62 protein-coding genes are annotated in these 52,209 nt (G+C 69.4%); 28 read left to right on the plus strand and 34 right to left on the minus strand.

What is annotated here, in order from left to right:
• Window positions 1-239: 239 nt before the first annotated feature.
• On the plus strand, window positions 240-1,208 hold the full coding sequence (locus Q8Q88_RS02445) for a WD40 repeat domain-containing protein (RefSeq protein WP_305673610.1): 969 nt from the start codon (window positions 240-242) through the stop codon (window positions 1,206-1,208).
• On the opposite strand, the gene Q8Q88_RS02450 is transcribed toward Q8Q88_RS02445, so the two are convergent.
• The gene (locus Q8Q88_RS02450; protein ID WP_305673611.1) at window positions 1,205-1,897 is read right to left on the minus strand and encodes a nitroreductase; all 693 of its coding nucleotides are present in this window, start codon (window positions 1,895-1,897) and stop codon (window positions 1,205-1,207) included. The two genes, Q8Q88_RS02445 and Q8Q88_RS02450, sit on opposite strands and share 4 nt — an antisense overlap.
• A 54-nt stretch (window positions 1,898-1,951) precedes the next feature.
• On the opposite strand from Q8Q88_RS02450, the gene mtgA reads away from it, so the two are divergent.
• A complete protein-coding gene (gene mtgA, locus Q8Q88_RS02455) occupies window positions 1,952-2,656 on the plus strand; it encodes a monofunctional biosynthetic peptidoglycan transglycosylase (protein WP_305673612.1) in 705 nt (234 codons plus the stop codon).
• Window positions 2,657-2,665: 9 nt separating this feature from the next.
• On the opposite strand, the gene Q8Q88_RS02460 is transcribed toward mtgA, so the two are convergent.
• Together Q8Q88_RS02460 and Q8Q88_RS02465 are read right to left on the minus strand one after the other, a co-directional pair.
• Window positions 2,666-3,373, minus strand: a complete 708-nt coding sequence (locus Q8Q88_RS02460; RefSeq protein ID WP_305673613.1) for a cytidylyltransferase domain-containing protein — start codon at window positions 3,371-3,373, stop codon at window positions 2,666-2,668.
• A 14-nt stretch (window positions 3,374-3,387) separates the two neighbouring features.
• Entirely contained in the window at window positions 3,388-4,263 is an 876-nt protein-coding gene (locus Q8Q88_RS02465; RefSeq protein ID WP_305673614.1) for a bifunctional regulator KidO, read from the minus strand.
• Between the two features lie 100 nt (window positions 4,264-4,363).
• On the opposite strand from Q8Q88_RS02465, the gene Q8Q88_RS02470 reads away from it, so the two are divergent.
• On the plus strand, window positions 4,364-5,356 hold the full coding sequence (locus Q8Q88_RS02470; RefSeq protein WP_305673615.1) for an XdhC family protein: 993 nt from the start codon (window positions 4,364-4,366) through the stop codon (window positions 5,354-5,356).
• 424 nt (window positions 5,357-5,780) lie between these two features.
• Window positions 5,781-7,349: an NAD(P)/FAD-dependent oxidoreductase gene (locus tag Q8Q88_RS02475; protein ID WP_305673616.1), complete on the plus strand. Its 1,569-nt coding sequence runs from the start codon at window positions 5,781-5,783 to the stop codon at window positions 7,347-7,349.
• A 24-nt stretch (window positions 7,350-7,373) separates the two neighbouring features.
• Here the strand turns inward: Q8Q88_RS02475 and Q8Q88_RS02480 are convergent, their stop codons facing one another.
• From Q8Q88_RS02480 to moaA, 7 genes are read right to left on the minus strand one after another with little or no spacing between them, the layout of a single operon-like run.
• Window positions 7,374-8,786 (minus strand): alpha/beta fold hydrolase, encoded by a 1,413-nt coding sequence (locus tag Q8Q88_RS02480; RefSeq protein ID WP_305673617.1) that lies wholly within the window; start codon window positions 8,784-8,786, stop codon window positions 7,374-7,376.
• Window positions 8,787-8,821: 35 nt separating this feature from the next.
• Complete coding sequence (gene glp, locus Q8Q88_RS02485; RefSeq protein WP_305673618.1) at window positions 8,822-10,012, minus strand: gephyrin-like molybdotransferase Glp; 1,191 nt, start codon at window positions 10,010-10,012, stop codon at window positions 8,822-8,824.
• Window positions 10,009-10,479 (minus strand): cyclic pyranopterin monophosphate synthase MoaC, encoded by a 471-nt coding sequence (moaC, locus tag Q8Q88_RS02490; RefSeq protein WP_305673619.1) that lies wholly within the window; start codon window positions 10,477-10,479, stop codon window positions 10,009-10,011. The genes glp and moaC overlap by 4 nt, the downstream gene beginning before the upstream one ends.
• Entirely contained in the window at window positions 10,476-11,030 is a 555-nt protein-coding gene (gene moaB / locus Q8Q88_RS02495) for a molybdenum cofactor biosynthesis protein B (protein WP_305673620.1), read from the minus strand. The genes moaC and moaB overlap by 4 nt, the downstream gene beginning before the upstream one ends.
• A gap of 2 nt (window positions 11,031-11,032) precedes the next feature.
• Entirely contained in the window at window positions 11,033-11,476 is a 444-nt protein-coding gene (locus Q8Q88_RS02500) for a molybdenum cofactor biosynthesis protein MoaE (RefSeq protein WP_305673621.1), read from the minus strand.
• Window positions 11,473-11,712, minus strand: coding sequence for a MoaD/ThiS family protein (locus Q8Q88_RS02505; RefSeq protein ID WP_305673622.1), 240 nt, complete (start codon window positions 11,710-11,712; stop codon window positions 11,473-11,475). Before Q8Q88_RS02505 ends, Q8Q88_RS02500 begins: the two co-directional genes overlap by 4 nt.
• A gap of 4 nt (window positions 11,713-11,716) precedes the next feature.
• Entirely contained in the window at window positions 11,717-12,757 is a 1,041-nt protein-coding gene (moaA, locus tag Q8Q88_RS02510; protein WP_305673623.1) for a GTP 3',8-cyclase MoaA, read from the minus strand.
• 26 nt (window positions 12,758-12,783) lie between these two features.
• Here moaA and Q8Q88_RS02515 point away from each other — a divergent pair, with 26 nt between their 5' ends.
• From Q8Q88_RS02515 to Q8Q88_RS02525, 3 genes are read left to right on the plus strand one after another with little or no spacing between them, the layout of a single operon-like run.
• Window positions 12,784-13,398 carry a nucleotidyltransferase family protein gene (locus tag Q8Q88_RS02515; RefSeq protein WP_305673624.1) on the plus strand — a complete coding sequence of 205 codons (615 nt, stop codon included), beginning with the start codon at window positions 12,784-12,786 and terminating at the stop codon, window positions 13,396-13,398.
• A 27-nt stretch (window positions 13,399-13,425) separates the two neighbouring features.
• The gene (locus Q8Q88_RS02520) at window positions 13,426-13,704 is read left to right on the plus strand and encodes a type II toxin-antitoxin system ParD family antitoxin (protein WP_305673625.1); all 279 of its coding nucleotides are present in this window, start codon (window positions 13,426-13,428) and stop codon (window positions 13,702-13,704) included.
• Window positions 13,694-13,993, plus strand: coding sequence for a type II toxin-antitoxin system RelE/ParE family toxin (locus Q8Q88_RS02525; protein ID WP_305673626.1), 300 nt, complete (start codon window positions 13,694-13,696; stop codon window positions 13,991-13,993). The genes Q8Q88_RS02520 and Q8Q88_RS02525 overlap by 11 nt, the downstream gene beginning before the upstream one ends.
• A 5-nt stretch (window positions 13,994-13,998) precedes the next feature.
• On the opposite strand, the gene Q8Q88_RS02530 is transcribed toward Q8Q88_RS02525, so the two are convergent.
• The 3 genes from Q8Q88_RS02530 to Q8Q88_RS02540 all read right to left on the minus strand — a co-directional run bounded on the left by Q8Q88_RS02530 (window position 13,999) and on the right by Q8Q88_RS02540 (window position 17,664).
• On the minus strand, window positions 13,999-14,910 hold the full coding sequence (locus tag Q8Q88_RS02530; protein WP_305673627.1) for an alpha/beta hydrolase: 912 nt from the start codon (window positions 14,908-14,910) through the stop codon (window positions 13,999-14,001).
• 64 nt (window positions 14,911-14,974) lie between these two features.
• Window positions 14,975-17,155: a xanthine dehydrogenase family protein molybdopterin-binding subunit gene (locus tag Q8Q88_RS02535; protein WP_305673628.1), complete on the minus strand. Its 2,181-nt coding sequence runs from the start codon at window positions 17,153-17,155 to the stop codon at window positions 14,975-14,977.
• 14 nt (window positions 17,156-17,169) lie between these two features.
• Window positions 17,170-17,664, minus strand: coding sequence for a (2Fe-2S)-binding protein (locus Q8Q88_RS02540; RefSeq protein WP_305673629.1), 495 nt, complete (start codon window positions 17,662-17,664; stop codon window positions 17,170-17,172).
• Between the two features lie 130 nt (window positions 17,665-17,794).
• Between Q8Q88_RS02540 and Q8Q88_RS02545 the strand changes: the two genes are divergently transcribed.
• The 5 genes from Q8Q88_RS02545 (at window position 17,795) to Q8Q88_RS02565 (ending at window position 21,121) form a co-directional block, all read left to right on the plus strand.
• On the plus strand, window positions 17,795-18,151 hold the full coding sequence (locus Q8Q88_RS02545; protein ID WP_305673630.1) for a cytochrome c family protein: 357 nt from the start codon (window positions 17,795-17,797) through the stop codon (window positions 18,149-18,151).
• On the plus strand, window positions 18,148-18,456 hold the full coding sequence (locus tag Q8Q88_RS02550; protein WP_305673631.1) for an MliC family protein: 309 nt from the start codon (window positions 18,148-18,150) through the stop codon (window positions 18,454-18,456). The genes Q8Q88_RS02545 and Q8Q88_RS02550 overlap by 4 nt, the downstream gene beginning before the upstream one ends.
• A gap of 5 nt (window positions 18,457-18,461) precedes the next feature.
• Entirely contained in the window at window positions 18,462-19,358 is an 897-nt protein-coding gene (locus Q8Q88_RS02555; protein WP_305673632.1) for an NAD(P)-dependent oxidoreductase, read from the plus strand.
• On the plus strand, window positions 19,355-20,050 hold the full coding sequence (gene modB, locus Q8Q88_RS02560) for a molybdate ABC transporter permease subunit (protein ID WP_305673633.1): 696 nt from the start codon (window positions 19,355-19,357) through the stop codon (window positions 20,048-20,050). Before Q8Q88_RS02555 ends, modB begins: the two co-directional genes overlap by 4 nt.
• A gap of 66 nt (window positions 20,051-20,116) precedes the next feature.
• On the plus strand, window positions 20,117-21,121 hold the full coding sequence (locus tag Q8Q88_RS02565; protein WP_305673634.1) for a phosphotransferase: 1,005 nt from the start codon (window positions 20,117-20,119) through the stop codon (window positions 21,119-21,121).
• Here the strand turns inward: Q8Q88_RS02565 and Q8Q88_RS02570 are convergent.
• From Q8Q88_RS02570 to Q8Q88_RS02590, 5 genes are all read right to left on the minus strand, one after another.
• On the minus strand, window positions 21,118-22,797 hold the full coding sequence (locus Q8Q88_RS02570) for an MFS transporter (RefSeq protein WP_305673635.1): 1,680 nt from the start codon (window positions 22,795-22,797) through the stop codon (window positions 21,118-21,120). The genes Q8Q88_RS02565 and Q8Q88_RS02570 overlap by 4 nt on opposite strands.
• Before the next feature lie 59 nt (window positions 22,798-22,856).
• The gene (locus Q8Q88_RS02575) at window positions 22,857-25,541 is read right to left on the minus strand and encodes a PAS domain S-box protein (RefSeq protein ID WP_305673636.1); all 2,685 of its coding nucleotides are present in this window, start codon (window positions 25,539-25,541) and stop codon (window positions 22,857-22,859) included.
• 89 nt (window positions 25,542-25,630) lie between these two features.
• Window positions 25,631-26,821 carry an acyl-CoA dehydrogenase gene (locus tag Q8Q88_RS02580; protein WP_305673637.1) on the minus strand — a complete coding sequence of 397 codons (1,191 nt, stop codon included), beginning with the start codon at window positions 26,819-26,821 and terminating at the stop codon, window positions 25,631-25,633.
• Between the two features lie 44 nt (window positions 26,822-26,865).
• Window positions 26,866-27,654, minus strand: coding sequence for an enoyl-CoA hydratase/isomerase family protein (locus Q8Q88_RS02585; RefSeq protein WP_305673638.1), 789 nt, complete (start codon window positions 27,652-27,654; stop codon window positions 26,866-26,868).
• A gap of 143 nt (window positions 27,655-27,797) precedes the next feature.
• Window positions 27,798-29,888, minus strand: coding sequence for a TonB-dependent siderophore receptor (locus Q8Q88_RS02590; protein WP_305673639.1), 2,091 nt, complete (start codon window positions 29,886-29,888; stop codon window positions 27,798-27,800).
• A 267-nt stretch (window positions 29,889-30,155) separates the two neighbouring features.
• On the opposite strand from Q8Q88_RS02590, the gene Q8Q88_RS02595 reads away from it, so the two are divergent.
• Window positions 30,156-30,347 carry a hypothetical protein gene (locus Q8Q88_RS02595; RefSeq protein ID WP_305673640.1) on the plus strand — a complete coding sequence of 64 codons (192 nt, stop codon included), beginning with the start codon at window positions 30,156-30,158 and terminating at the stop codon, window positions 30,345-30,347.
• Here Q8Q88_RS02595 and cysQ read toward each other — a convergent pair.
• Window positions 30,344-31,105, minus strand: a complete 762-nt coding sequence (cysQ, locus tag Q8Q88_RS02600; protein WP_305673641.1) for a 3'(2'),5'-bisphosphate nucleotidase CysQ — start codon at window positions 31,103-31,105, stop codon at window positions 30,344-30,346. The genes Q8Q88_RS02595 and cysQ overlap by 4 nt on opposite strands.
• Window positions 31,102-31,299 (minus strand): DUF3553 domain-containing protein, encoded by a 198-nt coding sequence (locus Q8Q88_RS02605; RefSeq protein ID WP_254835523.1) that lies wholly within the window; start codon window positions 31,297-31,299, stop codon window positions 31,102-31,104. Before Q8Q88_RS02605 ends, cysQ begins: the two co-directional genes overlap by 4 nt.
• A gap of 69 nt (window positions 31,300-31,368) precedes the next feature.
• Between Q8Q88_RS02605 and chpT the strand changes: the two genes are divergently transcribed.
• Together chpT and Q8Q88_RS02615 are read left to right on the plus strand one after the other, a co-directional pair.
• Window positions 31,369-32,037: a histidine phosphotransferase ChpT gene (gene chpT / locus Q8Q88_RS02610; RefSeq protein ID WP_305673642.1), complete on the plus strand. Its 669-nt coding sequence runs from the start codon at window positions 31,369-31,371 to the stop codon at window positions 32,035-32,037.
• 64 nt (window positions 32,038-32,101) lie between these two features.
• Entirely contained in the window at window positions 32,102-32,479 is a 378-nt protein-coding gene (locus Q8Q88_RS02615) for a VOC family protein (RefSeq protein WP_305673643.1), read from the plus strand.
• Window positions 32,480-32,599: 120 nt separating this feature from the next.
• On the opposite strand, the gene Q8Q88_RS02620 is transcribed toward Q8Q88_RS02615, so the two are convergent.
• Both Q8Q88_RS02620 and Q8Q88_RS02625 read right to left on the minus strand, forming a co-directional pair.
• Window positions 32,600-33,028 (minus strand): GNAT family N-acetyltransferase, encoded by a 429-nt coding sequence (locus Q8Q88_RS02620; RefSeq protein WP_305673644.1) that lies wholly within the window; start codon window positions 33,026-33,028, stop codon window positions 32,600-32,602.
• 338 nt (window positions 33,029-33,366) lie between these two features.
• Complete coding sequence (locus Q8Q88_RS02625; protein ID WP_305673645.1) at window positions 33,367-34,701, minus strand: amidohydrolase family protein; 1,335 nt, start codon at window positions 34,699-34,701, stop codon at window positions 33,367-33,369.
• A 70-nt stretch (window positions 34,702-34,771) separates the two neighbouring features.
• Between Q8Q88_RS02625 and Q8Q88_RS02630 the strand changes: the two genes are divergently transcribed.
• The 4 genes from Q8Q88_RS02630 to Q8Q88_RS02645 all read left to right on the plus strand — a co-directional run bounded on the left by Q8Q88_RS02630 (window position 34,772) and on the right by Q8Q88_RS02645 (window position 37,481).
• Complete coding sequence (locus Q8Q88_RS02630; protein ID WP_305673646.1) at window positions 34,772-35,158, plus strand: VOC family protein; 387 nt, start codon at window positions 34,772-34,774, stop codon at window positions 35,156-35,158.
• 65 nt (window positions 35,159-35,223) lie between these two features.
• Window positions 35,224-36,105: a TauD/TfdA family dioxygenase gene (locus Q8Q88_RS02635; protein WP_305673647.1), complete on the plus strand. Its 882-nt coding sequence runs from the start codon at window positions 35,224-35,226 to the stop codon at window positions 36,103-36,105.
• 59 nt (window positions 36,106-36,164) lie between these two features.
• A complete protein-coding gene (locus Q8Q88_RS02640; RefSeq protein WP_305673648.1) occupies window positions 36,165-36,983 on the plus strand; it encodes an SDR family NAD(P)-dependent oxidoreductase in 819 nt (272 codons plus the stop codon).
• 69 nt (window positions 36,984-37,052) lie between these two features.
• Window positions 37,053-37,481 (plus strand): nuclear transport factor 2 family protein, encoded by a 429-nt coding sequence (locus Q8Q88_RS02645; protein ID WP_305673649.1) that lies wholly within the window; start codon window positions 37,053-37,055, stop codon window positions 37,479-37,481.
• Here Q8Q88_RS02645 and Q8Q88_RS02650 read toward each other — a convergent pair.
• On the minus strand, window positions 37,478-38,203 hold the full coding sequence (locus Q8Q88_RS02650; RefSeq protein ID WP_305673650.1) for a glutathione S-transferase N-terminal domain-containing protein: 726 nt from the start codon (window positions 38,201-38,203) through the stop codon (window positions 37,478-37,480). The genes Q8Q88_RS02645 and Q8Q88_RS02650 overlap by 4 nt on opposite strands.
• A gap of 206 nt (window positions 38,204-38,409) precedes the next feature.
• On the opposite strand from Q8Q88_RS02650, the gene Q8Q88_RS02655 reads away from it, so the two are divergent.
• Together Q8Q88_RS02655 and Q8Q88_RS02660 are read left to right on the plus strand one after the other, a co-directional pair.
• A complete protein-coding gene (locus Q8Q88_RS02655; RefSeq protein ID WP_254835534.1) occupies window positions 38,410-38,775 on the plus strand; it encodes a PleD family two-component system response regulator in 366 nt (121 codons plus the stop codon).
• Window positions 38,772-39,599 (plus strand): protein-glutamate O-methyltransferase CheR, encoded by an 828-nt coding sequence (locus tag Q8Q88_RS02660; protein WP_305673651.1) that lies wholly within the window; start codon window positions 38,772-38,774, stop codon window positions 39,597-39,599. The genes Q8Q88_RS02655 and Q8Q88_RS02660 overlap by 4 nt, the downstream gene beginning before the upstream one ends.
• 79 nt (window positions 39,600-39,678) lie before the next feature.
• Here Q8Q88_RS02660 and Q8Q88_RS02665 read toward each other — a convergent pair whose 3' ends face one another.
• From Q8Q88_RS02665 to Q8Q88_RS02680, 4 genes are read right to left on the minus strand one after another with little or no spacing between them, the layout of a single operon-like run.
• A complete protein-coding gene (locus Q8Q88_RS02665; RefSeq protein WP_305673652.1) occupies window positions 39,679-39,816 on the minus strand; it encodes an entericidin A/B family lipoprotein in 138 nt (45 codons plus the stop codon).
• A gap of 45 nt (window positions 39,817-39,861) precedes the next feature.
• Window positions 39,862-41,583, minus strand: a complete 1,722-nt coding sequence (locus Q8Q88_RS02670) for a sensor histidine kinase (RefSeq protein WP_305673653.1) — start codon at window positions 41,581-41,583, stop codon at window positions 39,862-39,864.
• A gap of 10 nt (window positions 41,584-41,593) precedes the next feature.
• Entirely contained in the window at window positions 41,594-42,199 is a 606-nt protein-coding gene (locus tag Q8Q88_RS02675; protein ID WP_305673654.1) for a sigma-70 family RNA polymerase sigma factor, read from the minus strand.
• Window positions 42,199-42,387, minus strand: coding sequence for a NepR family anti-sigma factor (locus tag Q8Q88_RS02680; RefSeq protein ID WP_305673673.1), 189 nt, complete (start codon window positions 42,385-42,387; stop codon window positions 42,199-42,201). The genes Q8Q88_RS02675 and Q8Q88_RS02680 overlap by 1 nt, the downstream gene beginning before the upstream one ends.
• A gap of 219 nt (window positions 42,388-42,606) precedes the next feature.
• On the opposite strand from Q8Q88_RS02680, the gene Q8Q88_RS02685 reads away from it, so the two are divergent.
• Together Q8Q88_RS02685 and Q8Q88_RS02690 are read left to right on the plus strand one after the other, a co-directional pair.
• Window positions 42,607-43,404: a response regulator gene (locus Q8Q88_RS02685; protein ID WP_305673655.1), complete on the plus strand. Its 798-nt coding sequence runs from the start codon at window positions 42,607-42,609 to the stop codon at window positions 43,402-43,404.
• Window positions 43,405-43,483: 79 nt separating this feature from the next.
• The gene (locus tag Q8Q88_RS02690) at window positions 43,484-43,657 is read left to right on the plus strand and encodes a DUF1328 domain-containing protein (protein ID WP_305673656.1); all 174 of its coding nucleotides are present in this window, start codon (window positions 43,484-43,486) and stop codon (window positions 43,655-43,657) included.
• A gap of 66 nt (window positions 43,658-43,723) precedes the next feature.
• Here Q8Q88_RS02690 and Q8Q88_RS02695 read toward each other — a convergent pair whose 3' ends face one another.
• Window positions 43,724-43,987, minus strand: coding sequence for a hypothetical protein (locus tag Q8Q88_RS02695; protein ID WP_305673657.1), 264 nt, complete (start codon window positions 43,985-43,987; stop codon window positions 43,724-43,726).
• 384 nt (window positions 43,988-44,371) lie between these two features.
• Here Q8Q88_RS02695 and Q8Q88_RS02700 point away from each other — a divergent pair, with 384 nt between their 5' ends.
• On the plus strand, window positions 44,372-44,698 hold the full coding sequence (locus Q8Q88_RS02700) for a hypothetical protein (RefSeq protein ID WP_305673658.1): 327 nt from the start codon (window positions 44,372-44,374) through the stop codon (window positions 44,696-44,698).
• Window positions 44,699-44,890: 192 nt separating this feature from the next.
• Here the strand turns inward: Q8Q88_RS02700 and Q8Q88_RS02705 are convergent, their stop codons facing one another.
• Window positions 44,891-45,340, minus strand: coding sequence for an OmpA family protein (locus Q8Q88_RS02705; protein ID WP_305673659.1), 450 nt, complete (start codon window positions 45,338-45,340; stop codon window positions 44,891-44,893).
• A gap of 85 nt (window positions 45,341-45,425) precedes the next feature.
• A complete protein-coding gene (locus Q8Q88_RS02710; RefSeq protein WP_305673674.1) occupies window positions 45,426-45,761 on the minus strand; it encodes a YMGG-like glycine zipper-containing protein in 336 nt (111 codons plus the stop codon).
• Between the two features lie 182 nt (window positions 45,762-45,943).
• Between Q8Q88_RS02710 and Q8Q88_RS02715 the strand changes: the two genes are divergently transcribed.
• Together Q8Q88_RS02715 and Q8Q88_RS02720 are read left to right on the plus strand one after the other, a co-directional pair.
• Window positions 45,944-46,825 carry a diacylglycerol kinase family protein gene (locus Q8Q88_RS02715; RefSeq protein WP_305673660.1) on the plus strand — a complete coding sequence of 294 codons (882 nt, stop codon included), beginning with the start codon at window positions 45,944-45,946 and terminating at the stop codon, window positions 46,823-46,825.
• Entirely contained in the window at window positions 46,822-47,604 is a 783-nt protein-coding gene (locus Q8Q88_RS02720; protein WP_371129800.1) for a metallophosphoesterase, read from the plus strand. Before Q8Q88_RS02715 ends, Q8Q88_RS02720 begins: the two co-directional genes overlap by 4 nt.
• A 54-nt stretch (window positions 47,605-47,658) precedes the next feature.
• On the opposite strand, the gene Q8Q88_RS02725 is transcribed toward Q8Q88_RS02720, so the two are convergent.
• The 4 genes from Q8Q88_RS02725 to Q8Q88_RS02740 form a co-directional block, all read right to left on the minus strand.
• Window positions 47,659-47,832 carry a DUF1328 domain-containing protein gene (locus tag Q8Q88_RS02725; protein WP_305673661.1) on the minus strand — a complete coding sequence of 58 codons (174 nt, stop codon included), beginning with the start codon at window positions 47,830-47,832 and terminating at the stop codon, window positions 47,659-47,661.
• 15 nt (window positions 47,833-47,847) lie between these two features.
• Window positions 47,848-48,531 carry a superoxide dismutase gene (locus Q8Q88_RS02730; RefSeq protein WP_305673662.1) on the minus strand — a complete coding sequence of 228 codons (684 nt, stop codon included), beginning with the start codon at window positions 48,529-48,531 and terminating at the stop codon, window positions 47,848-47,850.
• A gap of 68 nt (window positions 48,532-48,599) precedes the next feature.
• Window positions 48,600-48,992, minus strand: coding sequence for a hypothetical protein (locus Q8Q88_RS02735; RefSeq protein ID WP_305673663.1), 393 nt, complete (start codon window positions 48,990-48,992; stop codon window positions 48,600-48,602).
• Window positions 48,989-49,312: a hypothetical protein gene (locus tag Q8Q88_RS02740; protein ID WP_305673664.1), complete on the minus strand. Its 324-nt coding sequence runs from the start codon at window positions 49,310-49,312 to the stop codon at window positions 48,989-48,991. The genes Q8Q88_RS02735 and Q8Q88_RS02740 overlap by 4 nt, the downstream gene beginning before the upstream one ends.
• A 184-nt stretch (window positions 49,313-49,496) precedes the next feature.
• On the opposite strand from Q8Q88_RS02740, the gene Q8Q88_RS02745 reads away from it, so the two are divergent.
• Together Q8Q88_RS02745 and Q8Q88_RS02750 are read left to right on the plus strand one after the other, a co-directional pair.
• Window positions 49,497-50,912 carry an HWE histidine kinase domain-containing protein gene (locus Q8Q88_RS02745; RefSeq protein WP_305673665.1) on the plus strand — a complete coding sequence of 472 codons (1,416 nt, stop codon included), beginning with the start codon at window positions 49,497-49,499 and terminating at the stop codon, window positions 50,910-50,912.
• Between the two features lie 162 nt (window positions 50,913-51,074).
• Complete coding sequence (locus Q8Q88_RS02750; RefSeq protein ID WP_305673666.1) at window positions 51,075-52,178, plus strand: sensor histidine kinase; 1,104 nt, start codon at window positions 51,075-51,077, stop codon at window positions 52,176-52,178.
• Window positions 52,179-52,209: the final 31 nt, after the last annotated feature.

The following is a 52,209-nucleotide window of genomic DNA, read 5'->3' on the forward strand; positions in this document are numbered from 1 at the left end:
CGAACTTACCGCCGCCGCCCCCGCCGCCCAGCTTCGCACCCATATGAATTTCCTTCCCTAGGGCCCCTGGAACCGGGGCCGCCACGTGGTCGCGGAAACCCTTCGCCAAACAAAAGCCGATTGTAAAGAGCCAACCGCCCCGACTTGGTCGCCAAGTTCACCGCTTGAATGTTTCGACGGCGGCGCGGCCTGGATTTCCGGCCCTCGCCAAGACCGGCGTTAGGCGGCTAAGAGGCGCCATGACTTTCGATTTCGACGCCTATGTCACCACCGCCCTGTTCGGAAAGGCCGGCAAGGCCGCCTTCGCGCTCGGGGACGGCAGCATCCGATTCGAGACCGGCGAGCAGGTCGAGGCCCATGACGGGGCGATCCTGGCCGCCTGCCTGCACCCGTCCGGCGAGGGCGTGCTGAGCGGCGGCGACGATGGCCGGCTGGCCTGGACCCGTACAACCGGGTCCGAGGAGATCGCCAAGGTCCAGGGCCGCTGGATCGAGGCGGTGGCGGCCAGCGCCGAGTCCAAGCTGATCGCCTTCGCGGCGGGCAAGGAGCTGCACGTCCGCGACGCCGCCGATCCGGCCTTTTCCCGCGTCTTCGCCCATGGGAAGTCGGTGGCCGACGTGGCCTTCGATCCCAAGGGGCGGCGGATCGCCACGGCCACCTACAACGGCGCCTGGCTCTGGTACGGGCGCATCGCCGAGCAGAAGCCGTATGTGCTGAAGTGGGCCGGCAGCCATGTGGGCCTGGCCTGGAGCCCCGACGGCAAGTTCCTGATGTCGGCCATGCAGGAGAACCAGCTCCACGGCTGGCGGGTGGCCGACGAGAAGAATCTCAAGATGGGCGGCTATCCCGGCAAGGTGAAGAGTCTCGCCTTCCTGGCCAAGGGCGCGCTGCTGGCGACCTCGGGGGCCCCTGGCGCGGTGATCTGGCCCTTCGCCGGCTCAACCGGGCCCATGGGCAAGCAGGCCGCCGAGATCGGTTTCGACGAGAGCGCCATGGTGGCCCGCGTCGCCGGGACCCCGAACGGCCAGATCGTGGCCGCGGGCCTGGACGACGGGCGGGTCTGGTGGTGCGACCTGGCTGGCCAGAGGATCAATACGGTGAAGGCCGACAAGGGCCCGCCGATCACCGCCCTCGCCGTCACCCCCGACGGCAAGCGCCTGGCCTGGGGCGACGAGGACGGCGGCGCCGGCGTCGCGGATATCGGCTAGTCGAAGCCGCGCAGCTCGGCCCAGGTCTCGAAGGGGTCGCGGGCCGAGCGCAGGCTGTTGATGGGCGCGCTCTCGTCGCGCCAGCCCAACGCCATGCCGGAAAACACCATGTGGTCCTCGGGCAGGTTCAGCAGTCGCGCCAGGGTCTGGGGATAGCGCGCCCAGTATTCCTGCGGGCAGGTGTCCAGCCCCCGCTCGACCGCCAGCAGCATGACCGTCTGCATGTACATGCCCACGTCCGACCACTGGGGCGGGCCGAGCTTGCGGTCCAGGCAGAAGAACAGGCCGACGGGCGCCCCGAACAGCTCGCCGTTCTTGGCCAGCTGCCGCAGGCGGGCGGGCTTGTCCTCGCGGGGGATGCCGATGGTGGCGTAGAGATCCTCGCCGTTCTGGAATCGCCGGGTGCGGAACGGGTCCCAGAGATTGGGCGGATAGACGTCGTATTCGGGCGTCTCGCCGAACGGATTGGCGGCCACCTCGCGCTTCAGCTCCCCCAGCGGCGCGCCGGCCAGGCCATAGACCCGCCAGGGCTGCAGATTGCCGCCGGACGGCGCGCGGGCCGCGGCCTGCAGGATCTCGCGGACGGTCTGTTCCGGCGGGGTCTCGGCCGTGAAGGCCCGGATGGAGACGCGCCGTTCGACGGCGTCGGAAACGTTCACGATGGTGCGTCCTTCGGGTGGCTTGACCATGTCGGCGGCTCACAGCATCGCTAGCATCTCGCCGCCACGTAAGGGCAAGCAAGCTTGGCCAAGCCATCAAAGGGATTCTTCGGCCGGCTGGCCCGGGGCGTCTTCGTCCTGGTCGTGGTGTTCGGCCTGATCGGCCCGATCCTGACCACGGCCATGTACCGGTTCGTGCCGCCGCCGGTCACCTGGCTGATGATCCAGCGGGTGTTCGAGGGTAAGGGCTTCGACCGGCGCTGGCGGTCCCTGGACCACATCTCGCCCCGGCTGGTGCGCGCGGTGATCGCCGCCGAGGACGCCAAGTTCTGCGAGCACCACGGCTTCGACTTCAACGCCCTGGAAAAGGCCATGGCCAACAACGCCAAGGGCCGCAAGCTGCGCGGCGGCTCCACCATCAGCCAGCAGACCGCCAAGAACGTCTACCTCTGGCCGGGCCGTTCCTATGTCCGCAAGGGGCTGGAAGCCTATTTCACGGTCCTGATCGAGACCATGTGGGGCAAGCGCCGGATCATGGAGGTCTATCTGAACTCCATCGAATGGGGGCCCGGCGTCTATGGGGCGGAGGCCGCCGCGCGGAAGAACTTCGGGGTCGGGGCCGACAAGCTCACCCCCGCCCAGGCCGCGCGGCTGGCCGCCATCCTGCCCAGCCCGCTCAAGTGGCGCGCGGCTAAGCCCGGCCCCTATGTGAAGCGCCGCTCGGGCCGGATCGGCAGGGCCGCGGGCACGGTCAATCGCGACGGCATGGCGGCCTGCGTCCTGGGCTGAAGCGCCGGCTCAGGCGGCCCAGCGGGCGAGGTCCTGGCGGCCCTGGGTGATGTCCAGGACGTCTTCCATGGAGAAGCCAGGATCGGCCGAATGCAGCGCGTCGTAGACGGCGCGGGCGAAGGCGAAATCGGCCGGGGTCTTCACCCGCCAATCCAGCTTCGAGAAGTCGCGCGGGGCCAGGCAATGGGCCTGGGGATAGCGGTCGGCGCGTTCGCGAATCTGGGCTAGGGGCGACGTGACGGCTGCCACGCGCGGGTCGGTCTCGGCCGCGGCGCTGGCCAGGGCCTGGGCGGTCACCACCTCGACCTCCAGCCCCTTGGGGAAAGATCGTTCGACGCGGTTGGAGGCGTAGGCGGCGCGGGTGGTTAGGGCCAGGCGCACCGTCTCGTCGATCACGGCGGGGTCAACGAAGGGCGAGTCGCCCTTGATCCGCACCACGTGGGTCACCGGACCGGCGGCCTCCACGCAGCGCATGAAGCGTTCGGAGAGGTTGTCCGAGGCGCCGCGGAACACGGTCTGGCCGCGGGAGACCAGGAAACTCGCCAGGGGATCGTCGGAGGGCTCGGCGCTGGTGGCGACCACCAGCTTGGAGATGCAGCGGGCCAGGCGGATGCGCTCCACCTGCCGCCAGATCATCGGCTCGCCCCGCAGCGGCGCCATCGCCTTGCCCGGAAGGCGAAGGGAGGTCATCCGGACCTGCAGGATGGCGAGGATCATGACATTCTTAGCCTCTAGGCGGCCGCCCAGGCGCGGGGATCGAGCGCGATGGGATCGTCCAGCGCCATCTCGTCCCAATCGAGGTCGGGGGGCGGGCTGGAGGCCGCGGCGATGACGGCCGAAAGTTCGGCGGGCGAGGAGACGCCCACCAGGACGGTGGCGGCCTCGGGCCGCGACAGGGCGAAGCCGAGCGCGGCCTGCAGGGGATCGGACTTGCCCTCGGCGATCAGGCGCCGGGCGCGGCTGATGCGGCTGGCGGCGGCCTTCAGATGGTTGGGCGCGCGGTCGGGCGGCAGGAACAACAGGCCGTTCAGGAAGATCGAGCGCAGGTGCACCTCGATCCCGTAGCCGGTGAGCGCCGCCAGGGTGCCGTCGATCAGCAGGCGCTGGTCGAGCAGGGAGGCCGGGGCCTGGACGATGTCGGGGCGGAACCGGCGGGCCACGCCCAACGGGTCGTCGGAGGCGAACACCGAGACGCCGATCTTGCGGGTCAGGCCCTGGTCCTTCAGCGCCTTCAGGCGGTCCCACAGGGCCGCGCCGTGCGGGCCGAACAGCTCGGAGGCGGCGGGCACCAGTATGGCGTCGGCCTGTTCCACGCCCATGCGGCGCAGGGCGGCGCGCGCCTCCTGCTCGACGAAGTCGGGGCCGCGGTCGGCGCGGACGGTGGAGATGGAGACGCGGAATGGGTTGGGCCGGGGCATGACCTCGCCGAGCGCGGTCTCGGCCATGGCCGAATGGCCGGCCACGTCGAACACGGCCAGCTGCGAACGCGCGGCGATATCCAGGATGTCGCGGGCGTCGGCCTGCGGCGAGCGGCCACGGACGCCGACGGACTGGTCGAGGCCGAACTGGGCGGAGCCGAGGCCGAGCTTGGATAGAGGTGAGGTCATGAAGCCGGTGTGCTGGATACGAACTCGAGGAGCCCCCATCTAGGTCGAAAGGCCTAAAGAACCCGTGTCTAGGACGTTTATGGGGGGTTAAGCTCAAGCCATGCGTGACTCCCTGCCCGAGTGGCCCCTGTTCGGCCTGGCCGACGATGTGCGGCCCGCCCTAGCCCAAGCCCGGCAACGGAAAATCCCCGTCGCCCTGGCCACCCTGGTCGCCGTCGAGGGCGGCGGACCGCGTCCGGTCGGGACCCAGATGGTCTTCGCCGACGGGATCGTCGCCGGTTATTTTTCCGGCGGATGCGTGGAAAGTGACGTCGCCGACCATGCCTTCGCCTGCCTGGAAGACGGCGAGCCGCGGCGGCTGGTCTATGGCGAGGGCAGCCCCTGGCCGGACATCACCCTGCTGTGCGGCGCGCGCATCGAGATCTTCGTGGAAAGGGTCGAGGCCGGCGACCCGGCGCTCGCCGAACTGCTGGCCGCCATGGTGGAACGCCGTCCCACGACCTGGGTGAGCGACGGCCGCCGGCGGGTCTGCGCACTGGACGCCCAGGCCTGGGAGGGGGCGGTGAGCCGTCTCCACGATCCGGTCCCGCGCCTGGTGGTGTTCGGCTCCGACCCGACGGCGCTCGCCATCGCCCAGCTGGGTGTGCTGAGCGGACTGGAGACCACCTTCGTCCGCTCAAAGGGACCCGAGGCGCCGCCGCCCATTCCCGGCCTGGGCTACCGCCGCGATGATCCGCAGGCCGCGCTGGACGCCATCGGTTGCGACGCCTGGACCTCCATCGCCGTGGCCACCCACAATATCGACACCGACCGCGAGGCCCTGGCCGCCGCCCTGCCGTCGGCCGCCGGTTATGTGGGCCTGCTAGGCGCGCGCAAGCGGCTGGCCGAACGCCTGGCGCCCTTGCGCGCCGCCGGCGTGCCGGAACAGGTGCTGGCGCGGGTCCATGCGCCCATCGGCCTCGACATCGGCGGCAAGGCCCCCTGGGAGGTGGCCGTCTCGGTGATCGGCGAGATCGTCAGCCTGCGCCATCCCCGCACCCCCGAGCCGGCGCGCGAGGCGCCCTCCAAGCGTGACAGGGCGACAGTCTCCTAGAGACCAACCCGATTCGCCGCACGGAGCGGACGGACGTGCTATCCTGCGTCCTCGCCCTCCGTGGAACCTCCACGCGGCGCGGCCCGAAAGGCCTCAGTTCCATGAAAACCTACGCTACGACCCCCCCGACGCCCGTCCGGCGCGACCTCATCGACTCGCGTTCGTCGGCCGGCTCCTCGGCCCCGCAATCGCGCAAGCCCCTGCTCAACGACCGCCGCAGCACGCGCTAGTCCGCGCGTTCCGGGTCAAGGCGCGGCGCGCCTTGACCTTGATCAAGGACTCCTTGAGGCGAGGCGCCACAGTCGAAAGCGCCGCCGGCCTCTTGCAAACTTATCATTGATAACTCACGATCGGGCGGACTCGAACTTCCGAGCGGCGCCTCCTCTTGGCAGGTCGCCGCCGACAGACAGGGCAGGAAGACACCATGAGCAGCAGCGCGACCCTCACCCGGCCGACCACCAAGGCCGTCGAGCATTTCGACGTCATCATCGTGGGAGCCGGGATATCCGGGGTCGGCGGCGCCTACCATCTCAGCAAGCAGCGTCCCGATGACAGCTATGTGGTGCTGGAGGCCCAGGAGAACTTCGGCGGCACCTGGCTGACCCACAAGTATCCGGGCATCCGCTCCGACAGCGACCTCTACACCTTCGGCTACCGCTTCAAGCCCTGGACCGGAACCCCGATCGCCACGGCCGCCGAGATCCTCACCTATATGAACGAGGTGATCGAGGAGAACGACCTCGGCTCCCACATCCGCTACGGGCACAGGATCACCTCGGCGAGTTGGTCCAGCCGCGAGAACCTGTGGACCCTGGAGGCCGTGCGGTCAGACACCGGCGAGACGGTGCGGTTCACAACCGGCTTCCTGTGGATGTGCCAGGGCTATTATCGGCACGGTCAGGGCTACACGCCCGAATGGGACGGCATGGCCGACTATACGGGCCGGATTGTCCATCCGCAGACCTGGCCCGAGGACCTCGACTACAGGGGCAAGAAGGTTGTCATCATCGGCTCGGGCGCGACCGCCGCCACCTTGGCTCCGGCTATCGCCGGCGACTGCGCGCACGTCACGGTCCTGCAGCGCTCGCCGACCTATTTCATTCCTGGCCGCAACGCCAACGAGCTGGCCGACACCCTGCGCCAGCTCGAGATCGACGAGACCTGGATCCACGAGATCGTCCGCCGCAAGATCCTGTTCGACCAGGACGCCTTCACCCGGCGGTCGCTGGAGGAGCCTGAGACGGTCAAGGCCGAGCTGCTGGCCGGGGTGCGGGCCTTCCTGCCCGAGGACCAGGTGGTGAAGCACTTCACCCCCACCTACCGGCCCTGGCGCCAGCGCATCGCCTTCATCCCGGATGGCGACCTGTTCCAGGGCATCCAGGCCGGCAAGGCCTCGGTGGTCACCGACGAGATCGAGCGCTTCACCGAGACGGGCATCCTGCTGAAATCCGGCGAGACGCTGGAGGCCGACATCGTGGTCACCGCCACCGGCTTCGATCTCAATGTCCTGGGCGACATCGCCTTCGCCATCGACGGCCAGCCGCTGGATTTCTCCAAGACCGTCACCTATCGCGGCATGATGTTCACGGGGGTGCCAAACCTGATCTGGGTGTTCGGCTACTTCCGCGCCAGCTGGACCCTGCGGGCTGACCTGATCGGCGACTTCGTGGCCCGGCTGCTGGGGCACATGGAGAAGAAGGGCGTCAAGAAGGTGACGGTGGCCTTGAGACCGCAGGACCAGGACATGGCGTTGCAGCCCTGGATCGATCCGGAGAACTTCAATCCGGGCTATCTGATGCGCGGCATGCACCTGCTGCCCAAGAGCGGCGACAAGGACGAGTGGCGCCACACCCAGGACTACTGGGCCGAGAAGGACGAGATCCCGGCCATCGACCTCGACGATCCGGCCTTTGTCTATGAAGGCGCCCCGGCGCGGGCCAGCGGCGAGACCTCCACCATCTCGCTGGCCGACAGGGCTGCCGCCCCGGCCTGACGAGCGCCCGCTGAGGTCGAAGGCTCAGCCGCCCTTGGCCGGGGCGACGAGCTGGAAGGCTGGCGCGCGCATGTCGGCGATGCAGCGCGCATCGATCGCCTCGAGGTCGCCGGTCTCGAGGAACTTCACCACCAGCGGGTCGAAGCAGGTGTCGAGGGCCGACAGGCCGTCGACCACGTGACCGCCCTCATGGATCGTCAGCTGGCGGGTGTTGGGGCGTGAGCGCGCCAGGTCCGCGGCCCAGTCGGCCGGCGTGACCGGATCGAGGCGTCCTGAGATCAGCAGCACTGGCGCGCGGCTCGGGCCAAGGCCACCGAGGCGGACGCGGGCCGTCGGCCAGGCGCGGCAGGCCTCGCGCTGGCGGCGGAGGCGATAGTCGCCAAAGGGCGTCGCCCGCGCCGCGGCCGCCGCGGCCTCGTAGGGCATGAGCGCCAGGCTCTCCGCGCAGGTGACGGAAAGATAGAGGCCTTCTGCGAAACCCGGCGCGCCCGCCGCAGCTGCGCTATGGCGCATCCACGAGAAGTCGCCCCCCGCCGCGCGGTGGACCAGGTCGGGCAGCTGGCGCGCGGAACTCGGCGCGTACATCAGGCTGCGGACCTTCTCCATGAAGACCTCGGGCGTCGGGTCGCCGCCGGCCTGGGCGAGGCGGGCGCGGCCCCGTCGTAGGTCGCCGGCGATGTCTGGAAAGGCGGCGGCGCAGGCCCTGTCGGCCCGGCAGTCGCCGATCAACAGCTTCAACGCCGTTGCCGCTGCCGTCGCGTGATGGCGCGGCGGCATGGCCTGGGGCGGCGCCGGTCCCGTGAGCACCGCGGCGTGGACGCGGGACGGCTCGCGAGCCATGTAGCGCAAGGCCAGGGTCGTCCCGTACGACAGGGCGTTGATGTCGATCGTCTCATGGCCCAGGGCGGCGCGGACGGCCTCGATATCGCGCGCGGCGGCGTCGGTTGTATAGCGGGTGAGGTCGGCGCGTGCCGACAACGCCTCGCGGCAGGCCTCGACCTCCTTGGATGGATACATCGGCCGCAGGGCCGCCTCCGCCGCCTGGAGCGCCGGGCATTGCAGGCCGCCCGACCCACCCGTGCCCCGCTGGTCGAACAGGATCACGTCGCGACTCTCCCAATAGCGCGCGCCCTCGGTCAGGTAGAAGCCGGCGTTCTTGGTCGACGGGAGTCCTGGCCCGCCCTCGAGATCGAACAGGGCCGGGGCGCCGGGGCGCGGCTTGCGGGCAGGCAGGATCACCACCTTCAGCGCGACCCGTCCGGCGCCGGTGTCCCATCGTTCGGGAACCGCAACGGTCCCGCATCGCGCGACGCCGACCAGTTCAGGGGCGGCGCAGACGGCCTCCTCGAACCGCGGCGAGAAGGGCGCGGCGACAGCCCGGGGCGTCGCGATCAGACCCACGAGGCCGAGGAGGACGAGGATCGCGCGCGGGCCCATGAGCCAATCTGCGACCCGTCCGGCGCCTTGTCCAGTCAGCCCCGGGCCAGCGGCAGGATGTCGACCAGGTCGCCCGCGGCGAGGGCCGCGGCGCCGGCCTGACGGCGCAGCAGGGCGTCGGCGGCGGCGAAGACACCGACCAAGGAGCTATCCTGGTCGAGGTAGGGCTCGGCTTGGATCGATCCCTCGCCGTGGGTGAGCTTGGCGCGCATCCAATGCTCGCGGGGGCCGTTGGCGGCCAGCGGCCCGGTCAGGCGGGCGGTGGCCAGGGCCGGCTCGGCGGTGGTTCCGCAATAGGCGGCGATCAGGGGTTTCAGAAAAAGCTCGGCGCAGACGAAGGCCGAGGCCGGATTGCCGGGCAGGCCCAGCAGCCGGCGGCCGTCGCCCAGCACCCCGAAGAAGGTCGGCTTGCCGGGACGGACCGCCACGCTCTCGACCCGTAGCGACAGGCCGAGCGCCTGGGCCGCGGCGCGCACCAGGTCATGATCGCCCACCGAGGCGCCGCCGACCGTGACGACCAGGTCGGCCTCGGCGCCGCGCATGGCCTCGATCACCGCCTCGAGCTGATCGCGGACACCGGACAGCTTGGTGGCCTGGCCGCCCCAGGCCTCGACCATGACCTTCAGCGCCGGTGAGCCGGAATCGTAGATCTGGAATGGGCCGGGCGCGGCCGGCGCCTCGACGATCTCCTCGCCGGTGGAAAGGATGGCCACGCGGGGACGGCGATGGACGGCGACCTCGGCGCGGCCCGCCGAGGCGGCCAGCGATAGCCGCCAGGGATCGATGCGGGTTCCCCTTCGCAGCAGCACGTCGCCGATCCGGAAGTCCTTGCCGGCGTCGCGGATATTGTCGCCAGGCTTGCAGGCGGGGACGGCGACCAGGTCGCCCTCGCGCGTGGCGTTCTCCTGGATCACCACGCTGTCGGCGCCGCCCGGCAGGGCCGCGCCGGTGAAGATCCGCACCGCCTCGCCCGGTTGGAGCCGGCCCTCGTAGCCGTGGCCCGCGGCGCTCTCGCCGACGGTCTTCAGACTGCCCGGGGCGTCGGCGGCGCGCACGGCCCAGCCGTCCATGGCGGAGTTGGTGAAGGGCGGCTGGTCGCGGACGGCGGCGACGTCTTCGGCCAGGACGCGCCCCACGGCCTGGTCCAGCGGGACGGTCTCGGCGGGCAGGGGCAAGGCCTCCGCCAGCATGGCGGCGCGGGCGGCCTCCACACTCATCAGCTTCATGACCGGACCCAGTCGCCGGACTTTCCACCGGACTTCTTGATCAGCCGCACGGCCTCGATGGTCATGGCCTTATCGGCGGCCTTCAGCATGTCGTAGACGGTGAGGCAGGCCACCGAGACGGCGGTCAGGGCCTCCATCTCCACGCCCGTCTGGCCCGCGGTGCGCACCCGGGCCATGACGGAAAGCCCGCCGTCGCCCGGCTCGACCCGCACCTCGACCTTGGACAGAGCCAGGGGATGGCAGAGCGGGATCAGGTCGGAGGTCTTCTTGGCCGCCATGATGCCGGCGATCTCGGCGGTGGCGCGGACATCGCCCTTCTTGGCGTCGCCGGAAAGGGCGAGCGCCAGGGTCTCGGCGGACATGCGCACGAAGCCCTCGGCGACCGCCTCGCGGGTCGTGACCGCCTTGGCCGAGACGTCGACCATGTTGGCGCGGCCGGTCTCGTCGATGTGGGTGAGCCTGCTCACTGCTCCATCAGACGCGGCATGAGCTCGACCATGTTGCAGGGGCCGTGGCGGCTGTCGAGCTGGGCGGAGATCACCTTGTCCCAACCGTCCTTCACCGCCCCGTTGGAGCCCGGCAGGCAGAAGACGAACACCCCGCCGACCAGGCCGGCGGTGGCGCGCGACTGCAGGGTGGAGAGTCCCACCGACTGGTAGGAGACCAGGTGGAAGACCACCGAGAAGCCGTCGAGCTTCTTGTCGAACAGCGGCTCGACGGCCTCGGGCGTCACGTCGCGGCCGGTGATGCCGGTGCCGCCGGTGGTGATGATGGCGTCGACGGTCCCTGAGGCCACCCAGGCTTTGATCTGCTCGCGGATCTGGGCGACGTCGTCCTTGACGATGCCCTTGGCCACCAGCTCGTGGCCGGCGCCGGTGATCCGCTCGGCCAGGACGTGCCCGGAGGTGTCGCTCTCCTCGTCGCGGGTGTCGGAGACGGTCAGGACCGCGATCCGCACCGGCTTGATGGCCAGGTTCTCGTTGATGTGGCCGCCGGGGGCGAAGGCAGGGGCGTTCATGGTCATGTCTCCCAACGGGCGATGTCGGCGTGGTCCTGGGGTTTCGGCTCGATCCAGCGCGCGCCGGCCGGGCCGGTCTCCTTCTTCCAGAAGGGGGCGCGGCTCTTCAAGTAGTCCATGAGGAAATCGCAAGCCTCGAAGGCCGCGCGGCGATGGGTGGCGGCGGTGGCCACGAAGACGATCGATTCGCCGGGCGCGATCTTGCCGACCCGGTGGACGACGGCGAAGTCGTCGAGGCTGAAGCGGTCGACCGCCTCTTGGGCGATGCGGTTGATCTCGCCCTCGGTGAAGCCGGGATAGGCTTCCAGTTCCAGGATGGCGGCCGTCCCGAGCTCGGCGCGGGCCAGGCCCACGAAGCTGGCGACCGCCCCGGTCTCGGTCCGGTCCCGGCAGAAGTCCGAAAGCAGGACGCCGGGATCGAAGGCCTGGTCGGTGAGCCGGATCATCCGCCGCTCATGGGGGGCAGGAAGGCCACCTCCGAGCGGAGGGAGAGCGCCGCGTCGCCGCGGACGATGGCCTGGTCCAGGGCGATCTGGACGCCGGGGGCGGCGAGCGCCTCGCCCAGCCGGGCGTCCTCGGCGCTCAGCAGGTCGCGCAGGGCGTGGACGCTGGGGCTCTCGACCTCCCGCGAGCGCCAGCCGGCGACATCGCTCAGGCGGCCGAACAGCAGGACCCGGGCCATGGCTCTAGCCTCCCGTGGTCGACATGTGGCGGGCCACGGCCGGGGCCGAGGCGCGCGAGATCTGGAAGTCGTGGCCCTTGGGTTTGGCGTCCACCGCCAAGCGGACCGCGTCGATCAGGGCCTCGTCGTCGGCGCCGGCGCGGATCACCGCGCGCAGGTCGCTGGCGTCCTCGCGGCCCAGGCAGGTGTGCAGGGTGCCGGTGCAGGTCAGCCGCACGCGGTTGCAGGCCTCGCAGAAATTGTGGCTGAGCGGGGTGATGAGCCCCAGCCGGCCGCCGGTCTCGGCGATGCGGACATAGCGGGCCGGCCCGCCCGTCTGGTGGTCGATGTCGGTGAGTGTCCAGAAGCTCTCGAGGTCGCGGCGGACGTCCTTCAGCGACAGGAACTGGTCGGTGCGGTCGACCTCGATCTCGCCCAGCGGCATGGCCTCGATCAGGGTGGCGTCGCAGCCCCGGGCGTGGGCCCAGGCGATCAGGTCGGGAAGTTCGGCGGCGTTGTCGTCCTTCAGCGCCACGGCGTTGAGCTTGACCGCGATGCCCGCGGCCAGGGCCGCGTCGATCCCGGCGATCACCTTGGAAAGATCGCCGCCGCGGGTCAGCTTCCGGAACAGGTCGGGCTTCAGGGTGTCCATGGACACATTGATCCGCCGCACGCCGAACCGGGCGAGGTCGCTGGCGAACTCGCTCAGCCGCGTGCCGTTGGTGGTCAGGGTCAGCTCGTCCAAGGCGCCGGATCGCAGGTGCCGCGACAGGCTCTCGACCAGGCCCATGAAACCTTTGCGGACCAGGGGCTCGCCGCCGGTCAGACGCAGCTTTCGCACCCCCTGGCCGATGAAGGCCGAGGCGATGCGATCCAGCTCCTCCAGGCTCAGCACCTCGGCCTTCGGCAGGAAGGTCATATGCTCGGCCATGCAGTAGACGCAGCGCAGGTCGCAGCGGTCGGTGACCGAGACCCGCAGATAGGTCACGGCGCGGCCGAAACCGTCGATCAGGACCGGGGTCGAGCGCGCGGGCTCTTGCGGCGATGTGGCGTCATAGGGCGTCATGCTGGCCCTAACATAGAGGGGAAGACGTGGCGGTGACAGGGGCGGGCGCATTCGAGGCGGTGGTTTTGGCCGCCGGGACCGGCTCGCGGTTCGGCGGCGGCAAGCTGCTGGCGCCCCACGCCGGGGGCGTGCTGCTGGACGCCGCCCTCGCCGCCGCCTTCGCCGCGCCGGTGGGCAAGGTGATCGTGGTGACCGGGGCGGACGGCGAGGCGGTGGCCGCCGCTGTCCGCGCCAGCCCCGCCGTGGACGACCGCCTACAGCTCGTCCACGCGGCAGACCACGCCGAAGGCATGGGCGCTTCCCTGCGCCGCGCCGCCGCCGAACTCGGCCCGGGCTGCGCGGGGCTGTTCGTGTTCCTGGGCGACATGCCGCGAATTCCGCACGCGGTGTTCGCGCCGCTCGCTGAGGCCGTGCGCGCCGGAGCGCCGGCCGCCGCCCCGGTCTTCCGAGGCCAGCGGGGCCATCCGGCTCTGATCGGCGCGGCCTTGCTACCCGGCCTCGCCACGCTCACGGGCGACGCCGGCGCGCGGGCGGTGCTAAAGGATCTCGGCGACCGCCTGGCCCTCGTCGAAGCCCCCGACGACGGCGTCCTCTTCGACGTGGACGAGCCCGGCGATCTGGACCGAATCCAAGGTCGGTAGTAATATTTCCCACCAGAGGAGCCCGCCATGTCCAAGGTCGAGAAGCATTCCGTCGCCCTGACGCCCCAGCTCGCCGCCACGGTTCGAGCGGCGGTCGAAGCTGGCGACTACGCCTCCAGCAGCGAGGCGATCCGCGAGGCGATCCGGGAATGGACCGAGCGCCGCGAACTCCGGGCCGCCAAGCTGGCGGACCTACGTGCGGCGGTCCAGGCCGGTATCGACAGCGGATCGCCTCAGCCTCGCCGCCCGCTGGAGGAGGCCCTAGCGGACTATCGCAGTCAGATGCAGGTACGGCGTGGCGCTTAAGGTCGATCGCGCGCCCCAGGCCACCCTAGACGAGCGCGAAATCTTCCTGACCATAGCGGCGGACAATCCGTCAGCCGCCGAGCGATTTCTGATCGCGATCTATGACGCCGAAGACCGGCTGGCCGAATTTCCACAGCTTGGACGGCCGCGCGCAGATTTCGGCTCGACGATCCGAAGCTGGACCGTCGAGCCTTATCTTATTTTCTATTCCGTCGAGCTCGACGCGGTAGTGATCCTTCGCATCCTCCACGGCGCCCGAGACCTTGGCGACCTGATCCCCGACGGCTGAGCCCCTCAGGGCTTCAGATACAGCCACTGCATCCCGTTGATCAGGCCCACCGGGAAGGTGGTCTCGTGGAAGGTGCCCGGGATGGTCTCGCTGCGGATCTCGAGGCCGGGATAGTTCCGCGCGCGGAGCCGGTCGGCCATCGTCTGCTGGTCGGCGTTCATGTCGTGATCGCAGCCGGGGCAGCCGCCGGGGCCGGGATGTTCGCGGTCGCCGCTGGCCAGGTAGATCCGCGCCTTCAGGTCCTTGTGGGACGCGGCGTAGGCCGCCTCGGTGTTCAGGATCTCCTGCTCGGCGAACCAGATCGACGGGCTGGTGAGGATGTAGTTGGCGAACAGGGCCGGCTCGGTCAAGACGATCCAGAGGCCGAACAGCCCGCCGTAGGACTGGCCCGACAGGGTGCGCTGGGCGGGGTCGATCCGGTAGCGGCCCTCCACCAGGGGCATGACCTCGGTCTTCAGGAATTTCAGGTAGGCCGGCCCGCCTCCGGTGGCGCCCTCGATGGCTGCGTCGGGCCAGGGGGTGAGGTCGCGGCGGCGGCTGTCGGCGGGCGGTTCGCGCGAGCCCCACGAGACGCCGACGATGACGAACTCGTTCAGCAGGCCCTGGCTGAAGGTCAGGCGCGAGACGCCCGAGGCCACCTGGAAGGTGTAGGGGCCGTCGGTGAGATAGATCGCGGGATAGCGCTTGCCGGCGTTCTCCGGCTTCCCGTAGCCGGGCGGGGTCTTCACATAGATCTCGTAGCCGCGGTTCAGCACCGCCGAGTTCAGCGGCAGGACCGCGCTGTTCTCCACCTGGAAGGCGGCGGACGTGGCCTGGGCGGTCGAGGGCTGGGCTTCCCGAACCGGCTCGGCCGGGCCGCAGGCGGCGAGGCCAAACAGCCCAAGGGCCAGAAACGCACGCGCGGCTGATGAACTCACTAGGTCGCCCCTTGAAAATCCGAGGGAGCGACCTAGCTGCGCCGTAAGGCGGAGTAAAGGCGAGTTAGGCCTTTACGAACGGCTGGCTGCTCGTCGCCTGGCCGTTGATCGCGAACAGGGCGTTGGCCACCGCCGGGCCGATCACCGGGGTGCCGGGTTCGCCGACTCCGCTGGGGACCGCGCCGGACGGCACGATGTGGGTCTCGACGGTCGGGGCCTCGGTGTTGCGCAGCACCCGGTAGGTGTCGAAATTGGTCTGCTCGACCACCCCGTCCTTGACGCTCACATTGCCATAGAGCGCCGCCGACAGGCCGTAGCAGGTGCCGCCCTCGATCTGGGCGGCGATCTGGTCCGGCGCGATGGCCGTGCCGCAGTCGATGGCGGTGACCACGCGGCCCACCTTCGGAACCCCGTCCACCAGCTTGACCTCGGCCACCTGGGCGACCACCGAGCCGAAGCTCTCGTGGACCGCCACGCCGCGGGTCCAGCCGGCTGGGGCCGGGGCGCCCCATCCGGCCTTCTCGGCGGCGAGGTTCAGCACCGCCAGGTGCCGCTTGGCGTCGGCCTTGGTGTAAAGCGCGCGGCGGTAGTCCACCGGGTCCTTGCCCGCCCGCTTGGCCAACTGGTCGATGGTGTGCTCCATCACGAAGGCGGTGTGGGTCGCCCCCACCGAGCGCCACCAGAGGACCGGCACGCCGATGTCCGGCTGGATCAGCTGGGCGTCGACGATCGGCGTGGCCTTCAGATAGGGCGAACCCAGCACGCCCTCGACGGCGGTCTCGTCCAGCTTCGGCTCACCGGTGGGCGAGCCCTTCATGATCGACTGGGTGACCACCCGCTGGCGCCACGACGCCGGATAGCCGTCCTTGTCGACGGTGACCCGGACGGTGTGGTGGACGATCGGGCGGAAATAGCCCGCCGCCATGTCGTCCTCGCGGGTCCAGACCAGCTTCACCGGCCGCATCTTGCCGACCTTCTTGGCGATGTGGACGCACTCGGCGGCGTAGTCGGACTGGAAGTTGGCGCGGCGGCCGAAGGAGCCGCCGGCGAACAGGGTCTCGATCTCCACCGCGCCCGGCAGCATGCCGACGATCTTGGCGGTGTTGAGCTGGTCGACGGTGGGGATCTGTGACCCGAAGGTCAGCTTGGCCTTGCCGCCGCCGACCTGGGCCACGCAGTTCATCGGCTCCATGCAGGCGTGGGAGAGATAGGGGAAGTCGTACGCCGCCTCGAAGGCCTCGCCCTTGACCGTGGCGATGTCGCCCTTGGACTCGAAGGGCTTCCATTTCATCTTGTCGTCAGCTGCGGTCTTGCCCGAGGCCAGGTCCTTGTAGCTGGCCAGGATCGCGTCGGAGGAGCGCTTCTCGGCCTTGTCCTCGTTCCAGGTGACCTTCAGGGCGTCGCGGCCCTTGCGGGCGGCCCAGGTGTCCTCCGCCACCACGGCGACGCCGGTGGGGATCTCGTAGACCTCCACGACGCCAGGAACCTTCTTGGCCTCGGCGGCGTCGAAGGCGGCGACCTTGGCGCCGTAGCGCGGGGCGTGGGCCACCATGGCGACCAGCATGTCCGGCATCTGGACGTCCTGGGTGAACTTCGCCGTGCCGTCCGACTTGGCCTGGGCGTCCTTGCGGCGCACCCGGTCGGTGCCGATCAGGGTGAAGGTCTTGGGGTCCTTGAGGGTCGGCGACTGGGGCGGGGTCACCTTGGCCGCGTCCGCCAGCAGCTCGGCGAAGGTGGCCGACTTGGACGAGGCAGGGTGGCTGACCACGCTGTCCTTGACCACGATCTCGCCGGCCGGGGCGTTCCACCTGTTGGCCGCGGCCTCGACGAACATGGCCTTGGCCGAGGCGCCGGCCTTGCGCAGCTGGTCCCAGGAGTTGGCGATGGCCGAGGAGCCGCCGGTGCCCTGCACCCCCATGCCGGTGTTGGCGTAGACCTTGGCGATGGCCGGGGCGTGCTCGACCTTGACCTTGGTCCAGTCGGCCTCGAGCTCCTCGGCGACGATGGCGGCTAGGCCGGCATGGTTGCCCTGGCCGAATTCGATGTGCTTGCAGACCACGGTGACGACGCCGGTCGGGTCGATCTTCACGAAGGGCCCGAAGGCGCCGAAGTCGGTCTTGGCGCCGATGGAAAGGATGTCGCCCATGGAGCAGCCGCCGACCAGCAGCGAGCCGCCGACCAGGGTCGCGCCGATGACCACGTCGCGGCGGGTGGCTTTCAGGGGGGATTTCACGTGTGCGTTCATGGCGTGGGTCCCGATCAGAGCTTGGCGGCCGGCGCGGCGACGGCCGCGACCGGAGCGGCCGGGGCGAGGCCCGCGGCGTCCTTGATGGCCGCGCGGATCCGCTGATAGGTCCCGCAGCGGCAGATGTTGCCGTCCATGGCGCCGTCGATGTCGGCGTCGGTCGGCTTGGGCGTGGAATTGAGCAGGGCTACGGCCGACATGATCTGGCCCGACTGGCAGTAGCCGCACTGCGGCACGTCGTGCTTGACCCAGGCGGCCTGGACCGGATGGGCGCCGCCCAGGCTTTCGATGGTGGTGATCTTGACTCCGGCCAGGCCTTCGATGGGCATGGCGCAGGACCGGATCGGCTGGCCGTCGGCGAGCACCGTGCAGGCGCCGCACTGGGCGATTCCGCAGCCGTACTTCGTGCCGGTCAGGCCCAGTTCATCGCGCAGCACCCACAACAGGGGCGTGTCCGCCGCGGCCTTCACGGCCAAGGGTTTGCCGTTTACGTCAAGCGTCATGGCCATGGAGAGTTCCTCCCGAATGTCGGATTACGCCGCAATCTTAACAGTGTTTAGCTGGCGCGGTAAAGTGGGTCCAAGTGGCGGTTCGCCCGCCGACGGGTTAGGTATCTGGGGAGGTTCGCGGGAGATGCAAATGACTCGGTCTGCAAGGATGTTCGCGGCGGCCCTGGCGAGCCTGTTCGTCGCCGGCCCGGCCCTGGCCGCCGACGGCGCCAAGGTCTTCCAGCTGCAGTGCAAGACCTGCCACGGCGCCAAGTCCACGCTCATGGGCCCCAGCCTGGCGGGCGTGGCGGGCCGCAAGGTCGCCGGCCTCTCCGATTTCAAATATTCGGCGGCCCTGACCGCCAAGGGCGGGACCTGGACCGACGCCGCCCTGGACGCCTACGTCGCCGCTCCGTCCAAGTTCGCTCCCGGGACCAAGATGATGGTCGGGGTGGCCAACCCCGCCGACCGCGCCGCCGTCGTGTCCTATCTGAAGACCCTCAAGTGAGGCCAGCCCTCACCCTGGTCGGACTGCTGGCGCTTGGCGGCTGCGCCAGCGTCATGCCGGAGGACGCCACCGACGCGCCGATGACCTATGCCTGCGCGGGCGGCAAGCGGTTCACGGCGGCCTATGCCCTGAAGGGCGACAAGGCGCGGGTGACCGCCGGCGGCGTGGCCTACAGTCTGCCCCACGTGCGCTCGGGCTCCGGCGCGCGCTACGCCAAGGCCGGGGTCGAGCTCTCCACCAAGGGCGACGAGGCCTTGCTGGACGGCGCAGCCGGCGGCCCCTATCGCGACTGCCGGACCGGCTGAGCGCTGTGGACGTCTTCCCAGCCTTCATTCCCCTGCACGGGGCCAAGGTGGTGATCGCCGGCTCCGGCGAGGCCGCCGAGGCCAAGGCCCGGCTGTTTGCAGGCTCCCCGGCGACCGTGGTGCGCGTCGAGGGCCCGGCCGCCTTCATCGCCGGAACCTATGCGGGGGCGGTCCTGGCCTTCATCGCCACGGACGACGACCTCTTCGCCCAGGCCGCCGCCCGGGCGGCCCGCGCCGCCGGGGTGCTGGTCAATGTGGTGGACCGCCCGGCGCTCTGCGACTTCACCACCCCGTCGGTGATCGACCGCGGCGAGGTGGTGGCCGCGATCGGCACCGGCGGCGCCTCGCCCATGCTGGCCACCATGCTGCGCAACGACATCGAGCAGCGGGTGCCGGAGGGCGCGGGCCGTGTGGCGGCCCTGTTCCGCAAGCTGCAGGACGAGGTGCGCCAGGCCCTGCCCGAGCTGCCGGCACGCCGCGCCTTCCTGCGCGAGGCCCTGTCGGGGCCCGCCGCCCAGGCCGCACAGGCCGGCGACATGGAGGCCGCCACGCGGCTGTTGCGCGAAGCCCTGGCCAAGGGGCCCTCGGCCCAGGGCACGGTGCAGTTCGTGGCCGGGCGCGGCCCCGCCGACCTGTTGACCCTGCGCGCCAGCCGCGCGCTCGCCGCCGCCGACGTGCTGATCGCCGATCGCGAGGCCGACCCCGACATCCTGACCCTGGCCCGCCGCGACGCCGAGCGGATGGCGCCCGAGGCCGTCACCGCCGCCAGGCTCGTCGCCCTGGCCGGCTCCGGCCTGCGGGTCGTGCGGGTGATCTGCGGGGCTCCGTCGCCGGTCGACCTGCAAGCCCTGGCGGCGGCGGGCACGGCCATCGAGGTCCTGTCGGCGGCGCCCGACCGGTGAGCGCCCTGACGCCGGAGGACTTCGCCGCCGTCGCCCTGTCGCTGAAGGTGGCCCTGGCCGCCACCCTGTTCGGCCTGCCCCTGGCCCTGGCCGCCGCCTTCGCCCAGGCGCGAGGCCGGTTCGCCGCCCGGGTTGTGCTGGACGCCGCCGTCACCCTGCCCCTGGTCCTGCCGCCGGTGGCCACCGGTTATGTGCTGTTGCTGCTGTTCGGCCGCCGCGGCGCCGTCGGGGCGCTGTTGGAGAAGATCGGGATCGTCTTCGCCTTCGATTGGACTGGGGCGGCGCTGGCCGCGGGGATCATGGCCTTCCCGCTGATGGTGCGGCCCATGCGCCTGGCCATCGAGGCCATCGACCGCGAGGTCGACGAGGTGGCCCTGACCCTGGGGGCAGGCGCCTTCACCCGCTTCTTCCGGGTGACCCTGCCGCTGGCCGCCCCCGGCGTGGCGGCCGGCGCCATCCTCGGCTTCGCCAAGGCGCTGGGCGAGTTCGGCGCCACCATCACCTTCGTGGCCGCCATCCCGGGCGAGACCTTGACCCTGCCGTCGGCGATCTATGGCGCCACCCAGTCGCCGGGCGGCGAGGCCCGCGCCGTGGCCCTGTGCCTGGTCGCCGCCGCCATCGCCGTGGCCGCCGTCCTGGTCGCCGACGCCGTGGGCCGTTGGGCGGGCCGCACCTCGCGGGGCTCGAGATAATATTATCCGGGTATTATTGACTCGTAATTATATCCGGGTAAAACGGCGGCTCATCTGGAGCCGTCCATGCCCATTCCCGAAGCCAAACGCCCCGCTGTTGACCGCGCCCTGAGCGCCGCCTTCGGGACGACCACGCTGGACACGGTCAGGCCGCTGACCGGCGGCCTGTCCGGCGCGTCGATCTACAGGATCCGGGTCGGCGGGATCGCCTATCTGTTGCGGATCGAGGGCGCCCGCGACGCCTTCCGCGATCCCGGTCGCTGGTACGTCTGCATGGGCGCGGCGGCCGCCGCCTTCCTGGCGCCGCGGGTGCGCTACGCCGACGCCGCCGACGGTGTGGCGATCATGGATTTCATCGAGGAGCAGTCCCTGGTCCTCGACTATCGGGGGACTCGCGCCGACCTGATCGTCGAGGCCGCCCAGACCATCCGCGCCCTGCACGAGACGCCGGCCTTCCCGCCGCTGGTCGACTACATGGACGGCATGGATGGGCTGATCGGGGCATTCCAGGCGAGCGGCCTGATCGCGCCGGCCGCCACTCGGGAGCTGTTCGACCGCTACGCCGTCCTACGGGCCGGCTACCGGACGGCCGAGGGCGACCGGGTCTCAAGCCACAACGACCTGAACCCGCGCAACATCCTCTATGACGGCGCGCGGCTTTGGCTGGTGGACTGGGAATCGTCGTTCCTGGCCGACCGCTATGTGGACCTGGCGACCCTGGCCAATGTGTTCGCCCACACGCCGGAGGAGGAGGCCCTGCTGGCGCGAACCTATTTCGGCGAGTCGCCGGACGCCCAGCGTCAGGCGCGGCTCTATCTGATGAGGCAGATCAACCAGGTCTTCTACGGGGTGATCATGCTGAACGGCGTCGCCGCCGAATGTCCCGACCTGCGCGAGACCAGTCTCGAGGCGCCGAGCCTGGCCGAGATCCACCAGGCGCTCGGGACTGGCGACTTCGTGCTGGAAACCTGGCGCGGTCGCCTGGCCTACGGCAAGGCGCGCCTGAATGCGGCCCTGGACGGCCTGCGCTCGGCGCGGTTCCCGGAAGCCTTGGCCTTGGTGGCCGGCTAGTCGTCCAGCGACCGTCCCTTGGTCTCCGGCAACAGGAAGAAGCAGGTCAGCACCGAGACCGCCGTGAAGGCGAAGGGATACCAGAGGCCCGAATAGATGTTCCCCGTCGCCGCCACGATGGCGAAGGCGGTGAACGGCACGAAGCCGCCGATCCAGCCCGTGCCGATGTGATAGGGCAGCGACATGGCCGTGTAGCGGATGCGGGTCGAGAACAGCTCCACAAGGCAGGCGGCGATCGGGCCGTAGAGCGCGGTGGCGGCGATCACGAAGACCAGCAGCACGCCAAAGGCGCCCGCCAGGTTCATCCGTTCCGGATCGGCCTCGGGCGGGTAGCCGGCCTGCACGAGGGCGGCCTTGATCCGGGTCTCTACTTCGGTCTTCGCCGTCTTGACGGCGGCGGCCGGCAGGCCGGCGGCCGAGGCGGACGGAACAGTGATCTCGCCGACCCGCACCACGGCGGGCGATCCGGCCGGGGCCGCCTCGGTCCGATATGAAACCCCGGCGTTGGCCAGGGAGCTCTTGGCGATATCGCACGAGGAGACGAAGACAGCCTTGCCCACCGGGTCGAACTGCAGCGAACAGTCGGCCGGGTCGGCGATCACCACCACCGGCCTGCGCACCTCGGCCTCGGCGAGCGCCGGATTGAGGGTCTGGGCTAGCAGGTGGAAGCCGGGGAAATAGGCCACGAGCATCAAGGTCATGCCGAACAGCATCACCGGCTTGCGCCCGACCTTGTCGGACATCCAGCCGAAGGCCACATAGCCGATAGCGCTGACCGCGGTCGCCGAGAGCATCAGCAGGTTGATGGTCTCGGGCGGGACCTTCAGGAATCGCTCCATGAAGGTCTGGGTGTAGAAGAAGGCGGTGTACCAGACCGCGCCCTGGGCCGACATGATGGCCACCAGCGCCAGCAGCACGATCTTCAGGTTGGACCAGCGTCCGAACGCCTCGGAGAAGGGCGCCTTGGATTGGGTCCCCTCAGCCTTCATCCTGGCGAAGGCCGGGCTCTCCCTCAGCTTCAGCCGCATCCAGATCGAGATGCCGAGCAGACCCGCCGAGAACAGGAACGGCACGCGCCAGCCCCAGGCGTCGAAGGCTTCCGGCCCGAACACCTTGCCGACGATCAGCCGCGTCGCCAGGATCACCACCAGGGCGCCAAGCAGGCCGAACGCCGCCGAGGTCTGGACCCAGCTCGTGGCCCGGCCGCGGCCGCCCGGGGGCGCATGCTCGGCCACATAGATCGCCGCCCCGCCGTACTCACCGCCCAGCGCGAAGCCCTGGATGATGCGCATCAGCACCAGCAGGCCCGGCGCAAGCAAGCCCACCTGGGCATAGGTCGGCAGGAGCCCGATGGCGACGGTCGCTCCGCCCATTAGGGCGACCGTGACCAGGAACGCGCCCTTGCGGCCAGTCAGGTCGCCGACCCGGCCGAACACCAGGGCGCCCAACGGCCGGAACAGGAAGCCGGCGCCGAACAGGGCGAGCGCTGCGACATAGCCGGCGGTTTCGCTGAGGCCGGAGAAGAAAGTCTTGGAGATGACCTGGATCAGACTGCCGAAGACGAAGAAGTCGTACCATTCGAAGGCCGTGCCCGCCGCCGAGGCGGCCACCACCGTCTTCAGCGAGGCGGGCTTCTTTGCCGCCGTGTCCGTCGTCTCCGCGGCGACTTCCGCCATGCTTCTCTCCCCCGTCACAGGGCGAAACCTCTAACGCGGCGAGCGGGCGCGGGAAAGGCCTAGGCCGCCGCCTCATCCGCGAGGTCGCCGCCGAGCCGCGATATCTCGGCCAGCAGGGCTCCGGGGGAGATGGGCTTGCCGACCACTCCGTCCATGCCGGCCTCCAGATAGGACTGGCGCTGGTGGGAGAGGACGTTGGCGGTGAGCGCCACGATCGGCGTCGCCGCCGTCGGGCCGCCCAGGGCGCGAATGCGGCGGCAGGCCTCCAGGCCGTCGATGCCGGGCATCTGGACGTCCATCAGGATCAGGTCGAACCCGCCGCGGGCGGCGGCCTCGACGCCCAACAGGCCGTCGGCGGCGGTCTCGACCACCGCGCCCAGGTTTTCCAGCAGCTTGGTCACGATCATCCGGTTGGTGGGGTTGTCCTCCACCACCAGAACCTTCAGGCCCTCAAGATGGGGCTCACTGGCTTCGATGGCCGCGGCGACCGGATCGGCGGCCGGGGCGGCCACCTCCAGCCAGAAGATCGAGCCGACGCCCTCGGTCGAGGCGAAGCCCACCCCGCCGCCCAGCATCTCGGCCAGACGCTGGGTGATGGCGAGGCCCAGTCCAGAGCCGCCGAACTTGCGGGTGGTCGAGGCGTCGCCTTGATCGAAGCGCTGGAAGATACGCGGCTGCACGGCTTCGGGGATGCCCACCCCGGTGTCGGCCACTTCCAGGCGCAGCAGCGGCTCGACCGGGCCGGGCTTTAGCCAGGCGCGGATCGTGACCTGGCCCGTGAGGGTGAACTTCACCGCGTTGCCGATCAGGTTGAACAGCGTCTGGCGCACGCGCACCGGATCGGTGCGCACCCAGCCGAGGTCGGCGGGGATATCCACGTTCAGTGTCAGGCCCTTGGCTTCCGCCTGCGGCCGCAGCAGGCGCGCGACGCCCTCGATCAGGGCGCGCGGGTCGGCCGGTTCGCAGGCCAACTCCAGCCGGCCGGCCTCGATCTTCGAGAAGTCGATCACGTCGTTGAGCAGTTCGGCCAGCATCTGGCCGCAGGACAGCGCCTCCTCCAGCATCTTGCGACCGTCCGGCGACAGGCCTTCGGATTTCAGCAGGTGCAAGACGCCCATGACGCCGTTCATCGGCGTGCGGATCTCGTGGCTCATATTGGCCAGGAACGCGGCCTTGGCCTCGCCGGCCGCCTGGGCGGCGTACTGGGCGTCGACCAGGGCCAGCTCCTGACGCTTGCGGGCGTCGAAGTCCTGGATCATGCCGACGCCCTTGAGCGCGCGTCCCTTACTGTCGTGTTTCAGTCGATGGAAGATCCGCGTCCAGCGCACGGCGCCTTCCCGGCCGATCACGCGGGCCTCGATGATATTGCCGCCGACCTGGGGTTCCCTGCGGATCTTCTGGAAGGACTGGCGCACGTGGTCCACGTCGTCCGGATGGAAGCGGGGGAATTTCAGCTGCTGGGCGGATTCGTAGTCGCCGGGGTCGCCGCCCAGCAGCCGGCGGTATTCGGGCGAGACCCAGACGGTCTTGTTGCGGTGGTCAATCTCATAGACCCCGGCGTCGGCCGCCTCGAGGGCCAGCTTGAGCCGGTTGGCGTTCTCCTGGGCCTCGGTGCGAGCCTCGGCCAGGGCGGAGATGTCATCCACGTAGCAGACGATGCCCTGGACCGCATCCTTGGCGTCGCGCCAGGGCCGGGCCTCCCAGCGCACCCAGTGCTTGGTCCCCTGGCTGTCGGTGAAGCGATCCTCCTTGGCCCGGACCACCTCTCCGGCCAGGGCGCGGACCTGGGCGTCCAGCAGACGCTTCGGCGCGGTGGGGAAGACATCCTTCAGGGTGCGGCCGATGTGGTCGCGCTGGTCCAGCTTGAAGGCCTGCCGCCAGGTGTTGGAGATGACCATGTAACGGAGCTGCCGGTCGAACATCGCCACCGCGAAGGGGGCGTTCTCGATCAGCTGGTGGATCTGCTGCTGGCCGCGCAGGGCCCCATCGCGGGCCTTGGCCAGCTCGGTGATGTTCTGGGAGACGCCGACCAGGGCGAAGGCGCCGCCGGGCCGCGGCTCGGTATGGAAGGTGGCGCGCCAGGAGGTCCAGCGGCTGTTGCGGCCGCGCAGCCGGTGTTCGAAGGTCCGTCCCTGGCCCTTGACCGTGCCGGCGATGAAGATCGCCTTGACGCGCTCGGCCTCGTCGGGATGCAGCAGGGCTTCGAACTGGCCGCTGTCGGCGATCTCCTCCGGCGCATAGCCGGTGACCGAGAGGATGTCCTCGGACCAGGTGATCGTGTCGTTCTCGGGCTCGAAGACCCAGCTGCCGATGCCGGCGGTGACCGACAGCAGGACCTGGGTGCGGTGGGCCATGGCCAGCTCATCGGCGCGCTGTCGCGCCTCGGTCACGTCCAGCGCCACGCCGATGACGCGGCCATCCGATCTCAGCTCCGCGCGGCCGTCGAACCAGCGGAATCCGCTGTCCCTGGTGTGCAGCCGCAACAGGCTCGCGCTGGTCCCGCCCTCGGCCAGCCGCGCGAGAAGCGCATCGAAGTCGTCGAGGTCGTCACGGTGGACGATGTCGCGGACGCCACGCCCGCTGATCTCCGCCTGTGTCCAGCCGGTGGCGCGCTCGAAGGCGGGGTTGACCTGCTCGACCTCGCCATCCTGGCCGATGACGAACATCACCTCGCGGCTGTTGTCGAACAGCCACTGAGCCATGTCGCCCGTGCTTGCCGCGCCGACCTGCTGCGGTCTGGGCATCGCCCCATTCCCCCGAATTCAGGGGGAGCCTAGACCGGCGGCGGTAAACGCAACGTTTGAGGCGTGGTCGTTGAACGCAGAAGTTGCGACTAGAACGCGTTCTCGCCGGTGATCGCGCGCCCGAGGATCAAGGCGTGGACGTCGTGGGCGCCTTCGTAGGTGTTGACGGTCTCCAGGTTCGCGGCGTGGCGCATCACGTGATAGTCGCCCGAAATCCCGTTGCCGCCGTGGATGTCGCGGGCCTCGCGGGCGATGGCGAGCGCCTTGCCGCAGTTGTTGCGCTTCATCAGGCTGATGGCCTCCGGCACCCAGGCGCCCTGGTCGAGCAGGCGGCCCAGGGCCAGGGCCCCTTCGAAGCCCAGCGCGATCTCGGTCTGCATGTCGGCCAGCTTCTTCTGCACCAGCTGGCGGGCGGCGAGCGGCTTGCCGAACACCTTGCGGGTCAGGGTGTAGTCGCGGCTGGCGTGCAGGCAGAATTCCGCCGCGCCCATGGCGCCCCAGGAGATGCCGTAGCGGGCCTTGTTGAGGCAGGAGAACGGCCCGCGCAGGCCGCTGACCCCCGGCATCATCATGTCCTCCGGCACGAAGACGTCGCTGAGCGAGATCTCCCCGGTCACCGAGGCGCGCAGGGAGAGCTTGTTGAGGATCTTCGGCGTTTCCAGCCCCTTGGAGCCGCGATCCACCAGGAAGCCGCGGATCACCCCGTCCAGCTTGGCCCAGACCAGGCAGACATCGGCGATCGGGGCGTTGGTGATCCACATCTTGGCGCCGTTGAGCACGTAGCCGCCGTCGGTCTTCTTCGCCACCGTGCGCATGGAGGCGGGGTCAGAGCCGCCGTCGGCCTCGGTCAGGCCGAAGCAGCCGACGATCTCGCCGCGCGCCATGCCCGGCAGGTACTTCATCTTCTGCTCTTCCGAGCCGAAGGCGTAGATCGGGTACATGACCAGCGAGGACTGCACGCTCATGGCCGAGCGGTAGCCGCTGTCGACCGCCTCGATCTCGCGGGCGATCAGGCCATAGGCCACGTGGCTGACCCCGGCGCCGCCGTATTTCTCCGGCAGGGTCGCGCCCAGGAAGCCCATGGCGCCCATCTCGGTCATGATCTCGCGGTCGAACCGCTCGTCGGCATAGGCCGAGACCACCCGGGGCAACAGTTTCTCGCGGGCGTAGGATCGCGCCGCGTCCCAGACCATGCGCTCCTCCTCGGTGAGGCGCGCGGCGAGGTCCAGCGGGTCTTCCCAATCGAAGGTCTTCTGGGTGTCTGCGGCGTCCAGGGCCATGGCGCATCTCCTTGAAGGAAGTTCGCGCGCCTTATGACGCCATTTTACGTGCCCGTGTAGACGCCTTTGCGCTTCTCGCGGAACGAGGCCAGCGACTCCTCGGCGTCATTGGGAGATCGGCGGGAGAATCCGAGGCCGACGGACTCATATTTCAGGGCCTCTTCCAGTCCCGCCTCGTGGCTGTGCCGCAGGACCCGTTTGGAGGATCGGATGGCCAGGGGCGGCCACTGGGCCATCTGCTCGCCATAGGCCACGGCGGCCTCGACCAGGTCTCCCTCGACCAACCGATTGAGCAGGCCCAGCGACAGGGCTTCCTGCGCCTCCACCATGCGGCTGGTGAAGATCAGGTCGGCGGCGGCGGCGTAGCCGACGATGCGCGGCAGGAACCAGGAGAGGCCGGAGTCGGGCGAGAGGTTGCGCTCGGCGAAGGTGGTCTTGAACCGCGCGCCGGGCCCGCCGATGCGGACGTCGCAGGCAAGCGCCGCGCTCATCCCGGCCCCGGCGCACACCCCATTGATCGCCCCGATCAGCGGCTTGTCGAAGTCGTGGAACAGCCGCGCCCAGCGGCCCACCCAGCCCATGTCGTCCAGCCGGTCGTTCTGCGAGGTCCCGGCCGGCGGCAGGGGTCCGGTGAGATCGGCGCCCGAACAGAAGCCCCGCCCCGCCCCGGTCATGACCAGCACCCGCGCCCCGTCGTCCTCGCGTGCTTCGGCGAAGGCCGCGTGCACGTCGCGCCGCAGGTCGGCGGAGATGGCGTTCAGCTTTTCAGGGCGGTTGAGGGTGAGCAAGCCGACCTGGCCGCGCGTCTCGTAGGTGATGGTCTCGTAGGCCACGTGCGCCCTCCAGCTTTGCGCAAGTCTCGCCCATCGGTCCCTGGATGCAAGCCGCCTGAACGAAAACGCCCCGCCGGCTGAGCCGGGCGGGGCGCTACGAGGGCCGATCCCGAAGGGGGAGGGCGGACCGGTTCCCTGTGGTCTTAGAATCTCGCGGTCAGCGAGGCCCGCACCATGCGCGGCGCGCCCGGCATGATGTTGTCGTTGCCATGCGAGGTCGGATAATAGGTCTCGTCCAGCAGGTTCTCGACGTTCACCTGGACCTTCAGGTTCTCGGTGAGGTCGTAGAAGACGGCCGCGTCGACCCGGGTGAAGCCGGGCAGCACCACCGCGTTGTCGATGGCGGCGAACATCTTGTCCTGGTGGATCAGGCCGACGCCCAGCCCGAGGGCCGGCGTCACTCGGAACTTGTTCCAGAGGGACAGGGTGTGTTTCGGGGTCAGGGGAACTCGCCGGCCGGCCGGCGCCGCGGTGGTGGCGCTGGTGATCTCCGCCTCCTGCCAGGCATAGCCGCCGACGATCTCCCAGACCTCGTTGATCCGGCCGTTCACGCCGAGTTCGAAGCCGTTGGTGCGCTGGCTGCCGGTCTGCACGGTCAGCGCCGGATTGTTAGGGTCGCGCGCTGTGGTGTTGTCCCGGTCGAGTTGGTAGGCGGCGGCTGTCAGGATCAGGTCGGGGAGCAGGTTCCACTTCAGCCCGACCTCGTAGTTCTCGAACGCCTCCGGCTCCAGGGTCCTGGAGGTCGCGGTCAGGGAGGCGAACTGGTCGCCCGAACTTGGCAGGAACGACTTGGAATAGCTCGCATAGAGCGAGACGGCCTCGATCGGCTTGTAGACCAGGCCCAGGCGCGGCGAGACCATGTCGTCGGTGCGGCTCAGCTGGTCGCCGTTGCGGTGGTTTTCGAACTCGAGGTCGAAGCTGTCATAGCGCAGCCCGGCGATGATCTGGAACTGGGGCGAGAGCTCGATCTGGTCCTGGATGTAGACAGCGGCCACCTTGGCGGTGACGTGGTTGTCAGCGTCCGACGCGCTCTGGCGGAAGACGATATTGGCGCCCGAGATGGTGGGGTTGGCGAACGGGACCAGGATCGAGGTCGCCGTGCCGTTGAAATAGGCCGTGTTGCGGAAGTTGTCGGTCTCCTGGACCCCGAACTCGGCGCCGAACAGGACCGTGTGGCGGATGGAGCCGGTCTGGGCCTTCCACACGAAATCCGTCTGGTTGAACAGGTTTTCCCGCTCGGTGGGGCTGTTGTAGCCCGAGATCGAGACCTGGGTTCCGGCGGCGTTCACCGCGCCCGGCAGGATGTTCTGGTAGAACTTGTCGTAGGCGGCGAACACCGTGTTGTTGCGGACGGTCAGGGTCTCGGAGATCTCGTACTCGACGGTCGCATTGAGCGCGTCGACCTTGGCCGTGGCGAAGCTGAGGTCCGGGGCCCCGAAGAAGGTCTCGACCGGTGCGAGCGACGGACGGCCCCGGAACGAGGGGATTCCGCGGTCGACCACCCGATCGTCCTCGAAGTGCTCATAGGCGATCCGCACGGCCAGCCGGTCGTTGGGCAGGAAGGTGAGGGTGGGGGCGACGCCCCAGCGCTCGAGCGAGACGTGGTCGCGGAAGCTGCCGGAGTCCTCATAGAGCACGTTCAGGCGGCCGGCGAGTTGCTCGCTCAGCGGCTGGTTCAGGTCGGCGGTGACCCGCTTGTGGTCGTGGGAGCCGATCTCCAGCCTGACCTCGCGCAGGGGGTCCCAACCGGCCTGTTTGGTGACCCGGTTGATCACCCCGCCGCCGCCGCCGCGGCCGAAGATCATGGCGTTGGGGCCCTTCAGGACCTCCACCCGCTGGGCGTTGTAGATGTCGCGATAGTACTGGACGTCGTCGCGTACGCCATCGACGTAGAAGTCGGCGGTGCTGGCGTTTCCCCGGATGGTCGGAGCGTCGCGGTGACCCTCGCCCTGACCCATGGTGACGCCGGGAACGTAGCGCACGACATCGGCCATGCTCTGCATCGCCTGATCGCGCATCAGTTCCTCTGTGATCACGGTCACCGCTTGGGGGACGTCGCGCAGGGGCGTGTCGGTCTTGGTGGCCGTTGAGGTCTGCTTGGCGTCATAGGCGTCACGGCGGCCAGTCACGGTGACGCCGGAGATTTCCGCGGCGGCCATGGTGAGCATGGCCCCGTCGGCGACCTCGGCGTGGCCGAGCTGGGGAGCCAGCGCCATCGCGGCGACACTCGCCATAAGCCATCCGCTCTGAGCGCGCGCACCCGCTCTCCGTCGAAACTCCACAGCCAAACCCCTCAATTCAGATGCAAATGAAACTGCGAGGCGGTCTTAGTTAGGCCTGATGGTTTTGGCAATGAGAATCGTTCTTAACTAGTCGTGGCAGAGGCGCCCGGCGAACGATTTGCAGCCTCTAAGGTTCGGCGAGAGTCGGCCGACGCAACAAACCCGCCGCTCGCATGTTCCATGATCGAGAACCCGGCCGCCGGCCGGCAGAGAACACCGATGATCAGCGCCCATCCATTCGACATCCTGCGGCCGTTCCTCTGGCTGTTCGCCATTGGGTTCGCTGTCGGCTTCGTCGGCTACGTGTTGCTCGGCGGCGGCGCCCAGGCCCTGACGCCGGCTGATAAGGCCGCCGAAGCCTCCACGGTCGAGGTGCTCTCGCTCGCCCGCGATCAGTCCCGCGAGATCTAGCCGCCCTTGGCGACGAACCAGCCGTTGCGGAAGCCCTCGAGGGCCTTGCCATAGTGGAAGGTCTCGCCCTCCGGCGTGGTCACGACCCCGCCCGCGGCCTCCAGCACCGCGTGACCGGCGGCCACGTCCCATTCCATGGTCGGTCCGTGGCGCGGATAGATGTCGGCCGCGCCCTCGGCGATCCGGCAGAACTTGATCGAGGAATCCATCGGTTCGCGCAGGTCGAAGCCGTATTGGCGGGCGAGCTTGGCGGCGGTCTCCTCGCCCATGGTGTGGCTGACCAGGGCGACGGCCGCGCCCGTGGGCCAGGGTCGCACGCTCACCGGCTGGGCGGGGCCGCCGGCCTGGCGCTTCATCGCCTTGCCGTCCGCCGTGAACCAGGTCTCGTTGGTGGCAGGGGCGCAGACCGCGCCAGCCACCGGGCGGCCATGCTCGATCAGCCCGATATTGACCGTGAAGTTGGGGTCGCCGCGCACGAAGGCCTTGGTGCCGTCCACCGGGTCGACCAGGAAGAACCGCGGCCCGATGGCGTCGGGGGCGCCGAACTCGCTGGCGTCCTCCTCGGAGATCACCGGCGTGTCGGGATAGAGCGCGGTCAGCCGCGCGACGATCAGGGCCTCGCCCTGGCGGTCGGCTTCGGTGACAGGGCTCTCGTCGGCCTTGGAGAAGACGGTCAGGCCCGATTTCCAGAGCGGCAGGATGAGGGCGGCGGCCTCTTCGCAGATGTCGGCCAGGGCCGCGCCGAGATCGTTGCTCATCGGGCCTCGCGCGGATCGTCGCCGACGAAGACCAGGGTGATGACGGTCGAGTCGATCACCTGCTTGCCCATGTTCTCGAAATTCACTGTCACCTTGGCTCCCGCCACCGACTGCACCTGCCCCAGGCCCCAGTCGTCCAGGGTCGGGTGCCTCACCAGCACGCCGGGCTCCAGGAAGGGATCGGGACCGCTCATGGCCGCGTTCTGTAGAGCGCCCGCCCGGTTTGCCAAAGGGCCAAATCAGACCAAGTTCGGGTTCTCATGATGGACGTCGACACTCCCGCCCCCGCCGAACCCAAGGCCCCGCCGAAAACAGCCGAGGTGGCCGCCTACCTCGCCGCGCGCATGTGTCACGACTTCATAAGTCCGGCCAGCGCCATCGTTTCGGGGCTCGACCTGCTGGACGATCCCAGCGCCCAGGACATGAAGGAAGAGGCCATGGGCCTCATCCAGGGCTCGGCGCGCAAGCTCGCCGACCTGCTGTCCTTCAGCCGCGTGGCCTTCGGCGCGTCGGCCTCGGCCGAGACCTTCGACGCGCGCGAACTGGCCAAGCTGGCGGGCGGGCTGTTCCATCACATGCGCGCCGAACTGGACTGGCAGGTGGAGCCGCCGGCGGTGAACAAGCCCGCCGCCCGCACCCTGCTGAACCTCGCCCAGATGGCCGGCGCGGCCCTGCCGACCGGCGGTGTCGCCCGCATCCGTGCGGTGGCGGAGGGCGCGGGTATGGCGATCGCCGTCGAGGCTGTCGGCCCCAAGGCGCGACTGCGGCCGGAGGTCCTGCGAGGCCTGCAGGGCGAGGGCCCGGGCGAGGGCCTGCACGGCCACTGGGTCCAGGCCTATTACGTCCACCTGTTCGTCGGCGACGCCGGCGGACGGATCTTCGCCGACGTGACCGAGGAGAAGGTCACCTTCGCCGCCACGATCCCGGGCTGACCTTGCGGCGCTCCGGCGCCGCGCCCAACTAGGGCTCAGGCTTCGCCGCAAAGGACGTCCGCCAATGTTCGACCATCTCTCCGTGGGCGTCCGCGACCTCACCGCGGCGCGCGCCTTCTACGACGCCTTCTTCGCCCCGCTGGGCTGCGCCAACGCCTGGGCCGCCGAGAACGAGCTGGCCTACGGGCCCGGCGGCGCGACCCGCGACTTCTGGCTCTATCCGGTGGAGGGCGAGCGGGTCGCCGGCCTTGGAACCCACATCGCCTTCACCGCCGATAGCCGCCTGGCGGTGGATGAAGCCTACGCCGCGGCGATCGCGGCCGGCGCGACCTCGGTGCGCGCCGCCGGCCTGCACCCCGACATCGGCCCTGACTATTACGGCTGCGTCCTGCTCGATCCCGATGGCAACAAGCTGGAGATCGTCGCCGGGACGATGCACTGAGGCTGTCGGGACCCGGCGTCCGCCCTCGGGCCGTGGCTGACCTTCGGAATGTCGGCTATCAGGTTGGGCTGACGAAGATGCAGCGCCGTCGGCCGAGCGGGAGACAGCGCACACCGGTGATCAGGGCGCGTCGAATGCAGGATGGAAGCTTGCGTCCCCCTCTGCGGGAGGCCCCTTCAGAACGAGGCGCTGGAAGTACGGATTGGGTTGGCCCTGATAGGTGAGCGTGGGGTCGCTCAAGAAACCGAAGCGGCGGTAATAGGCCGGACGCCCCAGAAGAACGCATCCTGCGCCCATCAATTCTCTCAGGCGATCCAATCCGTCCGCGATCAATGCGCTACCGACGCCTTGGCGTTGCATCCGTGGCGCGACCGAGACGGGCCCGAGCCCGTACCAGTCGCTGGGCTGGTCGTTGATACGAACAGGGGAGAAGGCGATATGGCCAACCAACTCGCCCTCAGCGGTTATCGCGACAAGGGAGAGGCTCAAGGCCCCGGCTTCACGCAGCGCGTCGATGACGCGGGCCTCGTCGCCGGCGCTGAACGGCATGGGCGCGAACGCCGCCGTCGTGACTCGGCTAATGTCGCTCGCGTCGCAGGGACGCTCGGGTCCAATTCGCAGGCGCTCGGAATCGTGTGGTGGGATCGTGTTCACGAGGAATCTTTCAACGGACGTGACGCAGCAATGCGACCGCAGTTTGCGCGGTCCGCGGTGGAGGCTGGCGACGCCGCGCGGAGCACGGCGTCAGGGTCACGCAATCGTTGACATGCGAGAACGCTACGGAGTTGCCGTTCGCGGGTCAACGGCGGGCTTCTGAAGAGGCCGTAGAAGCCAAAGGCCGCTCACCACCTGGGCGGACCATGCATTTCCGCCGCCGGCGCTCGTCGCTAGTTCGGCGGAAACGCTTGGCGCTGTCCGGCGAGCCGGTGGACCACGCCATGGCGCATGACGAAGGTCGGGCGTTCCAGCTCGGTGACGTCCTCCAGCGGGCTCGTGGCGACAGCCACGATGTCGGCGTCCTTGCCGGGCTCCAGGGTCCCGAGCGTGGCCGAACGGTCCAGCAGTTCGGCGGCTGTCACGGTCGCCGACTTGATCGCCTCGGCGGGGGTCATGCCGACGCTGACCATCAGGGCGAACTCCTTGCCGTTGTCGCCATGCGAGGAGACGCCGGTGTCGGTGCCGAAGGCGATCTTCACCCCCGAGGCGATGGCGCGGCGGTGGTTGTCCATGGCGGCGCGACCGGCGATCTCGGCCTTTTCCAGCGTCGCCTTGGAGCGGGCGCCGGCGCGCGCCTGAGAAAGCGCGGCCTGCGGCGCCAGCATGGTCGGGACGAAATAGGCCCCGGTCTTCTTGAACAGGGCGTCGGTCTCCCTGGTCCCGAAGGTCCCGTGCTCGACGGAGTCCACCCCGGCGTTGAGCGCCGCGATGATGCCGTCGGTCCCGTGGGCGTGGGCGGCGACCTTGCGGTTGAACATGTGGGCGGTGTCGACGATCGCTTTCATCTCGTCGTCGAACATCTGGCGGCCCAGGCCGCCGGCGATGTTGGAATTGACCCCGCCGGTGGCGGTGAACTTGATGACCTCGGCCCCCTGGCCGATCTGCGAGCGCACGGCCCGGCGGCAGTCCTCGGGCCCGTTGCAGACGTTCTCGGCTCGGGCCCGGGCGATCTCGGCCAGGTCGCGGTTCAGGTTGTTGGAGCCGTCCGCATGGCCCGCGGTGATGGCGATGGCGCGCCCGGCCGGCACGATTGTGGGGCCGGCCAGCAGGCCGCCATTGATCCCGTCGCGCAGGGCCGTGACGCCGCGCACGTCGCTCCCCAGGTCGCGGACGGTGGTGAAGCCGGCCTCCAGGGTGCGGCGGGCGTTGTCGATCCCGATCACCAGATTGTCCTCGATGTCGCGGTTCGCGCCTTCGATTCGCGCGCGCAGCTTATCGTCGTCGTTGAAGATGTGGACGTGCATGTCGATCAAGCCGGGCAGGACGAACTGGTCCTTCAGGTCGATCAGGGTCGCCCCGGCCTCGGGGGCCACGAAGCCGTCGCGGACCGACTCCACCTTGCCGGCGCGGATCACCAGGGTGGAGGGCCCCCGCGGCGCCTGGCCCGGCCGGTCCAGCAGGGCGCCGGCGTGGATCACCGTCACCTTGGGCGTCTGGGCCGCAACGCCGGTCGCGGCGGCCAGGCCAAGGACGATCGCCGAGATACCGGCCGACAGACGATGCATGAGAACTCCCCCAAAACGCCGGCGCACTCTAGCCTGGGCCTCCCCGCCGTCCAGCCGTGGAGTCGACCCCGTGTCCCAGCAGATCAGCCTCACCGCCCTGGTGGTCGCCGACTATGACGAGGCCATCGCCTTCTATGTGGAGAAGCTGGGCTTTAAGCTCACCTCCGACGTCCCCCAGGGCGACGGCAAGCGTTGGGTGGTGGTCACCCCGCCGGGCTCGGCCTGCGGCCTGCTGCTGGCCAGGGCGGTCACCGACGCCCAGGCCGCGCGGATCGGCGACCAGACCGGCGGCCGGGTGGGCCTGTTCCTCAGCACCGACGACTTCGCCCGCGACCACGCCGCCATGACCGCGGCCGGCGTGGTGTTCTTGGAGGCGCCACGCCACGAACCCTACGCCACGGTGGCGGTGTTCCAGGATCTCTACGGCAACCGATGGGATTTACTGCAGCCGGCCTGAGCGCTTCTCGCTGGCTTCGGGCGCCGTTGCGATGTTTCATTCGCCGTCAGCACTCGGAGGTCCCCATGGCCGGTCTCAAGATCCGCAAACTCGCCGGCGCGCTCGGCGCCGAGCTTACCGGTGTCGACCTGTCGAAGGACCTGTCGGACGCTGTCGTCGCCGAGATCCGGCAGGCCTTCGTCACCCACCAGGTGATCTTCTTTCGCGACCAGGCGCTGACGCCGGAGCGGCAGCTCGCCTTCGGCCGCCGGTTCGGGCCACTGAACATCCACCCCTATGTGGCCGGGATGGACGCCCATCCGGAGGTGATGGAGATCGTCAAGGAGCCGGAGGACCGGGTCAATTTCGGTGGCGGCTGGCACTCCGACATGAGCTTCCTGGAGCACCCCTCCATCGGCTCGATCCTCTATGCGGTGGAGCTGCCGTCCTTCGGCGGCGACACCCTGTTCGCCAGTCAGGCGGCGGCCTATGACGCCCTGTCGCCGGGGCTGAAGAAGACCCTGGAGACCTTGAACGCCGTCCATTCCGCCGGCCGGGAATATTCCGCCCAGGGCCACTCGGCCCAGTCGCGCAAGACCATGAAGGTGGTGGAGGCCGAGGGCGCGGTGGGCGAGTTCGTCCATCCAGTGGTCAAGGTCCACCCCGAGACCGGCCGCAAGGCGCTCTATGTCAATCCGGCCTTCACCATGCGGATCGAGGGCTGGAGTCGCCGGGAGAGCAAGGCCCTGCTGGACTTCCTGTTCGAGCATTCCCGCTATGAGGCCTTCACCTGCCGGTTCGCCTGGGCGCCCGGCTCGGTGGCCTTCTGGGACAACCGCTCGGTCTGGCATTTCGCGCTCAACGACTATCCCGGCGAGCGGCGCCATATGCGCCGGGTGACGGTCGACGCCTGGCCGTCGGAGGTGGCCAGGAGCTCGGCCGCGCAGGTTTCCGAACCCGCCGAATAGGCGGGTTCCAGTTCGTTTTCCAATTTAAAAACAAAGACTTTCATCAGGGAGAATTTCAAATGAGCGAAGCCCGCATCAATCCGAACGGCAGGCTGAAGGGCAAGGTGGCCCTGGTCACCGGCGCCAGCCGCGGCATCGGCGAATCCATCGCCGCGCGCCTGGCCATGGAGGGCGCCAGCGTTGTGGTCTCGGCCCGCACAGCCTCGGACGGCGAGAGCCGCCTGCCCGGCACCCTGGCCGACACGGTGGACCGCATCAACAAGGCCGGCGGCAAGGCCGCCTTCGTCAAGGCCGACCTGGCCCAGGCGATCGAGCGCGAGCGCCTGGTCGAGGAGGCCGAGGCCACGTTTGGGCCCATCGACATCCTGATCAACAACGCCGCCATCACCTATTTCATCCCGGTCGAGGAGTTCCCGGAGAAGCGCTTCAAGCTGATGATGGAGGTGCAGGTCTATGCGCCCTTCCACCTGGCCCAGCTGGTGCTGCCGGGCATGAAGGCCCGCAAGCAGGGCTGGATCGTCAACATCTCCTCGCCGGCCGGCATCCATCCGAAACAGCCCTATCGCGGCGGGCGCGGCGGCACGGTCTACGGCATGTGCAAGGCCGCGCTGGAGCGCTTCACCACGGGCCTGGCGTCCGAGGTCTATGAGGACGGGATCGCGGTCAATGTGGTCTCGCCGGGCCTGGTCGACACCCCCGGCGTGGCCGTGCACGGCCTGATCAACGAGGCCACCAAGGACAGGGTCCAGCCCATCGAGTTCATCTCGGAAGCGGTCTACCGCCTGGCCTCCGGCGATCCCAAGACCATGACCGGCCGGGTCGAATACGCCGAGCCGTTCCTCAAGGAGCTGGGCGTCAAGCCGGCCGAACTGGTCTGACCCTAGAAACCTGACAGCGGCGCGCATGGGGGATCGCTAGGAAGGCCTGTGCTTTCCCGGAGGTTTCCCATGCGCCACCTGCTGACCGCGGCCCTGTTCGCGCCGCTGCTGATCGCCGCCGCGCCCACGCCCGACATGGATGTCAGGTCCGCCGCCAAGGCCTTCGACCAGGCCCAGCTCACCGGCGACAAGGCGGCGCTGGAACGGTTCCTGGCTCGGGACTTCATCATCGTCCGAGGCTCGGGCAAGCCGGCGGGCCGCGACGACTTCATCGCCGGGTGGCTGACGCCGGGCGTGACGTTCGAGCCCCTGACCATCCTCGACCCGGTCTTCGTGGCGCTTGGCCCGCAGGCCGCCATCGTCGGCGGGCGGGTGGAGCTGCGCGGGACCGAGAACGGCAAGCCGTTCGTCGAGCGGTTCCACTACTCCGACGTCTTCGCCTGGCGCGACGGCCGCTGGCAGGTGGTCTTCGTCCAGGTGACCCCGACTAAGCCCTAGGCTGCCGGCGCGGGCCGGGCGCGCTGGTTGTAGAGCATCTTACGGATGGCCGCCTGCTCCTCGGGGGTCAGGGTCGCAGGATCGATCGAAGGGCCGGCGGTGACCGCCATGCCGCGCTGCACGGCGGGCCGGGCGGCCATCTCGTCGAACCAGCGCTTGAAGTACTTGAACTCCGCCATGTCGATGCCCTGCTGCTCCCAGCCGGCGGTCCACGGATAGCTGATCATGTCGGCGATCGAATAGTCATCGCCGGCGATATAGGGCCGGTCATAGAGGCGGTTGTTCAGCACCCCGTAGAGCCGATGGGTCTCGTCGTTGAACCGGCGCTGGGCGTAGGATTGGTCGCCGGCGCTCTCCGGCGCCCGGCTGAAATGGCCGCGCTCGCCGAACTTCGGGCCCTGGTTGGCCATCTGCCAGATCACCCACTGGGTGATCTCGTAGCGGCTGCGCAGGTCGTGGCCCAGGAAGCGGCCGGCCTTCTCGGCCAGGTACAGCATGATCGCCCCGGACTCGAAGATGGCGATCGGCGGACCGCCGTCGGCGGGCGCGCGGTCGACGATGGCGGGCATGCGGTTGTTGGGGCTGATCTTCAGGAAGTCGTCGGTGAACTGGTCGCCGGCGCCGATGCGGACGGGGACGATCTCGTAGGGGAGCGCCAGTTCCTCCAGCAGGATGGTCACCTTCTTGCCATTGGGGGTCGGCCAGTAATGGACGTCGATCATCGCGGGCCTCTCGAGATTTTGGCGGGCAGGTTCGAGACCCTAGCGGCGAGGCGTCGGGCTTCAAGCCGACAAAAACTGAAAGACGGGCCCGCAAAGTCTTGGAACCGCGGAGCGCCGGCGCGCACCGCAGTGCGAAATAATCTCGCGGCCATACCGCTCCTTAACCACCGGCGGAGCACAAGAAACGCAGGGGAAGGAGCATCCCGTTGAAGACCTGCCTAGTCGTCGACGACAGCCGGGTGATCCGCAAGGTCGCCCGCCGCATCCTGGAGGACATCGGCTTCGAGATCGCCGAGGCCGCCGACGGGATGGAGGCGCTCGCCTGGTGCCGGGCGGCCATGCCCGACGCTGTCCTGCTGGATTGGAACATGCCGCAGATGACCGGCATCGATTTCCTGCGCCACCTGCGGCTCGAGCCGGGCGGCAAGGCCCCGGTCGTGGTGTTCTGCACGGTCGAGAACGACCTGGCCCGCATCCGTGAGGCGCTCGACTGCGGCGCCGACGAATACATCATGAAGCCCTTCGACGGCGACATCATCGCCGCCAAGTTCGCCGAGGTGGGGCTGGTATGAGGCCGGAAGACCGCGAGCTTGTGGCCCAACTCTGTGCGGCGCGCGCCGGGCTTCGGGTCGATCCCGAAAAGTCCTATCTGATCGAGAGCCGTCTGGCGCCCGTGGCGCGCCGGGAGGGCTTCGGCTCGATCCCCGATCTGCTGACCGCCCTGCGGACCAAGCGCGAGGACCGGCTGGCCTGGGCCATCGTCGAGGCCATGACCCAGTCGGAGACCGCCTTTTTCCGCGACCGTGCGCCGTTTTCGCTGTTCCGCGAAGAGGTGCTGCCGACCCTGGCGCGCGTGCGCGACGGCGAACCCATCCGCATCTGGTCGGCCGCCTGCGGCTCGGGTCAGGAAGTCTATTCCCTGGCCATGGTCGTCGAGGACGAACGGGCCGAGATGCCCGGGATCAAGGTCGAGCTGTTCGGCTCCGACCTCTGCGAACGCCAGCTCGAAAAGGCCCAGAGTGGCCTCTACACCCAATTCGAGGTGCAGCGCGGCCTGCCGATCCGCCAGCTCGTGCGCCACTTCGAGAAGGTCGACGACATGTGGGCCCTTTCGCCGCGAGTCCGCCAGATGGTGCGCTGGCGGCGGATCAACCTGGTGGCCGACCTGTCGACCGCCGGTCGCTTCGACGTGATCTTCTGCCGCTATGTGCTGTGCGACCTGGTCGAACCGATGAAGGCTCGCCTGCTGGAGAACCTGGCCCGAGCGCTGAGCCCCGAGGGCTTCCTGTTCCTGGGCGAGGGCGAGACCGCCACGGGCTTCGAGGACGCCTTCCAGCCGGTGGCCGGCCGGCCGGGCCTATTCGCCCGCAACCCCGCCTTCCGCGTCGCGGCCTAGGGTCCGGACACTCGGCCCCAACCAAAAAAAGACCCCGCCGCGGCGGGGCCTTCCGTAGATGCTTGAGTCAGGTTCTCGCCTAGCGCTTGGCGTCTTCGGCCGTGTCGCTGACGGCTTCGCCGGCGGCCTTCACGTCCTGGCCGGCGCCGGACACGGTGTTGCAGGCGCTGATGGTGAGGCTCGCGGCCATAACGGCCAGGATGGCGAACATACGCATTGGGTGTCTCCAGGAATGGTTGGAAATCTCGCGCACACCTAACGGCTAAGCCGCGGCCTGGTTCCCGTTGGCGGGGGCCGGTTTCGGCTGTGCGTCGGCCGAGGGCGTCGGGAAGATCAGCCGCGCGGTGATCCCGCCCTTGTCGTTGCGCACCAGCTCGGAGCGGCCGCGAAGCTGGCGGCCGAAGGCGGTCATCAGGGTGCGTCCGACGCCCGAGGAGACCAGGGCGTCGTCGGGCGCCGCGCCGTCGTCGCAGATCTCCAACTCGGCTTCCTCGCCATGGACGCGGAAATTGACGCTGAGCGTGCCGCCGCGGCCGGCGAAGGCGTGCTTCTGGGCGTTGGTGATGGCCTCGACCGCGAACAGGGCCAGCGGCGCCAGGCGGTCGGGATCGATCACCAGGGCGTCCACATGAATCTCGGTCTGGACATGGGCTCCGCGGATGGCGTCGGCCGAGACCAGCTGGGCGGTCAGCTCCTCCAGGAAGGTGCGCAGGTCCACGCGCTTCAGGTCCGGGCCCTGGTAGAGGGCGCGGTAGATCAGGGCGAGCGCGGTGATCCGCTGGCGCGTGTCGGACATGGCCGCCCGCGCGGCGGGGTCGGCCAGGGCCCGCTGCTGCATGTTCAACAGGGACGAGATGACCTGCAGGTTGTTCTTCACCCGGTGGTGGATCTCGCGCATCAGCGCGTCCTTCTGGGCGAGGCTGTCGCGGAGGGAGGCGTCGCGGCCGACAATGGCGTCGGCCATGTCCTCCAGAGTCTCGGCCAGGTCGCGGATCTCCGGCGGCATCTGTTCGGCCTGGATCGGCCGCACGCTGAGCCGGCCCCGCGCGTAGAGGGCGGCGATCCGCTGCAGGTAGGCGATCCAGCGGGTGACCACGCGCTCGGTCACCACCGAGACGGCCGTCAGGGCCAGGATGAAGGTCAGGATCGGGAAGGCCACGCCGGTCAGCGGGTTCAAGGTCGCCCAGGAGAAGATCCCGCCCGAGCGCGCCGAGAGGATCACATAGAGCTCGTCGCCCACCAGCGGGGCGGCGGAGAACACTCGGCGCTCGCCCCGCAGGTCCTTGGCGTACCAGACCAGCGAGCCCTTGTTCTGCGCCTCCGTGCGCCAGTCCGAGGGGAGGTCCGGGAAGGCCTCCTTGTCCGTGGCGTTGATGAAACGCCCTTCGCCGTCGGCCAGGGCGACCTCGGCCTGCTCGGGCAGGGAGCGGTCGGCGGTGCGCGGGGCCAGGCTCTCCAGGGAGATCACCGCCACGAAGGCGCCGTCGAAACCCACGCGGGCGTCCCTCGCCGGCACCGCCGCCAGCAGGGCCGGAACGCGGGCGTATTCGGCGCCGGGATCGCGGGTGATGACCAGGTTGTCGCCGGCCGCCGTTCGCTTGAACCATTCCCGTCCGGCGCGGCCCGGATCGGCGGGCACGTCGCCGGCGGCGCAGGCCACCCGGCCGCGCCGATCGAAGCGGATCAGGTTGAAATAGCCCGGGATCCGGCTCGTCACCAGGTTCAGGCGGGTGGCGCAGTTCAGGCCCACCGAACCCGGCGCCAGGGTCTGGAGCAGGATGTCGGCGGCTTCCATCCGCGCGCGGGCCGTGGCGGCGCTGCGTTCGGCGGAGGCCGCCAGCTCCTCGCGCAGCTGATCGGCGTCATGGCGGAAGGCGATCGCCGACTGGATCACGCCCAGGATGAGAACCGGCAACAGGGCGGCCGCCAAAGCCGCCGTTAGCCGGACCCTGATCGTTGACAGCGAACCCCAGGGCGAATGCATCGTCCTCTTTCTAGCGAACGGTGCTGAGACGCTCCGCGTCCGCCAGGATGGATCGCATGGCGTCGCCGGCCGCCCCGCCGTCGCGCTCATATGAGCCGTCGTCGAGGATGACGTGCAAGGCCTTACGTGCGCGGCTGACGCGGCTCTTCACCGTGCCCACGGCGCAGCCGCAGATCTCGGCGGCCTCCTCGTAGGCGAAGCCGCCGGCGCCGACCAGGATCAGGGCCTCGCGCTGTTCGGCGGGGAGCTGGGCCAGGCTGAGCCGCAATTCGTCGAGGGCTACCGGGGCCTCGGGATCGTCCACGGCCACCAGGGTCCGTTCGGCGGCCTCCTGGTCGAGTTGGGTCTGACGCCACGAGCGGCGCTTCTCCGAATAGAACTGGTTGCGCAGGATCATGAAGGTCCAGGCCTTCATGTTGGTGCCCATCTGGAAGCTGGCGCGGGCGTCCCACGCCTTCATCATGGCGTCCTGCGCCAGGTCGTCGGCCCCGGCCGGCTCGCCCGCCAGGGTGCGCGCGAAGGCCCGTAGGTGGGGAATGAGCTGGACAAGCTCGCGCTTGAACGCCTCGTCGTCCGCAGGCGTGCGGGGGGGACGGTCGGCTCTATCTTCCGCCATCAGCCCTTCTCCGCAGACGTCTTGTCAGCCCTGCGGAGAATCTCGAGGAACTCGTCGGGGACAGGTTCGCTGACCACTTCGTCGAACATTTGACGCAGGCGCACGCCGATCGCCTGCTGACGCAGGCGGGCTTCGTCCAGAGCGGCTGACGCCCTGCGTCGTTCCTCTGTGGGTCGCTGTTCTATCATGTCGTCGGCGCTCGGCTTTCGCGGAGCCCGCCCCCTCGGTGCCTCTTCGTCGCCGCTCAACGTCCCATTCCGATCCGGGTTCCATGCGTGCGCCTTAAGATGCAGAAAACCACGTTCCGAGGGAACCGGTTCCCAAAGGCCACGTTTAGGCGCCTATGATGGGCGTCGGGGTTATGGCCCCGTGCGCTCGCATGGATTTCTTACGGGAGGGGTATTGCCTTGAGTCTTCTTGCCCGACTGGCGCCGCATCTGCCCTATGTGCGCCGCTATGCGCGCGCGCTTACCGGAGATCAGACCACCGGTGATCACTACGTCCGTGTCGCGCTGGAAGCGCTGGCCGCGGGCGAACGCGTCCTGGAATCGAACCTGACCCCCCGCGTCGCGCTCTACCACGTCTTCCACGCCATCTGGCTGTCCACCGGAGCCCAGCTCGAGGCCCCGGCCGACGCCGCGGAGGGGGCCGACGACGCCAGCCGCCGCCTGATGCGCATCGCGCCGCGTTCGCGCCAGGCCTTCCTGCTCACCGCGCTGGAGGGCTTCACCCCGTCGGAGGCCGCCCAGATCCTGGGCGCCGATTTCGCCGAGGTCGAGCGGCTGATCGGCGAAGCCCAGGCCGAGATCGACGCCGAGCTGGCCACCGAGGTGTTGATCATCGAGGACGAGCCGGTCATCGCGGCCGACATCGAGGCCCTGGTCACCGAACTGGGTCATACGGTTGTCGACATCGCCGCCACCCGCACCGAGGCGGTGGACGCCATCAACCGACGCACGCCGGGCCTGGTGCTCGCCGACATCCAGCTCGCCGATGGTTCGTCGGGCATCGACGCGGTGAAGGACATCCTGGCCCGTTTCGACGTCCCGGTGATCTTCATCACCGCCTTCCCCGAACGGTTGCTGACCGGGGAGCGGCCTGAACCGACCTTCCTGATCACCAAGCCGTTCCAGCCCGAAACCGTGAAGGCCGCCATCGGCCAGGCCCTGTTCTTCCACCCGAGGAACACCCGTAAGGCCGCCTAGGAACACGACGCATCCGTGGGCGTTCAACTGATCTCGCCGCGCCCCGCCGGGCGCGGCGTCTTCATTTCGGGAGTTCGCCATGCTGGGCTGGTCGCTGGTCTTCGCCGTTCTCGCCATCGTGGCGGGCTTCCTTGGATTCGTGGGGCTGGCCGGGCTCGCCGCCACCATCGCCAAGATCCTGTTCGTGGTCTTCCTGGTCCTGCTGATCGCCAGCTTCGTGCTGCGGGCCGTGCGCGGCCAGTCGGTGCTCTGAGGCGATCCCGCACCCAAACGAAAACGGCCGCCCGAGGGTGGCCGTTTCCATGTCCGGGGTGAGGGGTCAGCGACCGGGCGTGGGGGTGGTCTGCAGGGCCGCCGGCGCGGGCTCTCCCATGTCGAAGGCCTTGGCGTCGGTCGGCTGGCGCGCGTTGTGGGGCGCGGTCGAGGCCAGGTCGTCCGCCCGCCAGCTCCAGGCGCCGAACAGGGCAAGCGCCGCGAGCGCCGTGGAGACGACGAGCACCCAGAACATGTGGACGCCCAGCCGTCCCTGCCGCGCGCGCGTCGCGCCGAGGCCGGTGCGGGAGAATCGGGAAATGGTGGCCATGCAATGGTCTCCTGAATGGGGCGGAGGCGGGAACTAGGGCAGGTAGCTGAACGGGCCGGGCGGAACCGGTCGCGCGGCGTCGTCGCGGACGGCCGACAGCTGGCCGAGCACGCCGCCGGCCACGGCGATGCTCAGGACCGCCCCGATCGCCATCCACCGTCGCCGCGCCATGCGCTGTCGACGGGAAGGCGTGGAGAAGAGAACCAGTCCGCCGTGCGGCGCCTCGTATCCGCGCATCATGTTCGTCGCGCCCTGCTCACGGGCGAAACGCCCGCACCTTGCTAACGTGCGGGGCCGGCCCGGTGTTCCCGGCTTGGCCGTGGCGCGGCCCCCGCGTCACCGGGCCGGTTCGCTTTTTGAGGCGGAAGGGCCCATCTTAGGGCCATGAGCAAGTTCAAATCCCTGATCGCGGCCCTCCTGTTGCTGTCCCTGCCCCAGGCCGCTCAGGCCTTGGCGCCGGGCGACGTCGCGGCGTTCGAGGGCAAGCCGGTGATCGGCCAGGGCGGCGTCGTTCTGGGTTATGTGGAACGCGTGATCCTGGGCGCGAACGGGGCGCCGGCGCAGGTGCTGGTGCGGCCCAAGGGCCTCCGGGCCGGCGGTCCCCGCAGCCTGTCCGTCAAGGCCTTGAAGGTCGAGGGCGGAAGGCTGAGCGCGCCCCTCACCAAGGCCGAATTCGACGCCATGCCGGCCATCGAACCGACACGCGAATAGGCGGCAAATAAACTCGCCTATGCCGGGAACATAACATTCGGGTGTGGGTTTATTCGATGCGGAGGCGGCGACGCCCCCCCCGACTTGAGGCCGGCGACCATGCCGGTCTGCCGTCTCCGCACCCCTTTTTCTCGATGATGCAGACTTCAAGGCGGACCCCGGGTCCGCCTTCTTCTCTTTGCCTGCCCCGACCTAGCGGCGCGCGCTGAGCTCCACCGTCACATCGGCCCGACGGCGCAGGGGCTGCAGGTCCCCGGATCGGGTGGTGGCGCCGCTCTGGCCGGCGGCCGTCAGGTCGAACTCCGCGGCCGGAAGGCCTGTGGCGGCCAGGGCTTCGCTCACCGAGGCGGCGCGCTTCTTCGAGAGCTCGAGGTTCGCCGCCGGGGCGCCGGTGGCGTCGGCCAGGCCCAGGACCGTGACCCGGTCCACCTTGCAGATCTTCGCCTGGGTCGAAGCCTGGGCCAGCACCGCGCGGCCTTCCGAGGTGATCTGGGCGCTGTCGGGCTCGAAATAGACCTGGACGGTGACGTCCTCGCAGCGCGAAGGCGCGGTGACGATGCGATCGCGCCCCGTGCGCATGGCGCAGCCGGCGGTTGCAAGCCCCGCAACCAAGATGATCGTCAAGACAGCCTGAGCCTTCATCCTACGCCCCTGTTTGCGCCGTCACGTGGAAAGGGCGGCCAGCATAGCCGACCGCCCTTCCGATACCAGTTTTGGCGCCGCCGTCTCAGCGGGGGCTGCCATTTTCCCAGTAGTACCGGCCCGAGGCGGAGTCGTAATAGTAGTACCGCCCGGCCCGCTCGTCGTAATACTGGCGCTTGTTGGGTGAGTTGGCGCCGCAGCCGCCGTCTTCGCGGCAGCCCTTGATCGCGCCGGCCGTGCCGCCGATGGCCGCGCCGATGGCGGCGCCGGTGCCGGCGTCGCCGGAACCCACATTATTGCCGATCACGGCGCCGGCCAGGGCGCCCAGGGCCGCGCCGCCCGCTGCGTTGCGTTCGGTGGCGCCAGTGGCGGTGCAGGCGGCGGCCAACAGGCCGGCGCCGGCGATGGCGATCAGCGGCATGAAAGATCCGTGCTTCAGCATCTTTGGGCTCTCCTTGAGCTTATCCCTCGTGCCGCAACGCGTCGGCGGTCGCGAGGGTTCCGGGCGGCCCGCGCCGGAACCGGCCGCAGACGGCGCCGTTTCGAAAACGCCGCCGTCTGCGCCATAAGGGCGCCGGATCGAGTGGGGCTAAGGACAACACAGTGGCGGGCAAGCCGAAGATTTCCAGAGTCGAGGTGGTGGTGAACATTGCGTCCGGCGGCGTCGAGCCGGGCGCCCCCGACGAGATACGAGGCCTGCTGGCGGAGTGGGGCGTGAGGGCCACGGTCTGCGCCCCGGCGACGGGCGAGCTGGGCCGCGGCCTGCGCGACGCGATCGACGCGGCCCCTGACGTCGTGCTTGTGCTGGCCGGCGACGGCACGGCGCGGGCGGCGGCCGAACTCGCCGGTCCGGACGGTCCCCTGATCGCCCCGCTGCCGGGCGGGACCCTGAACATGCTGCCCCATGCGGTCTATGGCGTCGTTCCCTGGCAAGAGGCCCTGAAGACCATTCTCGAGAACGGCCGCGAACAGGTCATCGGCGGCGGCGAGATCGACGGTCACACCTTCCTGGTGGCGGCGATCCTGGGTTCGCCCGCCCTCTGGGCGCCTGCTCGCGAGGCGGTGCGCGACGGCCAGTTGAAGCTGGCCGTGGCTCGCGCTCAGCGCGCCTGGCGCCGCGCCTTTTCCGGACGCCTGCGCTACGCCCTGGACGGTGGGCCGCGGGGCAAGGCCGAGGCGCTCACTTTCCTCTGCCCGATGGCGTCGAAGGCCATGTCCAACGACGCGCAGGCCCTGGAGGTCGCGGCCATCGATCCCAAGGGCCTGGCCGAGGCCGCCCGCATGGGGATCAAGGCCATCATCGACGACTGGCGCAACGACCCGGCGGTGGAGGTGCGGTCCTGCCGTTCGGCCGGGGTCTGGGCGGCGGGCCGCATCCCCGCCGTGCTGGATGGCGAGCCCGTGCGCCTGAGCGCCACCACGCGGGTGACCTGGCGGCCCAAGGTGGCGCGGATCCTCGCCCCGCCAGAGGAGCATGGGGTTTGATCCGTCTGGCCCATCTGTCGGACATCCATTTCGGCGGCGAGAACGTCGCCGCGGTGACCGGGGCGGCCGAGGTGCTGCGCCGCGGCGGATTCGACCTGACCATCATCTCGGGCGACCTGACCCAGTTCGGCGAGATCGGCGAGTTCGAGGCCGCCGCGGCCTGGATCAAGACCCTGCCGGGACGCGTCCTGGTGACGCCCGGCAATCACGACGCCCCTTATATCGCCTGGTTCGAGCGGTTCTTCTCGCCCTTCGGACGGTTCCAGCGGCTGATCGGCCAGGTCGAGGGCCAGACCCACGTTTCGCCCGGCCTGGCCGTGTTCGGCGTCAACACGGCCCGTGGCGTCCAGCCGCGCGCCAACTGGTCGAAGGGGCAGATCTCACGGCGCCAGACCGAACGGGCGCGCGACTGGCTCGGCGCGGCGCCCGAGGGTCAGCTCAAGGTGCTGGTCTGTCATCACCCGCTGGCCGAGATGATCGGCGGCCCGATGACCGCCAGGGTCTGGGGCGGCGAGGCGGCGGCCAAGGTGTTTTCGGAATGCCGGGTCGACCTGGTGCTGTCGGGCCATATCCATGCGCCCTTCGCCTGGCCCTACCCGTTCGGCGACCGACGGACCTACGCGGCGGGGGCTGGGACCCTTTCACTGCGCGAACGTGGTGTGCCGGCGGGATTCAACATCGTCGAAGCCGACGAGCGTGAAATCCACGTCAGGGCCCAGGCCTGGATGGGCTCCCACTACGAGACCTCGCGCACATGGTCGATGGACCGCAGGCAATAGAACGCCCGCCTTCCGAGGAAGGCGGGCGGCTATAGTTGTCGATTCCTGGAGCGGCTAAAGTGCGCCGCGCCCTCGCACCATGTGCATGACGAGGGAAACCACGAACAGCACCAGGAAGACGAAGAACAGAATTTTGGCGACACCCATCGCCGCACCGGCGATAGAGGTGAAGCCTAGAAGACCGGCGATCAGAGCGACCACCAGGAAAGTCAAAGCCCAACCGAGCATAGTCGTTCCTCCGATTTAGCGTCCCAGATTCGAACGCCGTTCACCCGCTCCTGTTCCCGAAGACGTGGTGGGGTGTGGGTGGCGCCAGACTTCGCCGCGGCCGCACGCCGCCGCATACTGGTCGCCCGCGAAGGCCCAATTGGGCAGGGCGTCGAACCAGGCCGCGAGGAAGGCCGCGCGGTCGTTCTTGTGGTCGAGATAGTAGGCGTGCTCCCAGAGGTCGCAGACGAAGAGCGGGATCAGGCCCTGGTGGGTGAGCAGGTTGTCGCCGTCATGGGTGTCGACCAGCTTGAGCGTCTCGCCCTCGGCCGCCAGCCAGACCCAGCCGGAGCCGAAGTGGGCGGCGCCGAGTTCGACGAACTTCGTCCTGAGTTCGGCCAGCCCGCTGAGGTCGCGGTCGATCGCCTGGGCGAGATCCCCGCCCGGCGTCTGGGCCTTGGGGGTCATGCAGGTCCACAAGAAGGTGTGGTTCCAGAGTTGGGCGGCGTTGTTGAAGAGCTTCTTCGCGTCCGCCTTTCCGGCCGCCGCGCGGACCACCTCCTCGAGACTGGCGAGGGTCTCGCCCTGCTTGGCCAGCAGCTCGTTGGTCGTGTCGACGTACCTCTGGTGATGCTTCTCGTGATGCAGGTGCATGGTCGCCCGGCCGATTACGGGCTCCAGTGCGGCGTGGTCATAGGGTAGGGGAGGAAGCTCGAACATGGGATCATCCTGGGGAGGCGCGGCAAGCCCGCTGTCCCTGGAAAACCCCCCTCCGGGCTATTGGTTCGTTATTTCTTGGAGGCGCGACCGGCCATGACCGCCGAGACGATGGCGGCGGTGATCTTCGGGTTCTTCAAGGCGACGGCCGCGGCGGCGACCACTACGCCGGCGGCCACCCAAGGCTTGTCGCGGGCCAATTCGAAGATGCGCGAGGTCAGGTCTTTCTCCTGGCCGGCGACGTTCTGTTGGTTCGGCGGATTGGCGCGGGTCAGCAGGATCGTGGCCAGGATGGCCATCAGCACCGTCGCCGCGCCGGCGACGATCACCGACGCCCAGGCGGGGCCCACCCAAGGCAGGGCCGCAGCGTGCAGGGCCATGGCCAGGGTGACCACGCAAACGACCGCCGCCGCGGCGAGCGCGGCGACAGCGATGGCGAAATAGACTGCTTTCTTCAGGATCAACGCTTGCGGCCGCTGGCCAGCAGCAGCCCGATCAGCAGTCCAGCGCCCAGGGCGGCGCCTGCGGCGATCAGGGGACGTTCCTTCACGCGCTCGACGACGTAGCGCTGGGCCTCGTCGATGTGCTGGCCGGCATTGTCGGCATAGGTGCGGGACTGGGCGCGGACCTGTTCCAGGCCCTCGGTGACCACTCTCTCGAAACGCTTGGCGGCGTCGTTGAAGCTGCGCTGGGCCTCCGCGGTCAGCTTGGCGGCGGACTCGGTGACCGAGTTGGCCGCGGCGCGGGCCTCGTCAGTGGCATGGTCGATGGCGTTCGTGCCCATGTGGGTGCTCTCCAAATGTTCGGCAGGCCTCAAGCAAGGGCGCCCAGGCGTTACAGCCCAAACGCCACACATATTAGGCGGTTCCGCCAGGCGGCGGAAGTCGGTTGACTGACGTTCCACCAAAAGCTGGGTGCAACTCTCGGTTCCTGTCGCTTCGCGGCGAACCCGGCTTTAAGGTGCGGCTATGGCGAAGACCGCCTCCGAACCCAATCTCGACAGGGAACGCCTCGAGCTGGCGCTGCACTCGGCGCGCCTGGGCGAGTACGAGTGGGCCACGGTCGGCGACATCTTCCGCGACAGCGCGGGGATGTCGGCGATCACCGGCCTGCCGCAAGGCGACCTGAACGCCGAGAAAGGCGAGGCGCTCTATCGCGGCCTCCATCCCGACGATCGCGACCCCACCCGCAAGACCATGGAGGCCTCCATGCGCGCCTCGGGGCGGTTCGAGACCGAATACCGGCGGATCCGCGAGGATGACGGCCGCACCGTCTGGATGCGGTCGTCCGGCCTGCTCGTGCGCGACGAGGACGGCCGCCCCATCCGGGTCTGCGGTGTCGTGCAGGACGTCAGCAACCTTCACCTGGAGGAGGATCGCCGGCGCACCCTGATGGCCGAGCTGGACCACCGGGTGAAGAACGTCCTGGCCACAGTCCAGGCCCTGGCCTTCCAGACCGCCAAGCGCACCACCTCGCTCGACAGTTTCCTGGCCACCTTCGCCGGGCGGCTGAAGGCGATGGGCTCGGCCAACGAGCTGCTGACCGCCGCGCGCTGGCGCGGCGCGGCGATCGCCCACCTCGCCGCCGCGGAGCTGGGCGGCCTGGCGCCTGGCCAGACCCGCTGGGAGGGGCCTGAGCTTTTCCTCACGCCCCGCGCGGCCAACGCCCTGTCGCTGGCCCTGCACGAGTTGGCCACCAATGCTGTGAAGTTCGGGGCGCTCTCCACGGAGTCCGGTCGCGTGGACCTGCGCTGGACGCGGATCGCCGACGGCGGGTTCGAGCTGTTCTGGACCGAGAGCGGTGGGCCGCCCGTCAATCCGCCGACCCGCCAGGGCTTCGGCTCCACCCTGCTGGGCCAGGTGACCGGGCGCGAGCTGAACGGTGAGACCGAGGTCGAATATCGCCGGGCCGGCGTGCGGGTGCGGTTGCGCGCCAGTCCAGCGGCCGTGGTCGCACGACCCGAGACCGTGCCTGAGGCGCCGGCGCGCCAGCCGATCGAAATGGTCTCGACGCCCACCGGCCCGACCGATCTCACCGGTTCGCGGGTGCTGATCGTCGAGGACGCCGTGCTGCTGGCCCTCGAGCTGGAGACCGGCCTGTCCGAGGCCGGCGCCGAGGTCATCGGCCCAGCCTACGAGCTCTCCGAGGCCATGGCCCTGCTGAACCAACGGATTGACGCGGCCGTGCTCGACGCCAATCTCAACGGCCTGTCGGTGACCCCGGTGGCCGAGGCCTTGGCGGCGCGCGGCATTCCCTTCGTGTTCGCCACCGGCTACGGCGATTCCGGTGGCGCTCCCCTGGGTTTCGACGCCCCGATCATCCGCAAGCCCTACGATGTCACCCAAGTGGCGGCGGCCGTGGCGGCGGTCCTGCGGGCGGTCTAGACGGCCGCCAGGCGCCGCCGCATTTCGTGCGCGGCATGCAACGGTTTACCCGCAGTTGTGTTAATTAGGGGCGTCGGTCCGGTATCGGGCGAGACGGTCCCCGAAAATCCGCCTGGGTACGGCTTTCGCTCCGCGAGCCTCCAGTTCCTTGAAGGGCGAGCCGTGGCTCCCCAACCCCCTACAGCTCCCGAGCAGGTCGCCCTCAGCCTGGCGATGGCGATGGTCGCCTCGTCGCCTGGACCCCTGCTGCTGCTGGATGGCGACCTCAACATCGTGGCCGCGAGCACGTCCTTCTCCGACACCTTCGAGATCGACCCGGCGACCGCCCCAGGCCGTTCATTGTCCGGCCTGGGCGGGGGAGAGTGGGCCCTGCCGCAGCTTCAGTCCCTACTGCACGCAACGGCCTCGGGCGCGGCGGCGATCGAGGCCTACGAGATGGACCTCGATCGGCCCGGGCGGCCCGCCCGGCGCCTGGTGATCCACGCCCAGCGTCTAGTCTATCTCGACCTCGACAATCTACGGCTTCTGATGGCCGTGACCGACGTCACGGACGCCCGCGCGAGCGAGAAGCAGAAGGACGACGCCCTTCGCCAGAACCTCGTCCTGTTGCGGGAAGTGCGCCACCGGGTCGCCAATAGTCTGCAGATCATCGCCAGCGTGCTCCTGCAGAACGCCAAGAAGACCCAGTCGGTGGAGACGCGCGGTCATCTGAGGGATGCCCACAACCGGGTCATGTCGGTCGCGGCCCTGGAACGGCAGCTCGCCGGATCGGGCGAGGCCGTGGTTGAGCTGCACGCCTACTTCACCAGCCTCTGCGACAGCATCGGCGCCTCGATGATCACCGACCCCGACCAGCTCTCCCTGGTGGTCACCGGCGCGGGTGGGGTCGTGGACTCCAAGGTCTCGGTCAGCCTGGGCCTGATCGTCACCGAACTGGTGATCAACGCCCTGAAGCACGCCTATCCGGACGGCCGGCGCGGCACGATTCAGGTGGATTGCGAATTCCGGGGCCCCAACTGGGTCCTGTCGGTCTCCGACGACGGGGTCGGCATGCCGACAGACATCCGCCCCGGACTTGGGACCAGCATCGTCCAGGCCCTCGCGAAACAGATGGGCGCCGCCGTGGAAGTCGCCCCGGCGCATCCTGGAACTCACGTCGCCATAACCCGCACCCAGATCGCCCTGGTCAACGGACCCCCGGATGAGGCCGACGAAGGTCGCGCCATCGAGGACGCCGCCGCCGGGGTCGCGGGCGTCGCGATTTGAACGAAGGAGACCGCCCATCGAAACGGTGAAC

It is taken from the genome of Phenylobacterium sp. (genome assembly GCF_030697925.1).
GTDB lineage: Bacteria > Pseudomonadota > Alphaproteobacteria > Caulobacterales > Caulobacteraceae > Phenylobacterium.

What these genes read in the sequence shown, in the direction of transcription:
- Q8Q88_RS02565 (WP_305673634.1), top strand. Translation starts at nt 20,117, where the DNA reads ATGCCCATTCCCGAAGCCAAACGCCCCGCTGTTGACCGCGCCCTGAGC.
- Q8Q88_RS02605 (WP_254835523.1), bottom strand. Translation starts at nt 31,299, where the DNA reads ATGAGCGGTCCCGATCCCTTCCTGGAGCCCGGCGTGCTGGTGAGGCAC.
- Q8Q88_RS02710 (WP_305673674.1), bottom strand. Translation starts at nt 45,761, where the DNA reads ATGCCGCTGATCGCCATCGCCGGCGCCGGCCTGTTGGCCGCCGCCTGC.
- Q8Q88_RS02620 (WP_305673644.1), bottom strand. Translation starts at nt 33,028, where the DNA reads ATGCCGTTCAGCGCCGGCGACGAGGCCCGCGTCATCGACGCGCTGCGT.
- Q8Q88_RS02675 (WP_305673654.1), bottom strand. Translation starts at nt 42,199, where the DNA reads ATGGCGGAAGATAGAGCCGACCGTCCCCCCCGCACGCCTGCGGACGAC.
- moaB (WP_305673620.1), bottom strand. Translation starts at nt 11,030, where the DNA reads ATGAACGCCCCTGCCTTCGCCCCCGGCGGCCACATCAACGAGAACCTG.
- Q8Q88_RS02575 (WP_305673636.1), bottom strand. Translation starts at nt 25,541, where the DNA reads ATGCCCAGACCGCAGCAGGTCGGCGCGGCAAGCACGGGCGACATGGCT.
- Q8Q88_RS02590 (WP_305673639.1), bottom strand. Translation starts at nt 29,888, where the DNA reads ATGGCGAGTGTCGCCGCGATGGCGCTGGCTCCCCAGCTCGGCCACGCC.
- Q8Q88_RS02660 (WP_305673651.1), top strand. Translation starts at nt 38,772, where the DNA reads ATGAGGCCGGAAGACCGCGAGCTTGTGGCCCAACTCTGTGCGGCGCGC.
- moaA (WP_305673623.1), bottom strand. Translation starts at nt 12,757, where the DNA reads ATGACGCCCTATGACGCCACATCGCCGCAAGAGCCCGCGCGCTCGACC.
- Q8Q88_RS02640 (WP_305673648.1), top strand. Translation starts at nt 36,165, where the DNA reads ATGAGCGAAGCCCGCATCAATCCGAACGGCAGGCTGAAGGGCAAGGTG.
- glp (WP_305673618.1), bottom strand. Translation starts at nt 10,012, where the DNA reads ATGAAGCTGATGAGTGTGGAGGCCGCCCGCGCCGCCATGCTGGCGGAG.
- Q8Q88_RS02445 (WP_305673610.1), top strand. Translation starts at nt 240, where the DNA reads ATGACTTTCGATTTCGACGCCTATGTCACCACCGCCCTGTTCGGAAAG.
- Q8Q88_RS02505 (WP_305673622.1), bottom strand. Translation starts at nt 11,712, where the DNA reads ATGGCCCGGGTCCTGCTGTTCGGCCGCCTGAGCGATGTCGCCGGCTGG.
- Q8Q88_RS02680 (WP_305673673.1), bottom strand. Translation starts at nt 42,387, where the DNA reads ATGATAGAACAGCGACCCACAGAGGAACGACGCAGGGCGTCAGCCGCT.
- chpT (WP_305673642.1), top strand. Translation starts at nt 31,369, where the DNA reads ATGGACGTCGACACTCCCGCCCCCGCCGAACCCAAGGCCCCGCCGAAA.
- Q8Q88_RS02520 (WP_305673625.1), top strand. Translation starts at nt 13,426, where the DNA reads ATGTCCAAGGTCGAGAAGCATTCCGTCGCCCTGACGCCCCAGCTCGCC.
- Q8Q88_RS02475 (WP_305673616.1), top strand. Translation starts at nt 5,781, where the DNA reads ATGAGCAGCAGCGCGACCCTCACCCGGCCGACCACCAAGGCCGTCGAG.
- Q8Q88_RS02500 (WP_305673621.1), bottom strand. Translation starts at nt 11,476, where the DNA reads ATGATCCGGCTCACCGACCAGGCCTTCGATCCCGGCGTCCTGCTTTCG.
- Q8Q88_RS02545 (WP_305673630.1), top strand. Translation starts at nt 17,795, where the DNA reads ATGACTCGGTCTGCAAGGATGTTCGCGGCGGCCCTGGCGAGCCTGTTC.
- Q8Q88_RS02725 (WP_305673661.1), bottom strand. Translation starts at nt 47,832, where the DNA reads ATGCTCGGTTGGGCTTTGACTTTCCTGGTGGTCGCTCTGATCGCCGGT.
- Q8Q88_RS02570 (WP_305673635.1), bottom strand. Translation starts at nt 22,797, where the DNA reads ATGGCGGAAGTCGCCGCGGAGACGACGGACACGGCGGCAAAGAAGCCC.
- Q8Q88_RS02615 (WP_305673643.1), top strand. Translation starts at nt 32,102, where the DNA reads ATGTTCGACCATCTCTCCGTGGGCGTCCGCGACCTCACCGCGGCGCGC.
- Q8Q88_RS02745 (WP_305673665.1), top strand. Translation starts at nt 49,497, where the DNA reads ATGGCGAAGACCGCCTCCGAACCCAATCTCGACAGGGAACGCCTCGAG.
- Q8Q88_RS02480 (WP_305673617.1), bottom strand. Translation starts at nt 8,786, where the DNA reads ATGGGCCCGCGCGCGATCCTCGTCCTCCTCGGCCTCGTGGGTCTGATC.
- Q8Q88_RS02595 (WP_305673640.1), top strand. Translation starts at nt 30,156, where the DNA reads ATGATCAGCGCCCATCCATTCGACATCCTGCGGCCGTTCCTCTGGCTG.
- Q8Q88_RS02540 (WP_305673629.1), bottom strand. Translation starts at nt 17,664, where the DNA reads ATGGCCATGACGCTTGACGTAAACGGCAAACCCTTGGCCGTGAAGGCC.
- Q8Q88_RS02470 (WP_305673615.1), top strand. Translation starts at nt 4,364, where the DNA reads ATGCGTGACTCCCTGCCCGAGTGGCCCCTGTTCGGCCTGGCCGACGAT.
- Q8Q88_RS02580 (WP_305673637.1), bottom strand. Translation starts at nt 26,821, where the DNA reads ATGGCCCTGGACGCCGCAGACACCCAGAAGACCTTCGATTGGGAAGAC.
- Q8Q88_RS02450 (WP_305673611.1), bottom strand. Translation starts at nt 1,897, where the DNA reads ATGGTCAAGCCACCCGAAGGACGCACCATCGTGAACGTTTCCGACGCC.
- Q8Q88_RS02695 (WP_305673657.1), bottom strand. Translation starts at nt 43,987, where the DNA reads ATGGCCACCATTTCCCGATTCTCCCGCACCGGCCTCGGCGCGACGCGC.
- Q8Q88_RS02650 (WP_305673650.1), bottom strand. Translation starts at nt 38,203, where the DNA reads ATGATCGACGTCCATTACTGGCCGACCCCCAATGGCAAGAAGGTGACC.
- Q8Q88_RS02700 (WP_305673658.1), top strand. Translation starts at nt 44,372, where the DNA reads ATGAGCAAGTTCAAATCCCTGATCGCGGCCCTCCTGTTGCTGTCCCTG.
- Q8Q88_RS02670 (WP_305673653.1), bottom strand. Translation starts at nt 41,583, where the DNA reads ATGCATTCGCCCTGGGGTTCGCTGTCAACGATCAGGGTCCGGCTAACG.
- Q8Q88_RS02690 (WP_305673656.1), top strand. Translation starts at nt 43,484, where the DNA reads ATGCTGGGCTGGTCGCTGGTCTTCGCCGTTCTCGCCATCGTGGCGGGC.
- Q8Q88_RS02645 (WP_305673649.1), top strand. Translation starts at nt 37,053, where the DNA reads ATGCGCCACCTGCTGACCGCGGCCCTGTTCGCGCCGCTGCTGATCGCC.
- cysQ (WP_305673641.1), bottom strand. Translation starts at nt 31,105, where the DNA reads ATGAGCAACGATCTCGGCGCGGCCCTGGCCGACATCTGCGAAGAGGCC.
- Q8Q88_RS02705 (WP_305673659.1), bottom strand. Translation starts at nt 45,340, where the DNA reads ATGAAGGCTCAGGCTGTCTTGACGATCATCTTGGTTGCGGGGCTTGCA.
- Q8Q88_RS02460 (WP_305673613.1), bottom strand. Translation starts at nt 3,373, where the DNA reads ATGATCCTCGCCATCCTGCAGGTCCGGATGACCTCCCTTCGCCTTCCG.
- Q8Q88_RS02730 (WP_305673662.1), bottom strand. Translation starts at nt 48,531, where the DNA reads ATGTTCGAGCTTCCTCCCCTACCCTATGACCACGCCGCACTGGAGCCC.
- Q8Q88_RS02635 (WP_305673647.1), top strand. Translation starts at nt 35,224, where the DNA reads ATGGCCGGTCTCAAGATCCGCAAACTCGCCGGCGCGCTCGGCGCCGAG.
- Q8Q88_RS02665 (WP_305673652.1), bottom strand. Translation starts at nt 39,816, where the DNA reads ATGCGTATGTTCGCCATCCTGGCCGTTATGGCCGCGAGCCTCACCATC.
- Q8Q88_RS02625 (WP_305673645.1), bottom strand. Translation starts at nt 34,701, where the DNA reads ATGCATCGTCTGTCGGCCGGTATCTCGGCGATCGTCCTTGGCCTGGCC.
- Q8Q88_RS02535 (WP_305673628.1), bottom strand. Translation starts at nt 17,155, where the DNA reads ATGAACGCACACGTGAAATCCCCCCTGAAAGCCACCCGCCGCGACGTG.
- Q8Q88_RS02465 (WP_305673614.1), bottom strand. Translation starts at nt 4,263, where the DNA reads ATGACCTCACCTCTATCCAAGCTCGGCCTCGGCTCCGCCCAGTTCGGC.
- Q8Q88_RS02740 (WP_305673664.1), bottom strand. Translation starts at nt 49,312, where the DNA reads ATGGGCACGAACGCCATCGACCATGCCACTGACGAGGCCCGCGCCGCG.